Annotated in this window: 47 protein-coding genes and 4 tRNA genes (1 of these 51 running past the window's edge); 13 read left to right on the forward strand and 38 right to left on the reverse strand. The window is 65.9% G+C overall.

The genetic code is table 11. The features are described from left to right. Positions 1-147: 147 nt before the first annotated feature. Entirely contained in the window at positions 148-753 is a 606-nt protein-coding gene (locus tag SF06_RS16505) for a glutathione S-transferase family protein (RefSeq protein ID WP_027590114.1), read from the reverse strand. 21 nt (positions 754-774) lie between these two features. Continuing rightward, a complete protein-coding gene (locus tag SF06_RS16510; protein WP_039562721.1) occupies positions 775-1,938 on the reverse strand; it encodes an aminotransferase-like domain-containing protein in 1,164 nt (387 codons plus the stop codon). Between the two features lie 82 nt (positions 1,939-2,020). Here SF06_RS16510 and SF06_RS16515 point away from each other — a divergent pair, with 82 nt between their 5' ends. Both SF06_RS16515 and SF06_RS16520 read left to right on the forward strand, forming a co-directional pair. Then, a complete protein-coding gene (locus SF06_RS16515) occupies positions 2,021-2,461 on the forward strand; it encodes a MarR family winged helix-turn-helix transcriptional regulator (protein WP_027590116.1) in 441 nt (146 codons plus the stop codon). 24 nt (positions 2,462-2,485) lie between these two features. Further along, positions 2,486-3,679 carry a benzoate/H(+) symporter BenE family transporter gene (locus tag SF06_RS16520; protein ID WP_027590117.1) on the forward strand — a complete coding sequence of 398 codons (1,194 nt, stop codon included), beginning with the start codon at positions 2,486-2,488 and terminating at the stop codon, positions 3,677-3,679. Here SF06_RS16520 and SF06_RS16525 read toward each other — a convergent pair. Then, complete coding sequence (locus tag SF06_RS16525; RefSeq protein WP_027590118.1) at positions 3,657-4,238, reverse strand: GNAT family N-acetyltransferase; 582 nt, start codon at positions 4,236-4,238, stop codon at positions 3,657-3,659. The genes SF06_RS16520 and SF06_RS16525 overlap by 23 nt on opposite strands. A gap of 295 nt (positions 4,239-4,533) precedes the next feature. On the opposite strand from SF06_RS16525, the gene SF06_RS16530 reads away from it, so the two are divergent. The 3 genes from SF06_RS16530 (at position 4,534) to SF06_RS16540 (ending at position 10,651) form a co-directional block, all read left to right on the forward strand. Next, on the forward strand, positions 4,534-8,004 hold the full coding sequence (locus tag SF06_RS16530; RefSeq protein ID WP_039562722.1) for a hybrid sensor histidine kinase/response regulator: 3,471 nt from the start codon (positions 4,534-4,536) through the stop codon (positions 8,002-8,004). Between the two features lie 366 nt (positions 8,005-8,370). Beyond that, complete coding sequence (locus tag SF06_RS16535; protein ID WP_027590120.1) at positions 8,371-9,618, forward strand: MgtC/SapB family protein; 1,248 nt, start codon at positions 8,371-8,373, stop codon at positions 9,616-9,618. 97 nt (positions 9,619-9,715) lie between these two features. After that, entirely contained in the window at positions 9,716-10,651 is a 936-nt protein-coding gene (locus SF06_RS16540) for an alpha/beta fold hydrolase (protein WP_051587390.1), read from the forward strand. On the opposite strand, the gene SF06_RS16545 is transcribed toward SF06_RS16540, so the two are convergent. The 5 genes from SF06_RS16545 to earP all read right to left on the reverse strand — a co-directional run bounded on the left by SF06_RS16545 (position 10,639) and on the right by earP (position 15,157). Then, positions 10,639-12,093 carry a DNA recombination protein RmuC gene (locus tag SF06_RS16545; RefSeq protein WP_039562724.1) on the reverse strand — a complete coding sequence of 485 codons (1,455 nt, stop codon included), beginning with the start codon at positions 12,091-12,093 and terminating at the stop codon, positions 10,639-10,641. The genes SF06_RS16540 and SF06_RS16545 overlap by 13 nt on opposite strands. Before the next feature lie 63 nt (positions 12,094-12,156). Beyond that, positions 12,157-12,468 carry an SEL1-like repeat protein gene (locus SF06_RS16550; RefSeq protein WP_039605864.1) on the reverse strand — a complete coding sequence of 104 codons (312 nt, stop codon included), beginning with the start codon at positions 12,466-12,468 and terminating at the stop codon, positions 12,157-12,159. A gap of 417 nt (positions 12,469-12,885) precedes the next feature. Further along, entirely contained in the window at positions 12,886-13,128 is a 243-nt protein-coding gene (locus SF06_RS16555) for a hypothetical protein (protein ID WP_027590124.1), read from the reverse strand. 227 nt (positions 13,129-13,355) lie between these two features. Next, complete coding sequence (gene efp / locus SF06_RS16560; RefSeq protein ID WP_027590125.1) at positions 13,356-13,922, reverse strand: elongation factor P; 567 nt, start codon at positions 13,920-13,922, stop codon at positions 13,356-13,358. 101 nt (positions 13,923-14,023) lie between these two features. Next, entirely contained in the window at positions 14,024-15,157 is a 1,134-nt protein-coding gene (earP, locus tag SF06_RS16565) for an elongation factor P maturation arginine rhamnosyltransferase EarP (RefSeq protein ID WP_039562725.1), read from the reverse strand. Between the two features lie 178 nt (positions 15,158-15,335). On the opposite strand from earP, the gene SF06_RS16570 reads away from it, so the two are divergent. Together SF06_RS16570 and SF06_RS16575 are read left to right on the forward strand one after the other, a co-directional pair. Then, entirely contained in the window at positions 15,336-15,608 is a 273-nt protein-coding gene (locus SF06_RS16570; protein WP_027590127.1) for an HU family DNA-binding protein, read from the forward strand. A gap of 115 nt (positions 15,609-15,723) precedes the next feature. Beyond that, positions 15,724-17,274, forward strand: coding sequence for a GGDEF domain-containing protein (locus SF06_RS16575; protein WP_027590128.1), 1,551 nt, complete (start codon positions 15,724-15,726; stop codon positions 17,272-17,274). Here SF06_RS16575 and SF06_RS16580 read toward each other — a convergent pair. The 4 genes from SF06_RS16580 to SF06_RS16595 form a co-directional block, all read right to left on the reverse strand. After that, positions 17,271-17,501: a hypothetical protein gene (locus SF06_RS16580; RefSeq protein WP_027590129.1), complete on the reverse strand. Its 231-nt coding sequence runs from the start codon at positions 17,499-17,501 to the stop codon at positions 17,271-17,273. The genes SF06_RS16575 and SF06_RS16580 overlap by 4 nt on opposite strands. A gap of 252 nt (positions 17,502-17,753) precedes the next feature. After that, positions 17,754-19,427: a DEAD/DEAH box helicase gene (locus SF06_RS16585; RefSeq protein ID WP_027590130.1), complete on the reverse strand. Its 1,674-nt coding sequence runs from the start codon at positions 19,425-19,427 to the stop codon at positions 17,754-17,756. A 358-nt stretch (positions 19,428-19,785) separates the two neighbouring features. Next, positions 19,786-21,936 carry a methyl-accepting chemotaxis protein gene (locus SF06_RS16590; RefSeq protein WP_039562726.1) on the reverse strand — a complete coding sequence of 717 codons (2,151 nt, stop codon included), beginning with the start codon at positions 21,934-21,936 and terminating at the stop codon, positions 19,786-19,788. Positions 21,937-22,093: 157 nt separating this feature from the next. Further along, positions 22,094-22,879 (reverse strand): spermidine synthase, encoded by a 786-nt coding sequence (locus SF06_RS16595; protein ID WP_437123615.1) that lies wholly within the window; start codon positions 22,877-22,879, stop codon positions 22,094-22,096. A gap of 157 nt (positions 22,880-23,036) precedes the next feature. Here SF06_RS16595 and SF06_RS16600 point away from each other — a divergent pair, with 157 nt between their 5' ends. Both SF06_RS16600 and SF06_RS16605 read left to right on the forward strand, forming a co-directional pair. Then, positions 23,037-24,377 (forward strand): class II 3-deoxy-7-phosphoheptulonate synthase, encoded by a 1,341-nt coding sequence (locus SF06_RS16600; protein WP_039562727.1) that lies wholly within the window; start codon positions 23,037-23,039, stop codon positions 24,375-24,377. Between the two features lie 165 nt (positions 24,378-24,542). Then, entirely contained in the window at positions 24,543-25,712 is a 1,170-nt protein-coding gene (locus tag SF06_RS16605; protein ID WP_039562729.1) for an MFS transporter, read from the forward strand. A gap of 188 nt (positions 25,713-25,900) precedes the next feature. Here SF06_RS16605 and SF06_RS16610 read toward each other — a convergent pair whose 3' ends face one another. The 13 genes from SF06_RS16610 to leuC all read right to left on the reverse strand — a co-directional run bounded on the left by SF06_RS16610 (position 25,901) and on the right by leuC (position 41,430). Beyond that, positions 25,901-27,112, reverse strand: coding sequence for an O-succinylhomoserine sulfhydrylase (locus SF06_RS16610; protein ID WP_027590135.1), 1,212 nt, complete (start codon positions 27,110-27,112; stop codon positions 25,901-25,903). 66 nt (positions 27,113-27,178) lie between these two features. Beyond that, complete coding sequence (gene purF / locus SF06_RS16615; protein WP_039562730.1) at positions 27,179-28,684, reverse strand: amidophosphoribosyltransferase; 1,506 nt, start codon at positions 28,682-28,684, stop codon at positions 27,179-27,181. A 97-nt stretch (positions 28,685-28,781) separates the two neighbouring features. Beyond that, positions 28,782-29,315 (reverse strand): CvpA family protein, encoded by a 534-nt coding sequence (locus SF06_RS16620; protein ID WP_039562731.1) that lies wholly within the window; start codon positions 29,313-29,315, stop codon positions 28,782-28,784. A gap of 85 nt (positions 29,316-29,400) precedes the next feature. Beyond that, positions 29,401-30,006, reverse strand: a complete 606-nt coding sequence (locus SF06_RS16625; RefSeq protein WP_027590138.1) for an SPOR domain-containing protein — start codon at positions 30,004-30,006, stop codon at positions 29,401-29,403. A gap of 31 nt (positions 30,007-30,037) precedes the next feature. After that, the gene (gene folC / locus SF06_RS16630; protein WP_027590139.1) at positions 30,038-31,315 is read right to left on the reverse strand and encodes a bifunctional tetrahydrofolate synthase/dihydrofolate synthase; all 1,278 of its coding nucleotides are present in this window, start codon (positions 31,313-31,315) and stop codon (positions 30,038-30,040) included. Beyond that, positions 31,312-32,196, reverse strand: a complete 885-nt coding sequence (gene accD / locus SF06_RS16635) for an acetyl-CoA carboxylase, carboxyltransferase subunit beta (RefSeq protein WP_027590140.1) — start codon at positions 32,194-32,196, stop codon at positions 31,312-31,314. Before accD ends, folC begins: the two co-directional genes overlap by 4 nt. A 141-nt stretch (positions 32,197-32,337) precedes the next feature. Further along, entirely contained in the window at positions 32,338-32,970 is a 633-nt protein-coding gene (locus tag SF06_RS16640; protein ID WP_039562751.1) for a phosphoribosylanthranilate isomerase, read from the reverse strand. 58 nt (positions 32,971-33,028) lie between these two features. Continuing rightward, the gene (gene truA / locus SF06_RS16645; protein ID WP_027590142.1) at positions 33,029-33,883 is read right to left on the reverse strand and encodes a tRNA pseudouridine(38-40) synthase TruA; all 855 of its coding nucleotides are present in this window, start codon (positions 33,881-33,883) and stop codon (positions 33,029-33,031) included. A 3-nt stretch (positions 33,884-33,886) separates the two neighbouring features. Beyond that, positions 33,887-36,631: a motility hub landmark protein FimV gene (locus SF06_RS16650; protein WP_039562733.1), complete on the reverse strand. Its 2,745-nt coding sequence runs from the start codon at positions 36,629-36,631 to the stop codon at positions 33,887-33,889. Positions 36,632-36,978: 347 nt separating this feature from the next. Continuing rightward, positions 36,979-38,091, reverse strand: a complete 1,113-nt coding sequence (gene asd, locus SF06_RS16655; protein ID WP_027590144.1) for an aspartate-semialdehyde dehydrogenase — start codon at positions 38,089-38,091, stop codon at positions 36,979-36,981. A 64-nt stretch (positions 38,092-38,155) separates the two neighbouring features. Further along, complete coding sequence (leuB, locus tag SF06_RS16660; RefSeq protein ID WP_039562734.1) at positions 38,156-39,238, reverse strand: 3-isopropylmalate dehydrogenase; 1,083 nt, start codon at positions 39,236-39,238, stop codon at positions 38,156-38,158. 106 nt (positions 39,239-39,344) lie between these two features. Then, positions 39,345-39,992: a 3-isopropylmalate dehydratase small subunit gene (leuD, locus tag SF06_RS16665; RefSeq protein WP_039562735.1), complete on the reverse strand. Its 648-nt coding sequence runs from the start codon at positions 39,990-39,992 to the stop codon at positions 39,345-39,347. A 10-nt stretch (positions 39,993-40,002) separates the two neighbouring features. Then, complete coding sequence (gene leuC, locus SF06_RS16670) at positions 40,003-41,430, reverse strand: 3-isopropylmalate dehydratase large subunit (RefSeq protein WP_039562736.1); 1,428 nt, start codon at positions 41,428-41,430, stop codon at positions 40,003-40,005. Between the two features lie 157 nt (positions 41,431-41,587). On the opposite strand from leuC, the gene SF06_RS16675 reads away from it, so the two are divergent. The 3 genes from SF06_RS16675 (at position 41,588) to SF06_RS16685 (ending at position 46,470) form a co-directional block, all read left to right on the forward strand. After that, positions 41,588-42,514: a LysR family transcriptional regulator gene (locus SF06_RS16675; protein WP_027590148.1), complete on the forward strand. Its 927-nt coding sequence runs from the start codon at positions 41,588-41,590 to the stop codon at positions 42,512-42,514. Between the two features lie 105 nt (positions 42,515-42,619). Next, positions 42,620-45,859: an EAL domain-containing protein gene (locus SF06_RS16680; RefSeq protein WP_052199859.1), complete on the forward strand. Its 3,240-nt coding sequence runs from the start codon at positions 42,620-42,622 to the stop codon at positions 45,857-45,859. 281 nt (positions 45,860-46,140) lie between these two features. Further along, positions 46,141-46,470: an Arc family DNA-binding protein gene (locus SF06_RS16685; protein WP_027590149.1), complete on the forward strand. Its 330-nt coding sequence runs from the start codon at positions 46,141-46,143 to the stop codon at positions 46,468-46,470. Between the two features lie 61 nt (positions 46,471-46,531). On the opposite strand, the gene mgtE is transcribed toward SF06_RS16685, so the two are convergent. After that, entirely contained in the window at positions 46,532-47,974 is a 1,443-nt protein-coding gene (gene mgtE / locus SF06_RS16690; RefSeq protein ID WP_027590150.1) for a magnesium transporter, read from the reverse strand. Between the two features lie 325 nt (positions 47,975-48,299). Between mgtE and SF06_RS16695 the strand changes: the two genes are divergently transcribed. Beyond that, the gene (locus tag SF06_RS16695) at positions 48,300-48,752 is read left to right on the forward strand and encodes a DUF4124 domain-containing protein (RefSeq protein WP_027590151.1); all 453 of its coding nucleotides are present in this window, start codon (positions 48,300-48,302) and stop codon (positions 48,750-48,752) included. A 37-nt stretch (positions 48,753-48,789) separates the two neighbouring features. Here SF06_RS16695 and SF06_RS16700 read toward each other — a convergent pair. The 12 genes from SF06_RS16700 to SF06_RS16755 form a co-directional block, all read right to left on the reverse strand. Beyond that, positions 48,790-48,866: transfer RNA gene (locus SF06_RS16700), tRNA-Arg, on the reverse strand. 77 nt (positions 48,867-48,943) lie between these two features. Continuing rightward, positions 48,944-49,020, reverse strand: a tRNA-Arg gene (locus SF06_RS16705). A gap of 76 nt (positions 49,021-49,096) precedes the next feature. Continuing rightward, positions 49,097-49,173, reverse strand: a tRNA-Arg gene (locus tag SF06_RS16710). A gap of 32 nt (positions 49,174-49,205) precedes the next feature. Beyond that, positions 49,206-49,296, reverse strand: a tRNA-Ser gene (locus SF06_RS16715). Positions 49,297-49,367: 71 nt separating this feature from the next. Continuing rightward, a complete protein-coding gene (gene csrA / locus SF06_RS16720) occupies positions 49,368-49,553 on the reverse strand; it encodes a carbon storage regulator CsrA (protein ID WP_003283978.1) in 186 nt (61 codons plus the stop codon). Between the two features lie 164 nt (positions 49,554-49,717). Beyond that, complete coding sequence (locus SF06_RS16725; RefSeq protein ID WP_027591468.1) at positions 49,718-50,962, reverse strand: aspartate kinase; 1,245 nt, start codon at positions 50,960-50,962, stop codon at positions 49,718-49,720. A 99-nt stretch (positions 50,963-51,061) separates the two neighbouring features. Continuing rightward, positions 51,062-53,686, reverse strand: a complete 2,625-nt coding sequence (alaS, locus tag SF06_RS16730; protein WP_039562747.1) for an alanine--tRNA ligase — start codon at positions 53,684-53,686, stop codon at positions 51,062-51,064. A gap of 135 nt (positions 53,687-53,821) precedes the next feature. Beyond that, entirely contained in the window at positions 53,822-54,109 is a 288-nt protein-coding gene (locus SF06_RS16735) for a hypothetical protein (RefSeq protein WP_027591470.1), read from the reverse strand. Between the two features lie 76 nt (positions 54,110-54,185). Further along, positions 54,186-55,211 (reverse strand): arginine N-succinyltransferase, encoded by a 1,026-nt coding sequence (gene astA / locus SF06_RS16740; protein WP_027591471.1) that lies wholly within the window; start codon positions 55,209-55,211, stop codon positions 54,186-54,188. A gap of 37 nt (positions 55,212-55,248) precedes the next feature. Next, complete coding sequence (gene aruF / locus SF06_RS16745) at positions 55,249-56,271, reverse strand: arginine/ornithine succinyltransferase subunit alpha (protein WP_027591472.1); 1,023 nt, start codon at positions 56,269-56,271, stop codon at positions 55,249-55,251. A 22-nt stretch (positions 56,272-56,293) separates the two neighbouring features. Next, on the reverse strand, positions 56,294-57,517 hold the full coding sequence (locus SF06_RS16750) for an aspartate aminotransferase family protein (protein WP_039562748.1): 1,224 nt from the start codon (positions 57,515-57,517) through the stop codon (positions 56,294-56,296). A 119-nt stretch (positions 57,518-57,636) separates the two neighbouring features. Beyond that, positions 57,637-57,671 carry the end of a GlxA family transcriptional regulator gene (locus SF06_RS16755; protein WP_027591474.1) on the reverse strand. Its footprint extends 955 nt past the window's final position, so the window shows 35 of its 990 coding nt (coding positions 956-990); its start codon lies beyond the right edge, outside the window; it ends in the stop codon at positions 57,637-57,639.

The raw sequence follows: 57,671 nt of genomic DNA on the forward strand, positions 1-57,671 counted from the left end.
GTCGGTAACACCCCGGCGCGGGGTGTGCCTGGCCCGCAAGCTGGCCAGGATCGCCTTTGCCCTGATGAAGAAGCGGGAGGATTACATCCCTCGAACTGCCTAAAAGCGCTTGCAGGGCAACATAGAATCTCCCACGAAGGGCACGCCTTATTCCGCCGTGATGGGAATGTAGCCCGGCAGGGCTGCCACCCGCTGCAGCCAGGCCCGGATGGCCGGGTAGTTGCTCAGGTCGAAACCCGATTCCTCGGCCAGCGAGGTGAAGGGATACAACGCCACGTCGGCGATGGAGCAGGCGTCACCGACCAGGAACGGGGTGCGCTTGAGCTGCTGCTCCATCACGTCGAGGGCGTGGTAGCCGTCGTAGCACTTGGCCTCGTACTCCTCGCGACAAGCGTCGGGGTTGCCCTCGAACACCTTGATATAGCGGGCCCGCGACAGGTACGGCTCGTGGCTGTACTGCTCGAAGAACTGCCACTGCAGCACTTGGGTGCGCAGGCGCGGATCACTGGGCAGGAAGGTGCTGCCATCGGCCAGGTAGTTGAGGATGGCGTTGGATTCCCACAGGTTGGTGCCATCTTCCAGCTGCAGCACGGGAATCTTGCCGTTGGGGTTGATGGCCCGGAAGGCCTCGGAGCGGGTCTCGCCGCTGGTCAGATCGACCGGCACCCATTCGTAGGGCCGGTCAAGCAGGTGCAGCATCAGCTTGACCTTGTAGCAGTTGCCCGAGCGGTGATCCCCGTAAACCCTGAACATCTCGCAATACTCCTCACACGGCTATGCGTTGGCGGCCTGGGCTTCCCGAACCACGCCGGCCAGCCGGCGCAGGCCCTCACCCAGGCGCTCCGGCGCCACATGGCTGAAGTTCAGTCGCATGTAACCGGGATTGCTGTCCGGGTCGATGAAGAAGGCCTCGCCCGGCATGAAGGCCACATCCACGGCCAGCGCCTTGTGCATCAGCGCACGGGTGTCGATCGGGTTCTTCAGCTTCAGCCAGAAGAACAGACCGCCCTGCGGCATGTTCCAGTCGGCCAGTTCGCCGAAGTGCTCTTCCAGCGCCTTCTGCATGGCATCGCGGCGCACCCGGTAGAAGCTGCGCAGCTCGGCCAGATGGCGCTGGAATTTCTCGGTGCCCAGCCACTGCGCGGCCTGCCACTGGCCGATGCGGTTGGTGTGCAGGTCGGCAGCCTGCTTGAGACGCAGCAAGTGCGGGAACAGCTCCTTGCTGCAGATCAGATAGCCCACGCGCAGCCCCGGCAGCAGCGTCTTGGATACGGTTCCAGTGTAGATCCAGCCGGTTGTCTTCAGGCGGCTGGTGATCGGTGCAGCCTTGTAGTCATCGAACACCAGTTCGCGGTAGGGCTCGTCCTCCACCAGGGTGACGCCGAACTCGTCCAGCAGGGCCGCCACAGCGTCGCGCTTGGCTTCGCTGTAGCGTACCGCCGAGGGGTTCTGGAAGGTGGGGATCAGGTAGGCGAACGCCGGCTTGTGGTTTTCCAGGCGCTGGCGCAGGGCCGCGATGTTCGGGCCGTCGGCTTCCTGGGGCACTTCCAGGCACTGGGCGCCGAACAGCTGGAAGGACTGCAGCGCGGCCAGGTAGGTGGGCGATTCAACGAGGATCTCGGTGCCCGGGTCGACATACAGCTTGGTGACCAGGTCCAGCGCCTGCTGCGAGCCACAGGTGACCAGCACCTGCGACGCCTCGCAGTCCAGGCCCAGCGAGCGGGCCTCGGCGGCGATCAGCTCGCGCAGCTCCGGTTCGCCCTCGCTCATGCCGTACTGGGACACCGAGGCCGGCATGGCGCTCCAGTCCACAGTCGGCAGCATGGGCTCGGCCGGCAGGCCACCGGCGAAGGACATCACTTCCGGACGCTGTGCGGCGGCGAGGATTTCGCGGATGAGGGAGCTCTTGAGACGAGAAATGCGTTCGGAAAAAGCCATTGATGTCACCGGGGCGATAGGCAGAGAATTGGGTCAAACCTGTTGACCTGAAAATTACGCCTCGGCTCGCGAAAACGTCAATATGACTGACCTAAAAAAAAGCACCGGCCAGCGACAGATCATGGAAGCCTTCTTCGGCGCCTACCGGGCCTTCACCGCCAAGCCGGACGAAATGCTGGCGCGGCGGGGCCTGTCGCGGGTGCATCACCGCATCCTGTTCTTCATTTCCCACCAGCCGGGGTTGAGCGTCAGCGAGCTGCTGATCCGCCTGGGCGTGACCAAGCAGGCGCTGAACATCCCGCTGCGCCAGCTGGTCGAGATGCAGCTGGTGGAGAGCGCCCCGGCCGCCGACGACAAGCGCAAGCGCTTGCTGGCGCTGACCCCGGAAGGCGCCAAGCTGGAGCAGAAGCTGCGCCAGGAACAGATCCGCACCCTGCAGGCGGTCTTCGGCGAGGTCGGCGAAGAGGCGGTTGCCGGCTGGCTGCGCGTCAATCAGGCTCTGGCCGAGAAACTGCCGGGCTAATCCCTTTCCACGACGAGGTTCGCCATGGACGCGCCTTCCCTGCGCTCCGCGCACTTCCTGCGCGACAGCTCCCCTTCCGCCGTGGTGGCCGGCTTCATCGCCATGCTCACCGGCTACACCAGCTCGCTGGTATTGATGTTCCAGGCCGGACAGAACGCCGGGCTGAGCGCCGGGCAGATCTCCTCGTGGATCTGGGCGCTGTCGATCGGCATGGCGCTGTGCTGCATCGGCCTGTCACTGCGCTACCGGGCGCCGGTGATGATCGCCTGGTCGACGCCCGGGGCCGCGTTGCTGATCAGCAGCCTGCCGGGCGTGCCGTACGGCGAGGCGATTGGCGCCTACATCCTGGCGTCCGCGCTGATCGTGCTGATCGGCCTGACCGGCAGCTTCGACCGCCTGATGCGCCGTATCCCCGCCTCCCTCGCCGCCGCCCTGCTGGCCGGCGTGCTGTTCAGGATCGGACTGGAAATCTGCGTGGCGGCCGAGCAGCAGCCCGCGTTGGTGCTGGCCATGCTGCTGGCCTACCTGTTCGGCAAGCGCTGGCTGCCCCGCTACGCCGTCCTGGCGGCGCTGCTGGTGGGCAGCGGCCTGGCCGGCGCGCTGGGGTTGCTGGATTTTTCCGGTTTCGAGCTGCGCCTGGCGGTGCCGGAATGGACCCCGCCGCAGTTTTCCCTGGGCGCAGCCATCAGCATCGGCATTCCGCTGTTCATCGTCGCCATGGCCTCGCAGAACCTGCCGGGCATGGCGGTGCTGCGTGCCAACGGCTATGACGTGCCCGCCTCGCCGCTGCTGACGGTCAGCGGGCTGGCCTCGGTGCTGCTCGCCCCGTTCGGCTCCCACGGCATTCATCTGGCGGCCATCAGTGCGGCGATCTGCGCCGGGCCGGAAGCCCACGAGAACCCCGCCCGCCGCTACACCGCCGCCGTGTGGTGCGGGATCTTTTACGGCATCGCCGGGGTCTTCGGCGCCACGCTGGCGGCGCTATTCGCCGCGCTGCCGGCGGCGCTGATCCTGTCCATCGCCGCCCTGGCGCTGTTCGCCTCGATCATCGGCGGGCTGACCCAGGCAATGAGCGAGCCCAGCGAGCGCGAGGCGGCGCTGGTGACCTTCCTGGTCACCGCCTCGGGCATGACGCTGTTCTCCGTGGGTTCGGCATTCTGGGGCATCGTCGCCGGGCTGCTGACCCTGGCGATCCTCAAGGGCGGGCGGCGGCGCTGAGCTCCGTTTCCAGGGTGCGGCGAATCTCCGGCCAGTCGCGGTCGGTGATGCTGTAGAGGATGCTGTCGTCGAGCCGGCCATCCGCCAGCCGGCGATGGTTGCGCAGCTGGCCCTCGCGCCGGGCGCCGAGCTTCTCGATGGCGCGCTGGGCGCGCAGGTTGCTGGCGGCGGTCTTGAGCTGCACGCGGACCATTTCCCATTGCTCGAAGGCCTGGCGCAGCATCAGGAACTTGATGGCCGCGTTCAGGCCACTGCCGTGCCGGTCCTCGGCCAGCCAGGTGCCGCCGATTTCCACCGCCGGCAGTCCGGGCATGAAGTCGAAGAAACGGGTAGTGCCAACCAGGGCGTGATCCTGCCGCACGGCATAGATCACCGCCTGTCCTTCACGCTGCTCGGCCAGCCCCTGGCGATACCAGTCGGGGCGTAGCGGGCCGTTCATGTAGATCAGCGACTGCCGATTGGCTTCGGCCAGGCTCAGCAATTCCACAAGGTCCGCTTCAGCGAGGGGTTCCAGGCACAGGGCTCCGCGTCGCAGGGTGACCGGCTGGGGTTTGAACATCTGCACGACTCTCCGATGTGAGGCCTTGACGATAGCCAAGCGGTAAATCCGCCGTGCCCACCGAGGCGTACGACCACAAGAAACACAGCGATTATGCAAAGCCCGTCACATTTCCGCCGTGCCGTCCGTCCCCCTGCGACCTTGGTCGCAACGATCGGTGCCCTTCGCGGTCTTTCTGCGAGAATTCCCCTCCGTATCCTTTCTTCTTTCGGCGCAGGCAGGCTTGTAAGGTGTGGTCGCCTGGTGGGCGCCGCCGCCAGACGATCGAAGTCCCGCCTCGCTTTTCGGAGTCTGCATGTCGTTGTCCCCCGGGCTGATTGCCTTCATCGCCTTCGCGTACCTGGCCCTGCTGTTCGCCATCGCCTTCTACGGTGATCGCCGCAAGACGCCGCTGTCGCCGCGCATGCGCGGCTGGGTGTACAGCCTGTCGCTGGCCGTCTACTGCACCAGCTGGACGTTCTTCGGCGCGGTGGGCCAGTCCACCGAGCAGCTGTGGGCCTTCCTGCCCATCTACCTGGGGCCGATCCTGCTGCTGTTCGCGCCCTGGGTGGTGCAGAAGATGGTGATGATCTCCAAGCAGGAGAACATCACCTCCATCGCCGATTTCATCGCCGCCCGCTACGGCAAGTCGCAGACCCTGGCCATCGCCATCGCGCTGATCTGCCTGGTCGGTGTGCTGCCCTATCTGGCCCTGCAGCTGAAGGCCATCGTGCTGGGCTTCGACCTGCTGATCGGCGCCGACCCGGCCGAATACGACCTGCGCACCCAGGACACCGCACTGCTCGTCTCGCTGGTGCTGGCGCTGTTCGCCATCCTGTTCGGCACCCGCAGCCTGGACGTCACCGAGCACCACCGGGGCATGATGCTGGCCATCGCCTTCGAATCGCTGGTCAAGCTGCTGGCCTTCCTGGCGGTGGGGGTGTTCGTCACCTTCGGCCTGTTCGACGGTTTCACCGACCTGTTCGAGCAGGCCAAGGCGTCGCCGGAGCTCGAAGCGTTCTGGCAGGAAGAAGTGAATTGGCCGGCGATGCTGGTGCAGACCTACCTGGCGATGGTGGCGGTGGTCTGCCTGCCCCGCCAGTTCCACGTCACGGTGGTGGAGAACAACGCGCCCCAGGACCTGACCCTGGCCCGCCGGGTGTTCCCGCTGTACCTGATTCTCGCCGCCCTGTTCGTGCTGCCCATCGGCCTGGCCGGGCAACTGCTGTTGCCGTCCGACATGCAGCCGGACTCCTTCGTGATCAGCCTGCCGCTGGCGCAGAACAACCCGACCCTGGCCGTACTGGCGTTCATCGGTGGTGCCTCGGCCGCCACCGGCATGGTGATCGTCGCCAGCGTGGCGCTGTCCACCATGATCTCCAACGACATGCTGTTGCCCTGGCTGCTGCGCCGCAAGGAAGAGGAGCGTCCGTTCGAGGCCTTCCGCAGCTGGATGCTCACCGCCCGCCGGGTGAGCATCGTGGTCATCCTGCTGCTGGCCTATGTCAGCTATCGCCTGCTGGGCGCCAATACCAGCCTGGCCACCATCGGCATGGTGTCCTTCGCCGCCATCGGGCAACTGGCCCCCGCCATGCTCGGCGCCCTGCTGTGGAAGCAGGCGAACCGCCGCGGCGTGTTCGCCGGGCTGATTGCCGGCTCGATCATCTGGTTCTACACCCTGGTGCTGCCGCTGGTGGCCGGCGGCCTCGGCTGGTCGCTGGAGCTGTTCCCCGGCCTGGAGACACTGCTGCACTTCCCGCTGTGGATCGACGTGGACCCACTGACCCGTGGCCTGGTGCTCTCGCTGATCGGCAACTTCCTGCTGTTCGCCCTGGTGTCGCTGTTCTCCCGCACCCGGGTGCTGGAGTACTGGCAGGCCAGCCGATTCATCGGCCAGGAACTGCACCGGCCGAGCAGCCGCGCGCTGCTGGCGGTGCAGGTCAGCGACCTGCTGGCCCTGGCCGCCCGCTTCGTCGGTGTGGAGCGCGCCGAGCAGAGCTTCATGCGCTTCGCCATGCGCCAGGGCAAGGCGTTCAATCCGTCCGATGCCGCCGACGAGGCCTGGACGGCGCACACCGAGCGCCTGCTGGCCGGCGTGCTGGGCGCCTCCTCCACCCGCGCGGTGGTCAAGGCGGCCATCGAGGGCCGCGACATGCAGGTCGAGGATGTGGTGCGCATCGTCGACGAAGCCTCGGAGGTGCTGCAGTTCAACCGCGCGCTGCTGCAGGGCGCCATCGAGAACATCACCCAGGGCATCAGTGTGGTCGATCAGTCGCTGCGCCTGGTGGCCTGGAACCGCCGTTACATCGAGCTGTTCGGTTATCCCGAGCACCTGATCCATGTCGGCCGGCCGATCGCCGATGTGATCCGCTACAACGCCGAGCGTGGCCTGTGCGGCCTGGGCGACCCGGAAACCCACGTGATCAAGCGCCTCTACTGGATGCGCCAGGGCACGCCGCACACCTCCGAGCGGCTGTTCCCCAACGGCCGGGTGATCGAGCTGATCGGCAACCCGATGCCCGGCGGTGGCTTCGTCATGAGCTTCACCGACATCACCGAATTCCGTAAGGCCGAGGCGGCGCTCAAGGAAGCCAACGAGGGCCTGGAACAGCGCGTGGCCGAGCGCACCCGCGAGCTGTCCGAGCTGAATGAGGCGCTGATTGCCGCCAAGCGCAACGCGGAGACCGCCAACCAGTCCAAGTCGCGCTTCCTGGCCGCGGTCAGCCATGACCTGATGCAGCCGCTCAACGCCGCGCGACTGTTCTCCGCGTCGCTGGCCCACTCCGGACAGAGCCTGCCGGCCGAAGCCCGCGAACTGGTGCAGCACCTGGACAGCTCGCTGCGCTCGGTGGAGGACCTGATCAGCGACCTGCTGGACATTTCGCGCCTTGAAAGCGGGCGCATCACCCCGGATCGCCAGACCTTTCCGATCAGCAGCCTGTTCGACACCCTGGGCGTGGAGTTCCGCGCGCTGGCCCAGGAACAGGGCGTGGACCTGCGCATGCGCAGCAGCCGCCTGCGCATCGACAGCGATCCCAAGCTGCTGCGCCGCGTGCTGCAGAACTTCCTCACCAACGCCTTTCGCTACGCCAAGGGCGAGGTGCTGCTCGGCGTGCGTCGCCAGGGCGATCAGGTGCGCCTGGAGGTGTGGGACCGCGGCCCGGGCATCCCCGAGGACAAGCGCCAGGAGATCTTCGAGGAGTTCAAGCGCCTGGACAGCCACCAGACCCGCGCCGAGAAGGGTCTGGGCCTTGGCCTGGCCATTGCCGACGGTCTGTGCAAGGTGCTCGATCACCGTATCGAGGTGCGCTCGTGGATCGGCCGCGGCAGCGTGTTCAGCGTCACCGTGCCGCTGGCGCGCAAGACCGAGCCCGCACCCCGCGTCGGCGCCTTCCAGCCGGACACCGGCAATCTGAGCGGTGCGCAGGTGCTGTGCGTGGACAACGAGGAAAGCATCCTGCTCGGCATGCGCAGCCTGTTGTCGCGCTGGGGCTGCCAGGTGTGGACGGCCCGCAACCGCCAGGAGTGCGAGCAGTTGCTCAAGGACGGCAGCAAGCCCCTGCTGGTGCTGGTCGACTACCACCTGGACGGCGGTGTCACCGGCATCCAGTTGATGAGCTGGCTGCGCAGCCGCCTCGGCGAGCCGATCCCCGGCGTGGTGATCAGCGCCGACAGTCGCCCGGAACTGGTGGCCCAGGTGCATGGTTCCGGCCTCGACTACCTGACCAAGCCGGTCAAGCCCGCCGCGCTGCGCGCGCTGATCAGCCGGCACCTGCGCCTGCGCTGACCACGCCGGCACGGCGAGTCTGCGGTGCTTTGGTGGATCGATGGAGCGCGATCCACCCTACGTCTGCGGCAGTTCCGTAGGATGGACAACGTTTTCCTTGCCCACCACCGCGCCGGCACGGCGCGTCTGCGGCGCGTTGGTGGATCGATGCAGCGCGATCCACCCTACGCCTGCGGCAGTTCCGTAGGGTGGACAACGTTTCCTTGCCCACCACCGCGCCGGCACGGCGCGCAGGGCGAGTCGATGAGCCGCGAGCGTATTCACCCAGCCGCTTGGCAGCCGGCACCACGCCGGTCAGAATGCCGCTAAACCCGCATTCCAGAGCGGCTGCCGACGCACCGCCGATCACCGGATACGCTTTCTGCCATGAACATGCCCCCGTTACTGCTGGATCTCGTCACCGCCCTGGCCATCGGCTTGCTGATCGGCATCGAGCGCGGCTGGCGCAGCCGCGGCGTGTCCGACGGCCAACTGGCGGCCGGCATCCGCACCTACGGGCTGGTCGGCCTGCTGGGCGGGCTCGCCGCGCTGCTCAGCCAGCCATTCGGCGTCGGCGCCTGGATCGCCGTGCTGGCGGTGTTCGGCGCCCTGGTGCTGGTCAGTTACTTCGGCGACCTGCGCCGGGGCGACCTGGGCATGACCAGTGAGATCGCCCTGCTGCTGACCTTCCTGCTCGGCAGCCTGGCGCTCAGCGACCAGCGGATGCTGGCGGCCGGCTGCGCGGTGATCGTGGCGTTGCTGCTGAGCCTCAAGGACCAGCTGCATGCCGCGTTGCAGAAGCTCTCCGCGCTGGAGCTGAGCGGCGCGCTGAAACTGCTGTTCATTTCCCTGGTGCTGCTGCCGACCCTGCCCAACCAGGGCTACGGTCCCTGGGAGGTGTTCAACCCCTACAGCATCTGGTGGATGGTGGTGCTGATCGCCGGCATCGGCTTCGCCGCCTATGTGGCGGTGCGGTTGGTCGGCACCCGCCACGGCCTGCTGATCACCGCGCTGCTCGGCAGTCTGGTGTCCTCCACGGCGATGACCATCAGCCTGTCGCGACTGCGTGACAAGACCAGCCTGCACAACCTGCTGGCCACCGGCCTGCTGGCAACCTCGGCGCTGATGTTCCCCCGCGTGCTGCTGGAGGTGGGGGTGATCAACCGCACCCTGCTGCCCAGCCTGATGGCCCCGCTGCTGGTCGCCTGTGCCTTCTATCTGCTAGGGGCGCTCTGGTGGTTCTTCCGTCCCCACGAGCCGGCCGCCGCGGAAAGCGAGGCGCCGTTGAGCAACCCCTTCGAGCTGGCCCCGGCGCTGCGTTTCGCCCTGCTGCTGGCGCTGATTCTGTTCCTGGTGGAGGCCGGACGACGCCTGATGGGCGACGTGGGCGTCTACCTGGTGGCCCTGGTGTCAGGCCTGGCCGATGTGGACGCCATTACCCTGTCGCTGGCCCGCAACGCCCAGGGCGAACTGGGCAATCAGATCGCCGTTCAGGGCATTTTCCTCGCCGCGCTGAGCAACAGCCTGGTGAAGGCCGGGCTGATCGTCGCCATTGGCGGCCGCGCCTTGGCCGTGCGCACCCTGCCCTTCATCTTCGCCGGCCTGCTGGCCGGTGCGGTGGTGCTGCTGGTATAGGGCGCCCCTGGCCGGAACTGCCTGCTTCCCACCCTCCGATCGGTGGGCACCTGGCGGCCGGACGTCGAGACTGTGCGGAAACCGGCAGGAGATCCGCATGTCAGACGGCAACATTCCGTGTGCACCCACACTACGCCAGCCAATCCGCCACCGGGTGGTGACGGGTGATGGCGTGCATCTGGCGACCTACCGCTGGGGGCGTGCCGACGGCCCTGTCCTGCTGCTGGTGCACGGTTATCCGGACAACCACGCCATCTGGCTGCCGCTGGTCGATGCACTGGCCGACGACTTCCAGATCATTGCCTACGACGTGCGGGGCTTCGGCGCTTCGCAGAAGCCGAGGCGCTTGCGGGCGTACCGCCTGGAGCGGCTGGCCAAGGATCTGGAGGCGGTGATTCGCGCCACCAGTCCGGAGCGCCCGGTGCACCTGGTGGGTCACGACTGGGGCTCGATCCAGTGCTGGGAAGCGGTCACCGAACCGCGTCTCCAACCCCTGCTGGCGTCCTATACGAGCGTGTCCGGCCCATGCCTCGACCACGTCGGCCACTGGATGCGCGAACGCCTGGCCGAGAAGCGCGCCGGTGCCTGGCGGCAGGTGGGCGGACAATGGCTCAGCTCCTGGTACATCGGCTTCTTCCATCTGCCGCTGCTGCCAGAGCTGTGCTGGCGGCTGGGCCTGGATCGGGCCTGGCCCTGGCTGCTGCAGCGTCTGGAAGGGCTGCGCGACGTGCCGCCCAATCCCAGCCAGCGTGCCGATGGCCTGCACGGGGTGGCGTTGTACCGGGCCAACTTCATGCCACGCCTGTGCAGGCCCCGTGCACGCCACACCCCAGTGGCCGTGCAACTGATCGTGCCGTTGCGCGATCGCTTCGTCCGCCCGCAGCTGTTCGAAGGCCTGCAACGCTGGGTGCCCCGGCTGATGAGGCGCGACACTCCGGCAGGACACTGGCAGTTGCTGGCCCAGCCTGGGGAGCTGGCCGACCGCCTGCGCGACTTCGTTGCCGACGTGGAGAAGGCCGGTCAGTCGTCCTGATCTTCCAGCGCCGGCAGCCCGGCGGCGCGTTCCAGCAGTTCGTTGGGCAGGCTCTTGCTGGCCCGCGCACCGAGCAGCTTGAGGTTTTCCACCCGGCCGATCAGGTTGCCGCGCCCGTCCACCAGCTTGTTGCGTGCACTGGCGTAGGCCTTGTCGAGCTGCTGCAGGCGCGTGCCGATTTCATCCAGGTCCTGCACGAAGGCGACGAACTTGTCGTACAGCGCGCCGGCGCGCTCGGCGATCTCGCGGGCGTTCTGGCTCTGCCGCTCCTGGCGCCAGAGGCTGTCGATCACCCGCAGGGTGGCGAGCAGCGTGGTCGGGCTGACAATCACGATGTGCTGCTCGAAGGCCTCCTGGAACAGCCCCGGATCGGCCTGCAGCGCGGCGGCGAAGGCCGCCTCGATAGGCACGAACAGCAGCACGAAATCCAGGCTGTGCAGGCCCTCAAGCCGCTGGTAGTCCTTGAGCGCGAGACCCTTCAGATGCCCACGCAGCGATTGCACGTGGCGCTTGAGTGCCAGCTCGCGCACGTTGTCGTTCTCGGCGGCGAGCATGGCCTGGTAGGCCGTCAGGCTGACCTTGGCGTCGACCACTACCTGCTTGTCGCCCGGCAGCTGGATCAGCACGTCGGGCTGGAAGCGCTGGCCGTCCGGGCTCTGCAGGCTGACCTGGGTGTGGTACTCGCGGCCCTTGGCCAAGCCGGCGTGCTCGAGCACGCGTTCCAGCACCAGTTCGCCCCAGCTGCCCTGGTTCTTCTGGCCCTCGAGGGCGCGGGTCAGGTTGTTGGCCTCTTCGCCCAGGCGCTGGTTGAGCTGCTGCAGGCGCTGCAGTTCCTTGGCCAGCGAGAACCGTTCGCGGGCTTCCTGCTGGTAGCTGTCCTCGACCCGCTTCTCGAACGCCTGGATGCGCTCCTTGAGGGGCTCGAGCAGCTGGCCGAGGCGCTGCTGGCTGTTCTCCGCGAAGCGCTGCTCGCGCTCGGCGAAGATGCTGCCGGCCAGTTCGGCGAACTGCGCTTTCAGGGTGTCGCGGGCGGCCTGCAGGTCGAGGAGACGCTGCTGGTGGGCCTGCTGCTGCTCGCGCAGCTCGGCCTCGAGTCCCGCCCGTTCGCCCACCAGCTGGCGCAGCGTAACCTCCTGGCGCTCGCGCTCCGCTTTCCAGGCGTGCTGCTCCTGCACCAGCAGTTCCCGCTCGCGGCGCTGGGCGGCCAGTTCGGCCTGCTGCGCGGCATTGTGCTGCTGCAGTTCGCCAAGCTCGTCGCGGCATTCGCGCAGCTGGCCGTTGAGCAGGTCCTGGGCCAGCTGCGCGGTGGTGGCGCGCTCCTCCAGGAGCATCGCCTGGCTGCGCGCTTCACCGAGGCGACGCTGAAGGTGCCAGGCCAGGCCGAGCAGCGGCACACCGGCAAGCAGCAGGCCGACCAGCAGGGACAGAGGATGCAAGGGCATGGGAACTCCCGGGGTTGAGCAACGAGGCGGCCAGTATATCGGCCATCCGGGAGAGGGACGGAATCAGGACAGGAAGGAAGCCGCTTCGCCGGTCAGGGCCTGCTGGGCGCGTGGGTCGCCCGCTCGCGCGGCCTGGCGGAGGAACTCCTGGCCGATGCGCCGGTCCCGATGGCTGCCGCAATGCTGACACAGCAGCAGGCCCAGACGGCTCTGGGCTTCCACCACGCCCCGGCGCGCCGGCTGCTTGAGCAACTGGCCAGCCAGTCGTTGCGCCATCGCGGCCCGTCGCAGGCGCGGATTATCCAACAGCCAGCCAGCCACTCGCAGGGACAGGAGTGCGCGCGGTGCGGATGTAGAAACGGACAGGAACTTCATTGCGTGATCGGGGGGGTACCTTGAACGAGGCGCGCACTCTACTCCTTTTTCCCGGTGGGTAAAGACTTGTAAAAATGCGTTGGGCTTGTTCCAGACAGCCGCAGACAAGCCATCCACAGTTTCTGTGGATAACATTGTGGGGAAGTTTGCGAACAACGCGCGCAAACGGCCGTGGATAAAGGCCCGAAGAAGGATTGGCTATTTTTTAGCCAAAAATAAAATCCTTATTTTTCAATAAGTTACGCTTCAATGGCTGATAAACCTGGCGATTACCTGGGTGTGACCGGGTTCCGCAGCTGTTTCGACGGAAGCCCGGGCGCAATGTGAACAAGTTCTCGCAGAAGAGGCAGGAGCCGGGCCAGCTGAAGCGCATTTCGTCGGCATGACCGCCGGTTATCCGCGCTGCCCTGGCCTGCACTAGACCACTCTCAGACGTGGCGGGCAGCGCCGCACCGGCATGCCCAGGCCGAGCCCCATGGCCTCCACATGTTCGCGTGGCAGACGCCGGGCACCGGACAGAACGATCCGTACCGCCGCCTCATCCAGCACAGCCTCCGCCAGCGCCAGGTCCATGCCGCCGGCGACTCGCCGCCTGGCCTTCAGCCAATCGAGCAGGGCATTGATGGCCTGCCGCTCGGCTTCTTCGGGTAAGCACCGCATACCTCCCTCCTTGATTGCTCCGTGTGACGTGCCAGAAGCGTAGACAGCCCCTGCGACGGCGCGTCGCGTGCATGTGCGGGAACAGAGAGTGGCATCACAAAAGCACCCTGTCGGTTGACGTCCACCCGACGGAAGGCAGGATGGCGCATGGCCAGAAAGTGATCCGGCGCAAATGAAAAGCCCCCGTCACCGGCCGGTGACGGGGGCTTTCTGCCACACCAGGGGAATCAGGCCTTGACGCGCGACTTGTATTCGCCGGTACGGGTATCGATTTCGATGGAGTCGCCGATTTCGCAGAAGGCGGAAACCTGCAGCTCGGCACCGTTGTTCAGGCGAGCGGTCTTCATCACCTTGCCGGAGGTGTCACCGCGCACGGCCGGCTCGGTGTAGGCGATCTGGCGGACGATGGTGGTCGGCAGTTCGACGGAGATGACCTTCTCACCGTAGAACACGGCTTCGCAGACGTCGGTCATGCCGTCTTCGATGAAGGCCATGACGCCTTCCAGGTCGTCCTTCTCGATCTCGTACTGGTTGAAGTCGCTGTCCATGAACACGTACAGCGGATCGGCGAAGTAGGAGTAGGTCACTTCCTTGCGCTCAAGGATGATCGGCTCCAGCTTGTCATCGGCCTTGAACACGGTTTCGGTGCCAGCGCCGGTGAGCAGGTTCTTCAGCTTCATCTTGACGACCGCAGAGTTACGGCCGGACTTGTTGAACTCGGCCTTCTGGATGACCCAGGGCTGGCCGTTGATGTTGGCTACCTGACCGGCGCGGAATTCTTGTGCGGTTTTCATACGGATATCCGTTGGGATGAGTGACAAAAAAGAGGCCGCGTATGATAGCCAATTTCCCGCCCGCGAGTAACCTGCCGCCGCTCGCTTTGCGCAACCGTTCCTCAGCCCTGCCTCGCGGCGAAGGCCACCAGCTGACTGGCGAGATCGTCCTGCTCGGCCAGGGCCCCGCACCAGCGTTCGGCGTGCGCCCGTAGCGCGGGCAACTGCGCCAGCAGGGCGGACCAGGCCGGGCCGGGGGCCTCGGCACGGTTCCAGGCCCGCCAGACGCCCCGAAGGTCATCGGCCAGTCCTGGCTCCAGGCCGACGCAAAAGCGGTCCAGGAAGGCTTCCAACTTGTGCATATGCGCCTCATCGTCCTGTGGGTAGATGTGCCAGATCAGCGGCTGACCGGCCCACTGCGCACGGACAAAGGAGTCCTCGCCGCGCACCCCGTTGAGGTCGCAGCACCAGAGCAGTGTGTCGTAGGCCGCCTGGGAGACGAATGGCAGGACCTGCACGGTCAAGCGGCCCCGGGTGACGCAGTCGCCCGCACGCAGCGCGTCGACCCCCAGCCAGGCCTTGAGGTCGGGCAGCACCCTGCCCTCCGGTACCAGCAGACGCGTGGGCGGCTGCTGGTCGACCAACGGCTGCAACCAGTCGCCCAGCGCCGGTTGCTCGTAGCTGAACAGCGAGACCAGCCGCTGGTTCGCCGCGACGTCGATGCCCAGGCCCTGCAGGAAGGCGCGCCGCGCCAACGGGTCGGCCTGGAAGGCGCGCCGCCGCACCAGCAGCTCGCGTTCGCGCAATAGCCCGCCGGTGTCGGCATCGAAGCCCGGAAAGAAGAAGTACTTGGACAGGCCGTTGGGTTGCAGCGATGGCAGCCGGTGACAACCCGCCACCCAGCCTTCGGCACTCAGGTATTCCAGATTCAGCCACAGCGGCGGCACCGCGCGACGCGCCATGGCCACCTCGAAATCCGCCGGCAGCCGGCAGGCAAAGGCCTCGACCACCACATCGGCGGGCTCGACCGATTCCCACTGCGCCTCCCAGTGGCGGATCTCCACCCCGGCCTGGGTCTGCCGCGAGGCCCGTACATCGGCTTGCGGACAAAGGCGCGCGAAGGCATCCAGGTCATCGACCCACAGGCGTACCTGCTGGTGGTGCTCGGCCACCAGCTGGCGCGCCAGGCGCCAGGTCACCCCGATATCGCCGAAGTTGTCGACTACCGCACAAAAAACGTCCCAGCTGCGCGCCATATGTCTCCCGCCCGTGCCACGCCGACCCCGGCCGGCATTACCATCAGGCGCGCAGGATACCGCAGCGAGGCCGCCTTCCGCCCGCCAGAACAAAGCGAACCGGTCCGAGTCGAACAGGTCGCATCCTTGTCGATCCGAGCTTGCGTATACTGGCCACCCTTCTCACTGGAGTCCCCTCATGAACAAAGCCGAACTGATCGAGGCCATCGCGGCCTCCGCCGATCTGCCGAAATCCACCGCCGCCCGTGCTCTGGATGCCCTGACCGAAACCATCACCAGCGCCCTGCGCGACGGTGACAGCGTTTCGCTGGTCGGCTTCGGCACCTTCGCCGTGAAGGAGCGCGCGGCCCGCGAAGGTCGCAATCCGCAGACCGGCGCCACCCTGCAGATCGCCGCCGCGCGCCTGCCGGGCTTCAAGCCGGGCAAGGGCCTGCGCGACGCCGTGAACTGATCTTCCGCCGCCCCGAGTCCACCCGGGGCGGCACCCGCTTCTCCTGCCCGTGCGCCGGGCCCGACAAGGCGCGGCGTGCCAGACTGCCGGAAGACCCTGGCCCTTGAACGCCGCCATGCCAACGCTCGATCTGCGCCGTCTGATTCTCCTGCTGAGCATCTGCGCCACGCTTCTGGTGCAAGGCTTCCTGCTGTATTCCGGTTATCAGCTGCAACGCCGCCTGCTGATCGAGCAAACCCTGGAAACCAATCGCATCTACGCCGTGAAACTGGCGGAGCTGGCCGAAGACTTCCTCTACTCCTCGCAGCAACGCCTGACCTACAGCGCCAACCTGCTGCGCTCCCGACTGGACGACCCGGCGTTCATCGACGCTGAGCTGGAACGCCTGCGCGTGCAGCTCGATACCTTCAACTCGGTCTACCTGGTGAATGCCGACGGGCGCCTGCGGGCCTTCTCCCCTCATGACCCACAGCGCATCGCGGATCGCATCAGCGCCGGCTCGGAAGAAATCCTGTTGCGTCGTGAGCCGCTGGTCTCGCGACCGTTCATTACCGCCCGGGGACGCCTGGTGGTGGCGCTTGCCCAGCCGCTGTTCGACGACCAGGGGACCTTCCTCGGCTACCTGGGCGGCTCCATCTACCTGCGCGAACCCAGCGTGCTCAACAAGCTGCTGGGCGAGCATTACCATCGCGACGGCTCCTACCTTTACGCGTTCTCCCCGGACCGGCATGTCCTCTACCACGACGACCCGCATTGGATCGGCCAGCAGCTGGACGAAAGCGAAATCACCCAGGCGGTGCGAGAAGGTCGCAGCGGCAGCCTGCGACTGCTCAGCGAGAAGGGCGAGGAGGTCCTGGCCGGCTACGCCACCGTGCAGGGGGCGGGCTGGGGCGTGGTGACCCAGCGCCCCTTGCAGGTCACCCTGGCAGAACTGAAAAGCCTGGCCTGGGAAGTGGCGGGCTTCGTCACGCCGGTGCTGCTGGTCACCATGCTGGTGATCTGGTGGCTGTCCTGGATCATTTCCCGCCCCCTGCGCCAGCTGGCCAGGAGCGTGCAACAGCCGGACGGGCTGCTGGCGGCCCAGGAAGTTCGCAAGGTGAGGTCGTGGTACTACGAGGCGGCGCAACTCAAGCGTTCGATCCTTGCCGGCCTGGAGCTGCTCAACCGCAAGATCGGCAAGCTGAACCTGGATTCGATCACCGACCCGCTGACCGGGCTGGTCAACCGGCGCGGCGCCCAACTGTCCCTCGAGGAATGGGAGAACGATGCCCGCCCCTTCGCCGTGGTACTGATGGACATCGACCACTTCAAGCAGGTCAACGACCAGTTCGGCCACGACGCGGGCGACCGCACGCTGCAGTTCCTGGCCAGCCAGATGCGCAAGGTGGCGCGGGCCAGCGACGTGCTGTGCCGCAGCGGTGGCGAGGAATTCATGATGCTGCTGCCGGACACTGAGCTGGAGGATGCCGCCCGGGTCGCCGAGCGGCTGCGCCGCCTGATGGAGGAAAGCGTCACGACCGCCGGACGCCCGGTGACGCTCTCCTTCGGGGTGGCGCACTACCCGCAGACCAACAGCTTCCCCGAGAAGGTGCTCAAGGCTGCGGACGAGGCGCTGTACCGCGCCAAGGAGCAGGGACGCAACCGCGTGGAGCTGGCGCCCGGTTAGCGGCGCAGCAGGCCGTCCGCCAGGGCGATCACTTCGCGGATCTGTTCTTCGGTGCGCGCGTGCATGACGGCGCGAATGTGCTCGTCGAGCAGACCTTCCAGGATATGGCTGTTGTAGACCCGCAGCGCGAACAGCGCGCTGGCGCGCAGGGTGGGCTCGGCCTTGTGGGATCGGGACGGGCGCTTCTGCGCCGGGGTGTCGTGCGACTGCCTTTCTGCACTGCTCATTTATCAACCGCTCTTGGTGCTGCCACGGCCATCAGGCCATGGCACTCGAAATAGACGTGCCTGGAACAAGCCCCGTCCAGGCGGCGTGTGCGGGCACTCATCCGTCTGTCGAAAAAACTCGTGAACAGGATCACAGGCCGCGAGTCTACCGTCCGTCCAGAACAGTCACAATAAATTCATGGTCTTTAGTCATTTCCTCCGCCCCAAAAAGAAACCCCGCCTAGGCGGGGTTTCGGGTGAAGCGACGGAGGATCAATCCTCGCGGTAGCGGCGCAGCTTGAGGGCCTTGCCGGCGACGCGGGTGTCCTTGAGCTTGCCGAGCAGACGGTCGAGGCCCTCTTCCGGCAGCTCGATCAGGCTGAAGGTTTCGCGGATCTGGATGCGGCCGATGGCTTCGCGGGCCAGGCCGCCTTCGTTGAGGATCGCGCCCAGCAGGTTCTTCGCGGCGATACCGTCGCGGGTACCCAGGGCGGCGCGGCAACGGGCACGGCCTTCGGCGATCGGCGCCGGAGCGCGACGCTCGCCACGCTCGCGGTATTCGCTGCGGGCGCTGCTATCACGCTCGCGACGCTCGCGGGTCGGGCCCGGCACCAGCGGCTGCTCGCGCTCCAGATCGGCCAGGCTCAGCGACTGGCCGTTGGTGGCCTTGCGCAGCAGGGCGGCGGCCAGGGCATGCGGGGTGCAGTCCAGATCGGTCAGCAGGCGATCAAACAGTGCGCCATGGGTGCCTTCGGCCTCGGCCAGCAGCGGACGCAGGGTCTCAGTGAGCTTGCGAATGCGCGCATCCAGCACCTGTTGCGGGCCCGGCAGGTGCGCCTCGGCAACCTTCTGGCCGGTGACGCGCTCGATGACCTGCAGCATGCGGCGCTCGCGCGGGGTAACCAGCAGCAGCGCGCGACCCTCGCGACCGGCGCGGCCGGTACGGCCGATGCGGTGCACGTAGGATTCCGGATCGTAGGGCATGTCCACGTTGAGCACGTGGGTGATGCGCGGCACGTCGATACCGCGGGCAGCCACGTCGGTGGCGATCACGATGTCCAGGGTGCCGTTCTTCAGCGACTCGATGACCTTTTCGCGCTGTGCCTGGGCGATGTCGCCGTTCAGCGCAGCGGCCTTGTAACCCTTTGCTTCCAGCGCGGCGGCCAGGTCCAGGGTGGCCTGCTTGGTGCGCACGAAGCCGATCAGCGCATCGAAGTCTTCCACTTCCAGCAGACGGCACACCGCGGCGACCTTCTGGTCAGCGTGCACCATCACGTGGGCCTGCTCGATGCGGGCCACAGTCTGGGTCTTGGCGGCGATCTTGATGTGCTGCGGCTCGCGCAGGTGCTTCTCGGCGATGGCGCGGATCGAATGCGGCAGGGTCGCGGAGAACAGCACGCTCTGGCGGCTGGCCGGCATGGCCTGGAAGATCACTTCCAGGTCGTCCATGAAGCCGAGCTTGAGCATCTCGTCGGCCTCGTCCAGCACCAGGAAGCCGATGGTCGACAGCAGCTGGTCGTTGCGGCTCAGGTGATCGACGAGACGACCGGGCGTGGCGACGATGATCTGTGCACCCTGGCGCAGCGCCTTGAGCTGCGGACCCATGGGCGCGCCACCGTAGACGGCGACCACGCCGACACCCGGCATCTGCTTGGAGTAGGTTTCGCAGGCGGTAGCCACCTGCAGGGCCAGTTCGCGGGTCGGCGCCAGGATCAGCGCCTGGGGCTCGCGGCGGGCCGGGTCAATCCTGGACAGCATCGGCAGGCAGAAGGCAGCGGTCTTGCCGGTACCGGTCTGCGCCTGGCCGATCATGTCGTGGCCTTCCAGGATGACCGGGATGGCCTGGGCCTGAATGGGGGACGGTTCTTCGTAGCCGGCCGCGACGATGGCGGAGAGAACGGCGGGATGAATACCGAGCGCGGCGAAGCCGCCGGTTTCCTGAGTCATGGGGTTGCCTCTTTGCATTCGCAAACACCCATGAGCAAGACTGCGCATGCCGTGATCGACCTTGTGGGTCACCCTGGCAGCCTGGCGGCGAGGAGTTGCGATGTGAATGAATGAAACGACGAAGGTAGGCCGCGTAGCGGACCTGCAGCGAAGCGATGCTTCGTGGAACCTGATCGGAGCCGCAATTGCGACCGGCGCGCACTATACCGGAAACCTGGCGCCTCTGCGCGTTTTTTTTGACGGACGTGACGCCCTTTGACGGGCGCCACCCGGGACGCAACCTGGTACGGCCGGCGATCCCCCGCCCCGCAGTGCCGGGTGCGAGCAGTCCAACCCCACAGGGGGCCGGTACCGCTGCCTAGGCGCCCCGTTTACTGACCCGGAACTGGCCGACCAGTCGCTGCAGGCGATTGGCGGTATGCCGCACCCGCTCCGCGCTGCCGGCCAGCCCGTCCAGGGTCTGCCCCATGTCGCCGGCGGCCTGTTCCACGCCGCGGATGGTCTGCCCGTAGTGCAGGCTGCGCTGGTTCAACTGCTGGATGATTTCGAACATGCGCTGCACCCGCGCGTGCAGCTCGCTATTCTCGGCGCCCTCTGTCTCGCTGTGCTGCAGGCGCGCATCGACGTCCTTGACCCCGGCTTCCATGCTCTGCACTTCGCGCCGTGTTTCAGCCTGCAGGCTTTCGACCAGGGTACCGATGTTCTCGGCGGCCTGGGCGGTGCGCTGCGCCAGGGTGCGTACCTCACCGGCCACCACGGCGAAGCCGCGCCCGTGCTCGCCGGCGCGCGCCGCCTCGATGGCCGCGTTGAGGGCCAGCAGGTTGGTCTGCGCGGTGATGTCGGCGATCAGCCCGACGATGCCGTCGATCTCCGCCATGCGGCTGTCCAGGCGCTGCACGCCGAGGGCGGAACGCTCCATCACGTCGCGGATCGAGCGGGTGCCGCTGCGCACCTGCTCGAAGCGCTCGCGGGCGCTGGCCACCACCTGGTCCATGGCGCTCTTCATCTCGCCGGCCGTGCTGGCCGCCTGCTGGATCTCGCCCAGCTGCTCCTCGACCAGCAGCAACAGCCGGTGGATTTCCTCGTTGACCTCGCGACTGGTGCCAGCCGCCTCACCGCTGCGCTCCAGCATGCGCGCGTTGGTGTCGCGCACCTGGGCGGAAACCTCGATGACCTGCCCCACCAGGTTGTCCAGGCTGTCGATCAGGCTGTTGATCCAGCGGCCCATCTCGCCGCTTTCGTCGCTGCCCAGCTGGGCCCGGTCCAGACGCTGGCTGAGGTTGCCGCCGCCCTCGGCGATGGTGCGCACCACACCAGTCATGCGCCGCAGGCGCGCGGCCAGGCGGTTCGGTCCGAACGCCGCGAAGGCGCAGGCGCCCAGCACCAGCAGGCCGAAATCCACGGCATCCAGCGCCCAGCCGGAGAGCCCGCCGAGGTGCTGCAGGCCGACGCGCAGGCCGAACAGCGTCAGCACGGTGGCCAGGTAGGTCTTCATCAGCCCGTAGGCCAGCGAGCGACGCCGGTAGACTTCCTCCAAGTCGGCCTCGCACATCATGCCCCAGCGGTCCGGCGAACCGGGTAGCTGGAAGGTGACGCCCTTGCCGATCACCGGGATGTGCCGGTAGTCCGAGTAGCCCGGATAGCTGACGAACAGGTTCTGTCCACGGGCGATGGTTTCGCGCACACCGGGATGCAGCTCGCCGCTGGCCGGATCGGTGAAGCGCAGCTCCAGCTCGGTGTGGCGCTGCACGCGCACCGTGCCCCAGGCGGTGTGCACGCCACCCTTGAGGTTCTCGCCGAGGCTGAAGGTGTCATCCTCGAACCGCGAGCGCGACAGCGCGGTGCCGGCGGTGATCGCCGGATCGAACCGCGACTCCACCATGAACAGGTAGTTGTCGCCGGAGTCCGGGTAGACATGCCCGGCTTCGCGCTGAATCAGATCGCCCAGCACATCGTTGGGCACCCGCGCGCACAGGCAGCCGAGACCCTGGCCCTCGACCTGGACCGGCTGGAAGAACATCAGCGTAACGGCGTCGTGGAACCGGGAGCTGCTGGCGCCCAGGCGCTCGGTCCAGGGATCGCGGTACGGGCCGAGCAGGAACGGCTTCTTCAGGCCTTCGGCGAGGGCGCGCGGGGAGATGTCCGTCTGGCCCTGGCGCGCCTCGCTGCTGGAAGCCAGCACCCGGCCGGCGGCGTCCACCACGAACAGCTCCGAGCAGTCCGGCAACTGCCGCAGCTCCTCCCGCAGGCGCTGCGCGTCGGGCGTTGGCCAGTCCACCCCCACGCCCTGCGCCAGTTCGCCGAGACGCGTCCAGTGCGCTTCCGTCCACTGCTGGAGCTTCTTCATGCGCGTCTGGGCGATGCCCTCGAACGTCTGCTCCAGTTCCGCCGCCAGTCCGCGATTCAGCCAGCAGGCCCAGCCCATGGCCAGGCGGCCGGTCTTGCCGAACCAGGGCAACCAGCCGCGCTCGGCGGCCGACAGATTCATGTGTGCACTCGAATGGGACATCGGGGAATTCCTTGCGACCGACAGCGGTAACCTTCGGTGCAGAGCAATTCCCGGACCAGCTGCAAAGCCCCAAAATCGCCCGTTTACGGCAAATTCCGCACCGTTTCAGGGCGCAGAGAGCGAGAGACCCAATATCAATGCGCCATTACCGTGCACATCAACTGGCGGGGCGGATCGCCTCGATCAACGATTCCAGGCTGTAACCCAGGCGCGGCTGCAGGGCCTGGGTGCGCTCACGCAACGCGTCAAGATCCAGCGTCTGCTCCAGATCGGAGGGCACCAGCAGGGCGACATTGCCCTCCTTCACCGGACATTCCCAGTAATGGTGATGGAACAGCCCGCGCAGCAGCGCAGCGCCCAGCGGCTTGCCATCGTCGGTGGCCCACTGGTTGATGATCAGCCAGCCACCCGGATTGAGCTTGGCCTGGCAGGCTTCGAGGAATTTCCAGGCCAGATGGCCCGGACCGGGTCCCAGGTCGGTATAGAGGTCGACGAACAGCAGGTCCGGCCGTTCGGCGCTGTCGAGCAGCTCCAGTGCATCGCCGACGCGGATGGTCAGGCGCGGATCATCGTCCAGGCCGAGGAACTCCATGGCCAGACGCGGCACATCCGGGCGCAGCTCAATGACTTCGACATCGTCCAGCGACAGGAACTTCAGGCAGGCCTGGGTCAGCGTGCCTGCCCCGAGGCCGAGAAACAGCGCGGATTCCGGCGCCGAGTGGGCCAGGGCGCCGAGCAGCATGGCGCGGGTGTAGTCGTATTCCAGCCAGGCCGGATCGGCGGTGAACACGCAGCTCTGCTCCACCTGATCGCCGAACTCCAGGAAGCGGTAGTCGCCCATTTCCACCACGCGGATCACGCCATAGGCGTCGCGCACCTCGGCCAGCAGCCGTTCTTCCTGCACATCCGGCACACCCGACAGCGGCGTCTGTTCACTACTCATCGCGTCATACAACCTGCTTGCAACCGGCCAGGGCGGCCGAAGGGGCGCCTATGCTTGCCAAAGCGCGCGGGAAACACAATCACAAGCCTTCATCGGAGCGCCATCGGCATTGGAGTAGCATAGGCGGCGTCCTTTTCAATCCGCCAAGAGAGCATCGATGTCGCAACCCTGGTCCCCCGAGAGCTGGAGGAGCAAGCCCATCCAGCAGCAACCCATCTACCCCGACGCCGCCCATCTGGCCCGTGTGGAAAACACCCTGGCCGGCTATCCGCCGCTGGTGTTCGCCGGCGAGGCACGCGAGCTGCGCCGCCAGTTCGCCGAGGTCACCCAGGGCCGCGCCTTCCTGTTGCAGGGCGGTGACTGCGCCGAAAGCTTCGCGGAATTCTCCGCCGCGAAGATCCGCGACACCTTCAAGGTGCTGCTGCAGATGGCCATCGTCATGACCTTCGCCGCCGGCTGCCCGGTGGTGAAAGTCGGCCGCATGGCCGGCCAGTTCGCCAAGCCGCGTTCCTCGGGGGAGGAAACCCAGGGCGGGGTCACCCTGCCCGCCTACCGCGGAGACATCGTCAACGGCATCGAATTCGACAGCCGTAGCCGCGTGCCCGACCCGGAGCGGCTGGTCCAGGCCTACAACCAGTCCACCGCCACCCTCAACCTACTGCGCGCCTTCGCCCAGGGTGGATTCGCCGACGTCCATCAGGTGCACCAGTGGAACCTGGACTTCATCGCCAACTCGGCACTGGCCGAGAAGTACCAGCAGTTGGCAGGTCGCCTCGATGAAGCGCTGGCGTTCATGCGCGCCTGCGGTCTGGATGGTGTGCCACAGCTGCGCGAGGCCAGCTTCTTCACCGCCCACGAGGCGCTGCTGCTCAATTACGAGCAGGCCTTCGTGCGCCGCGACAGCCTGACCGGCGACTGGTACGACTGCTCGGCGCACATGCTGTGGATCGGCGACCGCACCCGCCAGCCGGACGGCGCGCATGTGGAATTCCTGCGCGGGGTCGGCAACCCGATCGGCGTGAAGATTGGCCCGAGCACCCAGCCCGACGAGCTGCTGCGGCTGATCGACATCCTCAACCCGGAGAACGATCCGGGTCGCCTCAACCTGATCGTGCGCATGGGCGCCGGCAAGGTCGAGCAGCACCTGCCTCGCCTGATCCGCGCCATCACCGAAGAGGGGCGCCTGGTGCTGTGGAGTTCCGATCCGATGCACGGCAATACCATCAAGGCCGGCGCCTACAAGACGCGGGACTTCGCCAGCGTGTTGCAGGAAGTGCGCGAATTCTTCGCCGTGCACCGCGCCGAAGGCAGCTACCCGGGCGGCATCCATATCGAGATGACCGGCCAGAACGTCACCGAGTGCATCGGCGGCTGCCGACCGGTCACCGCGGACAGCCTGTCGGATCGCTACCACACCCACTGCGACCCGCGCCTGAACGCCGACCAGTCGCTGGAGCTGGCGTTCATGATCGCCGAGAGCCTGAAGGGGCTGGGGTAATAGGGGAGTCTCCGGCCGCCAACGGTGGCCAACGCGTTGCGTTGACCACTCTACGGTCGGTGTCGCGATCAACCGATCACCGAGAATTTCATTAGGCTGCTTCCTTTCTCGGCGCCACCTGCCGCATCATGCGGCAGTTCGTCCCAGCCACAGCGTGCAGCCCCCATGAGCGCAGTCCGATTGCGCGATCCCGCGCAAGTTCTCGCCCTGATCGTCTTCACGGCCCTGATCTATTTCTGCACCGGCCTGCCGCTGGCGGTGCTGCCCGGCTATGTACACGACAGCCTCGGCTACAGCTCGGCTGTGGCCGGCCTGGTGATCAGCGCCCAGTACCTCACCACCCTGCTCGCCCGGCCGCTGACCAGCAGCCTGTGTGACCGGCTGGGCTCGCGCCGCGCGGTGACCTACGGCCTGCTGGCCTGCGCGCTGAGCGGTCTGCTGACGCGGCTGGCGATCAGCCTGGACAACCTGCCCATCGTGACGCTGGGCGCCCTGTTGCTGGGGCGGGTTTTGCTGGGCGCCGCCCAGGGACTGATGGGTACCGGCGCGCTGAGCTGGGCCATCGCCCGCGCCGGGGTGGAGCACACCGCCCGGGTGATTTCCTGGAACGGCGTCGCCGTCTACGGCGCCATCGCCATCGGCGCCCCACTGGGCATGGCCTTGGCCGAACGCTTCGGCGTCGGGAGCCTCGGCGCGGTGACCCTGGCACTGGCGCTCGGCGGCCTGCTGCTGATCCGCCGACAGGCGACCCTGCCGGTCAGCAGCGAAGCCCGCCTGCCCTTTCGTCGCGTGTTCGGCCGGGTGCTGCCCGGCGGCCTGACCCTGGCGCTCGGCACGCTTGGCTACGGCACCCTGTCGACCTTCGTGGCGCTGTACTTCACCAGCCGCGGCTGGGACGGCGCCGGCTATGCGCTGAGCGCCTTCGGAGCCGCCTTCATTGGCGCGCGCCTGGTGTTCTCAGGCAGCATCGGCCGCTGGGGTGGTTACCGGGTGGCGCTGGCCTGTCTGGGCGTGGAGCTGCTCGGACTGCTGCTGATCTGGCTGGCGCCGGGCCCGGTACTGGTCTTTGCCGGCGCGGCCCTGACCGGCCTGGGCCTGTCGCTTCTGTATCCAGCGCTGGCAGTGGAAGTCATCCAACAGGTGCCAGCCTCCAGCCGCAGCTCGGCGCTGGGCGCCTTTGCGCTGTTCTTCGATCTGGCCCTGGGACTGGCCGGCCCGCTGATGGGGCTGCTGGTGCCGTTGAGCGGCCTGGCAGGCCTGTTCGGCGTATCCGCGCTGTTTGCAGTGATCGGTCTGGGGATGGGGGTTCGGCTGCTGCAGGGCGCCCGAGGCTGAGTCCTGCGCCTACGCGCTTCGCGGCTGCAGCCCCCGGGAGCAGGTTTCATTGATCCGCCGACGCGGTGCGAGGCCGCGAGACGTGCCGTGCCGGCGCGGTGGTGGACAAGGAAAACGTTGTCCACCCTACCGGAGCGGCACGCCCTCAGCCGCAGTCGGCCGGCGTCAAGCCGGCCTCGTGCACCACCTCAGATCAACGCCAGACCGCGAGCCAGGTCGTTGCGGATGTCGTCCACGTCCTCCAGGCCAACCGCGACACGGATCAGGCTGTCGCTGATTCCGGCGGCGGCGCGCGCTTCGGGGCTGAGGCGGCCGTGGGACGTGCTGGCCGGGTGGGCAATGGTGGTCTTGGTGTCGCCCAGGTTGGTGGTGATGGAGATCATGCGGGTGGCATCGATCACCTTCCAGGCATTCGCCTTGCCGCCCTTCACCTCGAAGCTCACCACCGCGCCGAAGCCGCTTTGCTGTCGCTTGGCCAGCTCATGCTGCGGGTGGCTGGGCAGGCCAGCGTAGTAGACGCGTTCAACCTGGGGCTGCTGCTCCAGCCATTCGGCGATGGCCTGCGCGCTTGCGCAGTGGGCCTGCATACGCACCTTGAGGGTTTCCAGGCCCTTGATGAACAACCAGGCGTTGAACGGACTTAGCGTCGGGCCGGCGGTACGCAGGAAGCCGACCACCTCCTGCATCAGCTTGGCCGGACCGGCCACCACGCCGCCCAGGCAACGGCCCTGGCCGTCGATGTACTTGGTGGCCGAATGGATGACGATATCGGCACCCAGCGCCAGCGGCTTCTGCAGCACCGGCGTGCAGAAGCAGTTGTCCACCGCCAGCAGCGCGCCGTGGGCGTGGGCCACCTGGGCCAGCGCGGCGATATCCACTAGCTCGGCCAGCGGGTTGGACGGCGATTCGACGATGAACAGCTTGGTGTTGGGCTTGCAGGCCGCCGCCCAGGCGTCCAGGTCGGCCAGCGGCGGGTAGTCCACCTCCACACCGAAGCGCTTGAAGTACTTGTCGAACAGGCTGATGGTCGAACCGAACACGCTGCGCGACACCAGCACATGGTCGCCGGCGCTGCACAGGCTCATCACCATGGCGAGGATGGCGGCCATACCGGAAGCGGTGGCGACCGCCTGCTCGGCCCCTTCCATTGCGGCAATGCGCTCCTCGAAAGTGCGCACCGTGGGGTTGGTATAGCGGGAGTAGACGTTGCCGGGCTGCTCGCCGGCGAAGCGCGCAGCGGCATCGGCCGCACTGCGGAACACATAGCTGGAGGACAGGAACAGCGCTTCGCTGTGCTCCGCCTCGGGGCTGCGGTACTGGCCGGCGCGCACGGCCAGTGTATCCGCCCCGGCCTCGCTCAGATCACTGTCCAGCCGGCCGGCATCCCATTCATTCAACATTGCTTTACACCTTGGGGTTGCGGCGCATTCGGCACGGCGACTGCGCCGCCGCCCGGGTGCGTCAGATCAGTTGTTGTACAGGTCGATGATCGCGTTGACAGCGCTCTGCTTGCTCTTGCTCAGGTCGTTGCGCGCCTGATCAATCCGCTGCAGGTAGGCCTCGTCCACGTCGCCTGTGACGTACTTGCCATCGAACACTGCGCAGTCGAACTCGTCGATCTTCACCTTGCCGCCGCCGACGGCGTCCTTGAGGTCTGCCAGATCCTGGTAGACCAGCCAGTCGGCGCCGATCAGCTCGGCCACCTGTTCGGCAGTGCGATTGTGGGCAATCAGCTCGTGGGCGCTGGGCATGTCGATGCCGTAGACATTCGGGTAGCGCACTTCCGGCGCCGCCGAGCAGAAGTAGACCTTCTTGGCACCGGCGTCGCGGGCCATCTGAATGATCTGCTTGCAGGTGGTGCCGCGCACGATGGAGTCATCCACCAGCATCACGTTCTTGCCGCGGAATTCCAGGTCGATGGCGTTGAGCTTCTGGCGCACCGACTTCTTGCGCGCCGCCTGGCCGGGCATGATGAAGGTCCGGCCGATATAGCGGTTCTTCACGAACCCTTCGCGGAACTTCACTCCCAGGTGGTTGGCCAGCTCCAGCGCGGAGGTACGGCTGGTATCGGGAATCGGGATGATCACGTCGATGTCGTGGTCCGGGCGCTCGCGGCGGATCTTATCGGCCAGTTTCTCACCCATGCGCAGGCGGGCCTTGTACACCGACACGCCGTCCATGATGGAGTCGGAACGCGCCAGGTAGACGTATTCGAAGATGCACGGGGTAAGGCGCGGATTCTGCGCGCACTGGCGGGTGAACAGCTTGCCGTCTTCGGTGATGAACACCGCTTCGCCTGGCGCCAGGTCGCGGATCAGCGAGAAGCCGAGCACATCCAGGGCAACGCTTTCCGAGGCGATCATGTACTCGACGCCTTCGTCGGTGTGACGCTGGCCAAAAACGATCGGGCGAATGCCATTCGGGTCGCGGAAGCCCACCAGGCCGTAGCCGGTGACCATGGCCACCACGGCATAACCACCCCGGCAGCGCTCATGCACCTTGGCGACGGCGGCGAAGATGTCCTCTTCGCTGGGGCGCAGCTTGCCGCGACGGGCCAGCTCGTGGGCGAACACGTTGAGCAGCACTTCGGAGTCGGAGTTGGTGTTCACGTGGCGCAGGTCAGCGGCGTAGATTTCTTCGGCCAACTGTTCCACGTTGGTGAGGTTGCCGTTGTGCGCCAGGGTGATGCCATACGGCGAGTTCACATAGAACGGCTGCGCCTCGGCGGAGCTGGAGCTGCCGGCGGTCGGGTAGCGGACATGACCGATGCCGATGTCGCCCACCAGCTCCTGCATGTGGCGCTGACGGAACACGTCGCGCACCAGGCCGTTTTCCTTGCGCATGTGCAGGTGACCGTTCTCGCAGGTCACGATGCCGGCGGCATCCTGACCGCGGTGCTGGAGCACGGTAAGCGCGTCATACAGCGCCTGATTGACGTTCGACTTGCCGACGATACCGACGATGCCACACATGTGACGCAACCTCACTCATGAATCATGGAGGGAGCCGGAGCTCCCGTTCTGGGGTCCATTCCCGCCTCGCCGCAGTCGCGCGAAACGGAAGAGGGCCCTATCGACCAGCCGCGCCGAACTGCTGCGCGGCGGCTGAACCTTCGATCATCCACTGACCGACATTGTTGAGGATCAGGTTCTTGGACCAGTCCGCCACCATCAGGAAATGCGGCACCAGGGACGACTCCCGCCACCAACTGTCCTGCTGCACCGGCGCCAGGCTCAACAGGCCGACCAGAACCACCACCAGCAGGGCGCCGCGGGCCACACCGAAAACCATGCCCAGCAGGCGATCGGTCCCCGTCAGGCCCGTGGCGCGCACCAGCTCGCCGAGCAGGAAACTGATCAGCGCACCGACCAACAGCGTGGCCACGAACAGGATGCCGCAGGCAGCGATGATGCGCGCCGACGGCGTTTCGATGAAACCGCCAAGGTGCTCGGCCAACGCGCCGCCGAACAGCCAGGCAACGGCACCGGCGACAATCCAGATGACCAGGGACAGAGCTTCTCTGACGAAGCCGCGCTTGAGACTGATCAGTCCGGAGACAAGGATGATGGCGATGATTGCCCAATCGACCCAGGAGAACGACACGGTGATACAGGCCAGCGAGGAAAAGGGGCGCGCATTTTAACAGAGCTGTTGGCCAGCGGTAAGCCGCGCCCTTGGGCAATGAACTTCAGCCACGCTCGGGCTGGAAGCGCACCACGATGCCATCCAGCTTGTGCTGGCGGCGCAACTGATCGCGCAACCGGGTAGCCTCGGCGCGCTCGATGACTGGGCCGACAAACACCCGGTTCTTGCCCTCGAAGGTGCGCACATAGGCGTTGTAGCCCTGTTCACGCAGGGTTTTCTGCAGGGCCAGGGCATTGGCGCGGTTGCTCAGGCTGGCCAACTGCACACTCCAGGTCACCGGCAGGTTGTTAGCATCCAGACGCGCTTCGGGCGCCTTGCGTGCGGCTGGCGCCGGATCGGCGGAGGGCGTCACCGGCTTTGGGACAGCCTGCCGCTGGTCGGAGGCAGCCGGCTCAGGCAGCGGCAGAGAACCGATGGGAGCGGAAGGCGCCGCCGGTACCGGCTCGTCCGGCAGCGGGTCGGGAACGGCGACCGGCGCAGTGCGGATGTCAGGCAGCGCGGGCATCGACGGCATGGGCGGGGCCTCGACGCGCACATGCCGCAGCTCGTCCTCGCGGGTCAGCAACATGGGCAGGAAGATCACCGCCAGCGCCACCAGCACCAGCGCACCCACGATTCGTTGCTTGAGTCCCCGGTCCAGCAAAGCCATCTCACACTCCTCGGTTCAGCGCGAAGCGCGATCAGGCATCTTCGCGTCGAGCCTGGCCAAGCCATTCCAGGGCTTCGGCCACGCAGTAGAACGATCCGAACACCAGCACCTCGTCGTCCTCACCCGCCTGGCCGCACTGGGCATCCAGCGCCGCGGCGATCGAAGGGTAACTGGCGGCCTGCGCACCACGGGCCTGCAGCGCAGCCGCCAGCGCAGCGCCGCTGCGGGTACGCACCGTGGGCAGATCGGCCACGGCCCAGTGGTCGACCTTGGCGAGCAGCGGGTCCAGCACACCCTCCAGGTCCTTGTCGGCCAGCAAGCCGAACACGGCCAGGCGGCGACCGTTGCAACGCTCCAGCCGCTCGGCCAGATAGGCGGCGGCGTGGGGATTATGGCCGACATCCAGCAGCAGCGACACGCTTCGCCCCTGATAGCGAAGCGCACGGCGATCCATGCGACCAGTGACACGCGCTTCGCGCAGCGCCTGCTTCAGGCGCTCCGGCTGCCACGGCTGATCGAGCAATGCGTAGGCCTGCAGCGCCAGCGCGGCGTTCTGCATCGGCAGGCTCAACAGGGGAATCTCCTGCAGTGTCAGGGCTGCACCCCGTGCGTCCCTGCCCCGCCACTCCCAGTCGCTGGCTCGAATGCTCAGGTCGAAATCGCGGCCGCGCAGCCAGAAAGGTGCACCCAGGGCGTGCGCACGCTGCTCAAGCACGGCCGGAGGCTGGGGGTCCCCGCACAGGGCAGGTTTGCCGGCGCGAAAGATGCCCGCCTTCTCGACGGCCACCGATTCGCGGGTGTTACCCAGCCATTCGCTGTGATCAACGGCGATGCTGGTCACCAGCGCCAGGTCGGCATCCACCAGGTTGACGGCATCCAGGCGGCCGCCCAAGCCCACCTCGAGCACGGCGAAGTCCAGCGCCGCACGCTCGAACAGCCAGAAGGCGGCCAGCGTGCCCATCTCGAAGTAGGTCAGGGAAATCTCGCCACGTGCCTGCTCCACTGCCTCGAAGGCGGCGCAGAGGTCGGCATCGCCGGCGTCCTGACCATTGATGCGCACCCGCTCGTTGTAACGCAGCAGGTGCGGCGAACTGTACACACCTACGCGGTGCCCCTGCGCGTGCAGCAGCGAAGCCAGCAACGCACAGGTGGAGCCCTTGCCGTTGGTGCCGGTGACCGTGATCACCGTCGAGGCGGGGCGTCCCAGACCCAGACGCCGAGCTACCTCGCCGGCACGCTCCAGCCCCATGTCGATGGCACTGGGGTGCAGCTGTTCGAGGTAGCTCAGCCAGTCGGCAAGCGTCTTCATGCGTAGCGAGGCACTTCCACCGGGGTCGGCTGGTGAGTGAACTGGGCGAGCAGGCGCGCCAGGCGCGCGCGCAGTTCATGGCGCGGGATGATCAGGTCGATGGCACCGTGGGCCAGCAGGAACTCGCCGCGCTGGAAGCCTTCCGGCAGCTTCTCGCGCACGGTCTGTTCGATCACGCGCGGGCCGGCGAAGCCGATCAGGGCGCGCGGCTCGCTGACGATGACGTCGCCGAGCATGGCCAGGCTGGCGGACACGCCGCCGTAGACCGGATCGGTAAGCACCGAGATGAACGGAATGCCTTCCTCGCGCAGGCGCGCCAGCGCCGCCGAAGTCTTGGCCATCTGCATCAGGGAAATCAGGGCCTCCTGCATGCGCGCGCCGCCGGAGGCGGAGAAGCAGACGAAGGGAATGCGCTGCTCCAGGGCCACGTTGGCGGCACGCACGAAGCGCTCACCAACGATCGAGCCCATGGAGCCACCCATGAAGGAGAACTCGAACGCCGCCGCCACGATCGGCATGCCTTGCAGCTGGCCACGCATCGCCACCAGGGCGTCCTTCTCGCCGGTGTCGCGCTGGGCGGCGGTCAGGCGGTCCTTGTACTTCTTGCTGTCGCGGAACTTCAGACGGTCCACCGGCTCCAGGTCGACGCCCAGCTCCTCGCGGCCTTCCGGATCCAGGAACATGTCCAGGCGGGTGCGCGCATTGATGCGCATGTGGTGGTCGCACTTGGGGCAGACGTCCAGGTTCTTTTCCAGCTCGGGCTTGTACAGCACCGCATCGCAGGAGGGGCACTTGTGCCACAGACCTTCCGGAACCGAGCTCTTCGTAACCTCGGAACGCATGATCGAAGGGATCAGCTTGTCTACCAGCCAGTTGCTCATCGTTGTTCTCCGCAGCTTCGATACCCGAGGCGCCGGGCGCCTGGGGCGAATTCTCAGTATTTGCCGGCGCCAGCCCAGGTCCACCCCGGGCCTCGGCACTGCCGACGACTGGAGCTAATGACGGCGGCGCCATCACGCTCGTCACATGCGGTCGCCAACCCCGCGCACGCGCCGGATGAACGCCGCCACTTTCGCAGCGTCCTTGATTCCCTTGGCCGCCTCCACACCGCCACTGACATCCACCCCATACGGACGCACCGAAGCGATGGCTTCAGTCACATTGTCGGGCGTCAGCCCACCGGCCAGGATCAGCGGCATGGGCAGGTCGGCGGGGATAAGGCTCCAGTCGAAGCGCTCGCCGGTGCCTCCCGGCACACCGGGCACATAGGCATCCAGCAGGATCGCCCGGGCGCCAGCAAAGCGTCTTGCTTCCGCGCGCAGGTCGTCACCCGGGCGCACGCGCAGCGCCTTGAACCAGGGGCGACCATGCCCTTCGCATTGTTCCGGCGTTTCATCACCATGGAACTGCAGGACATCCAGCGGCACGGCATCCAGCACTTCGCCAATGAAACAGCGGCTGGCGTTGACGAACAGGCCGACGCTGGTCACGAACGGCGGCAGGGCGGCGAGGATGGCGCGCGCCTGGCGCACATCGACGGCGCGCGGACTCTTGTCGTAGAACACCAGCCCGATGGCGTCGGCGCCCGCCTCGGCGGCGACCAGGGCGTCTTCGATACGGGTAATCCCGCAGATCTTGCTGCGAACGACCACGATTGGCTCCTCTGAACAGGGGCTGGATGTTAGCAGAGTGGCCCTGCGGCAGCGACCGGTGTCACTCGGGCAGCGCAGAGAGGAAATGCGGGCCCAGATAACGCTGCGGCAACTCGAATTCCTCCGGGTACTCGACCCGCACCAGATACAACCCGTAGGGATGCGCCGTAACGCCCCCGGCACGCCGGTCCCGGGCGGCCAGGATCTCGCTGACCCACTCCACCGGGCGCTCGCCGGCGCCGATAGTCATGAGCACACCGGCGAAATTGCGCACCATGTGGTGCAGGAAGGCATTGGCGCGTACATCCAGCACGATGAAGCGGCCGTGCTCGATGACGTTCAGGTGATGAACTGTCTTGATCGGCGACTTGGCCTGGCACTGCACGGCACGAAACGAAGTGAAGTCATGGGTGCCGACCAGCAGCGCGGCCGCTTCGCGCATGCGCTGCACGTCCAGGGGCCGGTGGTTCCAGGTGACCTCCTCGGCCATATGGGCGGGACGCACCGGGTCGTTGTAGATCACGTAGCGGTAACGGCGCGCACACGCCTTGAAGCGCGCGTGAAAGTCGGCCGGCATGACCTTGGCCCAGCAGACACTGATATCCCCCGGCAGGTTGGCGTTGGCCCCCATCACCCAGGCCTGCAACGGTCGCTCGACCGCCGTATCGAAATGCACCACCTGGCCGCTGGCATGCACAGACGCATCCGTGCGGCCGGCACACTGCAGGCTGACCGACTCGGCGGCCACCCTGCCCAGGGCGCGCTCCAGCGCTTCCTGGACGGAAGGCACACCGGCACCCTGCCGCTGCCAGCCGCGATAACGCGACCCCTTGTACTCCACACCAAGGGCAATCCTGTAAACGCCAGCGGCAGCCGTTTCGGCTGCCGCTGGCGGTACTGCTACTGCTTGTTTCATCGATCAGCTCAGGCGGGCCATCAGCTCCCGCGCTTCGTTCTTCTGACTGTCGTCACCCTCACCCAGCACCTCATCAAGGATGTCGCGAGCGCCCTCGCTGTCACCCATGTCGATGTAGGCTCGCGCCAGGTCGAGCTTGGTGGCGGTTTCATTGGTACCGGAGAGGAAATCGAAGTCCTCGTCATCTTCCAGCGGCCCCAGGTCCGTGATGTCGAAAGGCGGCGGCTCGACGGCAGGCATCTCCAGCTCATCGGTAAGCGTATCGAGCTGAGCATTCACACGCTCCAGCTCGGCTTCGAAATCATCCACCGCGGACGGCTCCGGCTCGTCACCGGACAGCAGCTGCTCGGCCTCCGCCAGGGACAGGTCGAAGTCCTCCGGCAGGGTCGACAGTTCGTTATCGCGCGCCGGCGGCTCAATGGCATCCAGGGTCGGCAGCTCGAACTCGGGAAGATCATCTTCATTCTCGACTTCGTCTTCGCCGACCAGCGACTCGAACGGATCGTCCAGGGTGAACTCCAGATCGGCCAGCGTTTCCTCAGCGGCCGGCTCGGCGATCGGCGCCACAGCTGTCGGAACAACCGGTTCGGTCACGTTCAGGGCGGGCTCGCTATCCAGCTGAAGGTCGAAGTCGAGGTCGTCATAGGCCGGCAACGGCTTGTCGAGGTCTTCCGCGACATTCGGAGTAGCCAGCGCCGGGGAAACCTGCAGCTCATCGTCGAAGCTCAACTCGTCGAGGCTGGGGATCGCCTCTTCCGCATCCTGCCAGCCCGCCAGGGTCGTCGCTCCGGCAGTGGCGGCAACGGCCATCGCACCCGCTGTCGCCGGAGACACCGGCGCCTGGGCGATATCCGGGTAACGGCTCTTCAACTTGCGGATCTCGCTTTCGGCACCGCCGACTTCGCGCAACTCGGCTTCCTGGCGCTGGAAGCCGGCTCGATCACCCTGTTCGGCGAATACTTCCATCAGCTTGAGGCGCAGGTCGCGACGCTCCGGCTCCTCGTCCAGCGCATTGAGCAACAGCTCGGCAGCCTGGTTGAAGCGGCCATAGGCAATGTAGATGTTGGCCTCCCCCAGCACATCGGTTGCATCGCCTGCCTTGCTGGACTGACCGTTACGGGAAACGCCACCGAGATCATCGAAGCTGCTGCTGGGCAGCGCCAGTTCCTCGCTGAACGCCTGATCGTCGTCGCTCAGGCCCAGGCCTTCCTGCAGTTCGGCTTCCTTCATGGCGTTGCGACGCGACAGGGCCATCAGGGCCAGCAGCAGCGCCAGCAGGCTGCCGCCACCAATGGCGCCCAACAACAGCGGATCGCCAAGCAGGCGATCGACATAGCCTTGCAGGCCGGCGTCGCTTGCCGTGGACGGCTCTGCACTAGCGGCCGGCACGACGCTCTGAAGCACTTCAGCCGGCGCAGGGGCCGGCTGTTCATTGGCACTTTGCAGCGGCGCCTCGAAGGCGCCTGGAGCAGCATCAGTGGTCTGCGCCCCGTCCGATGGCTGCGGGGACGACTGCTGCGGCGCCGAATTCTGCTGCTGCAGCTCGGGCGACTGCTCGGCCGCAGGAGTCGCAGTCACCTCGGGCGCCTGCTGAGCGGCCTGCTCCTCTTCCGCCAGACGAGCCTGGAGACGCGCCAGCTGGCTGTCCTTCAGTTCGATCAGGCGCTGCAGCTTGTCCAGCTGGCTCTGCAGATCCCCCATGCGTCCTTCAAGCTCCGCGCTGGCGCGCCGGGAGGTATCCAGATTTTCCTGAGCCACTGCGAGTTTGTCGGCCAGAGCGCTGCCGGCATCCTGACCTTCGGCAGATTTACCCTCGGTACCGGCGACCAGTCGCAGGCTGTCCCCGAGCTCCACGCGCTCCGGTGCAGGGCCCGCAACGGTGCGACGGGTGGCATCCAGCTGACGCGCGCCGCCAGCCAGGCTGCGCGCCTGCCGCCAGGCCTGCCAGGCTGCATTCTGCTCGGCCACCAGGGCAATTGCTTCGCGGCGGGTACGAGCCGCTATCTGCTGCTCGTCGGGCAGGCGCAACACCTGGCCGGTCTTGAGCAGGTTGATGTTGTCATTGATGAAGGCGCCCGGGTTCAGATCCTGAATGGCCAGCATGGTCTGCTGCACGGTGGCGCTGCCACGCTGGTGGCGACTGGCAATTTCCCAGAGCGTATCCTGGGCGACCGTGCGGTATTCGCTCTGCGGCTCAGCCTGGGCGACCACCGGCCGCACAGTGGACGGGGCGGTACGGGCAGGCTGAACCCTGGGCGCCGGTTGGCTCTGGCTCTGGCTCTGCGACTGGGGAGCCGGTGCGGCAAGCGCCAGCTGCGGCGCGACATCCGCCGTGTTCTGCGGGTTGTAGAGCGGCGGATCCAGCAGAACGGTGTACTCGCGAAGCGCGCGACCGCTCGGCCAGTTCACCTCGACGAGGAAGTTCAGGTAAGGCTCGCGCACCGGCTTGCTGGAACTGATGCGAATGATGCTCTTGCCCTGGGCATTGATGACCGGGGAAAACTGCAGATCGTTCAGGAAGAACGGGCGATCGACCCCTGCCCTGTGGAACTCATCCGCCGAGGCCAACGCCGGCATCACTTCCGCCGGGGACAGACCACGAACATCCAGCAGTTCGATTTCCGCAACCAAAGGCTGATTCAGGGCCGATTGCAGAGAGATTTCCCCCAACCCCAGCGCATTCGCGACTCCGGAAGAAAAGGCCGAAGCAGCTGCAATTGCCAGCACCAGTTTGCGAATCCGAGCCATATTGGTTTCCTTGTACTTTCCCTCTGGCGGCAAGGAGGCGCATACGCCTCTATCACCCGAGCGAGGCCGGCTTCCTGTCTCGACCTAGCGTCAAGTGGGTTAAGCCCTTGAAAATTTCGGTAAGTATCTTTGACGGGTATCGTTTTATCAACAACCCAGCCTAGGACACCTCGTTCATTGCGGAACCTTTCCGGACGTTATCGGACGCAATCCACAAATCGACGCGCGCGGCCTCACCAGCCATTCCTACCGCAGTCGAACTCCGCCCGTATGACCCGAATAAACACACAGGTTTAAAGCAGAACGCCACGGGCAAGCCGTGGCGTTCTGCAAACATGGTTGGCGAATCAGCGCTCCAGCAGGATACGCAGCATGCGACGCAGCGGTTCGGCCGCGCCCCACAGCAGCTGGTCGCCCACCGTGAAGGCGCCCAGGTATTGGGAGCCCATGTTCAGCTTGCGCAGACGACCCACCGGAACGTTCAGCGTGCCGGTGACCGCGGTCGGGCTCAGCTCGCGCATGGACTGCTCGCGGTGGTTGGGTACCAGCCGCACCCACGGATTGTGCTGGCTGATCAGCCCTTCGATGTCCGACAGCGGCACATCCTTGTTGAGCTTGATGGTCAGCGCCTGACTGTGGCAGCGCATGGCACCGATGCGCACGCACAGGCCATCCACCGGGATCGGGTTCTTGTTGCGACCGAGGATCTTGTTGGTCTCGGCCTGGCCCTTCCACTCTTCGCGGCTCTGGCCATTGGGCAGCTCCTTGTCGATCCAGGGGATCAGGCTACCGGCCAGCGGCACGCCGAAGTTGTCCACCGGGAAGGCTTCGCCGCGCATGGCCTCGGCCACCTTGCGGTCGATATCGAGGATGGCGCTGGCCGGATTGGCCAGCTCCTCGGCGACTGCGCCGTGGATGGTGCCCATCTGCTTGATCAGCTCGCGCATGTTCTGCGCGCCGGCGCCGCTCGCGGCCTGGTAGGTCATGGCGCTCATCCATTCCACCAGCCCGGCCTCGTACAGGCCGCCGAGGGCCATCAGCATCAGACTGACGGTGCAGTTGCCGCCGATGTAGTTCTTGACGCCCGCATCCAGCTGCTGGTCGATGACCCGGCGGTTGACCGGATCCAGGACGATGACCGCGTCATCGGCCATGCGCAACGTCGAGGCGGCGTCGATCCAGTAGCCCTGCCAGCCGGCTTCGCGCAGCTTGGGATACACCTCGCTGGTGTAGTCGCCACCCTGGCAGGTGAGGATCACATCGAGGGTCTTGAGTTCATCGAGGCTGTAGGCGTCCTTCAGCGGCGCGATGTCCTTGCCGATCTCGGGGCCCTGGCCGCCGACATTGGAGGTAGTGAAGAACACCGGCTCGATCAGGTCGAAGTCCCGCTCTTCACGCATGCGCTGCATGAGCACGGAACCCACCATGCCACGCCAGCCGATCAGACCTACACGTTTCATCTTTGTAACTACACCCTCGAAATAGGAAAGTGGGCCGCCGCCCGCAGGCGGCAGGCCGGTGAGATTACAGGTTCCGCAGCGCCGCGACTACTGCGTCACCCATTTCGCGGGTACCGACCTTGGTGCAGCCTTCCGACCAGATGTCACCCGTGCGCAGCCCCTGGTCCAGCACCAGGCTGACCGCTTGCTCGATGGCATCGGCGGCAGCCGTTTCGGCGAAGCTGTAGCGCAGCATCATGGACACCGAGAGGATGGTGGCCAGCGGGTTGGCAATGCCCTTGCCGGCGATATCCGGCGCGGAGCCGTGGCAGGGCTCGTACATGCCCTTGTTGTTGGCGTCCAGCGACGCCGACGGCAGCATGCCGATGGAACCGGTAAGCATGGAAGCCTCGTCCGACAGGATGTCGCCGAACATGTTGTCGGTGACGATCACGTCGAACTGCTTGGGGGCGCGCACCAGTTGCATGGCGGCATTGTCGACGTACATGTGCGACAGCTCGACCTGCGGGTAATCCTTGGCCACTTCCTCGACCACTGCGCGCCACAGCTGGCTGGAAGCCAGGACGTTGGCCTTGTCCACCGAGCAGAGCTTCTTGTTGCGCACCATGGCCATGTCGAAGCCGACCTTGGCGATGCGACGGATCTCGCTTTCGCTGTACGGCAGGGTGTCGTAGGCCTTGCGCTCGCCGTTGGCCAGGGTCTCGGTGCCGCGCGGGGCGCCAAAGTAGATACCGCCGGTCAGCTCGCGAACGATGAGGATGTCCAGGCCTGCGACCACTTCGGGCTTCAGGGTCGAGGCGGCGGCCAGTTGCGGATAGAGCAGCGCCGGGCGCAGGTTGCCGAACAGGCCCAGCTGCGAACGGATCTTCAGCAGGCCACGCTCGGGACGGATGGCCGGATCGATGGTGTCCCACTTCGGACCGCCCACGGCGCCGAGCAGGATGGCGTCGGCCTGGCGGGCGCGCTCCAGGGTCTCGTCGGCCAGCGGCACGCCGTACTTGTCGATGGCCGCACCGCCCAGCTCGTCATAGCTCAGCTCGAACGCCAGGTTGTACTTCTCGTTGGCCAGCTGCAGGACCTTGACGGCCTCGGCCATGATTTCCGGGCCGATGCCGTCGCCCGGGAGAACCAGAATCTGCTTGCTCATTGCATTCCTCTATTTTGCGTAGGGTGGATAACGGCCATCGGCCTTATCCACCGGAATCCTCTGGTGGAAAACGCTGCGCGATTTTCCACCCTACCTGCACGCTCGCTTACTTGATCGCGCCGAACAGCCAGGGCTGGGCCTGCTGGTGCTTGCTCTCGAACGCCTTGATCGCCTCGGCGTCCTGCAGGGTCAGGCCGATGTCGTCCAGCCCGTTGAGCAGGCAGTGCTTGCGGAAGGCGTCGATCTCGAAGCGGTACTGCACGCCATCCGGACGGGTCACGGTCTGTGCCTGCAGGTCGACGGTGAGCTGGTAGCCCTCGGTGGCTTCGGCCTGCTGGAACAGCGCATCGACCTCTTCTTCCTTCAGCACGATCGGCAGCAGGCCGTTCTTGAAGCTGTTGTTGAAGAAGATGTCGGCGAAGCTCGGCGCGATGATGGTGCGGAAGCCATACTCGTCCAGCGCCCAGGGCGCGTGCTCGCGGGACGAGCCGCAGCCGAAGTTCTCGCGGGCCAGCAGCACGCTGGCACCCTGGTAGCGCGGGAAGTTGAGCACGAAGTCCGGGTTGACCGGACGCTTCGAGCAATCCTGGTTCGGCTGACCGACGTCCAGGTAGCGCCACTCGTCGAACAGGTTGGGGCCGAAGCCGGTACGCTTGATCGACTTGAGGAATTGCTTGGGAATGATCTGGTCGGTGTCGACGTTGGCGCGATCCAGCGGGCAGACCAGGCCGGTATGTTGGGTAAAGGCTTTCATGTCTATGTCCTCAGGCCTGGAGCAGTTCGCGAACGTCGATGAAGTGGCCGGTCACCGCGGCGGCGGCGGCCATCGCCGGGCTCACCAGGTGGGTACGGCCGCCGGCGCCCTGGCGCCCTTCGAAGTTGCGGTTGGAGGTGGAGGCGCAATGCTCGCCGCTGCCCAGCTTGTCCGGGTTCATGGCCAGGCACATGGAGCAGCCCGGCTCGCGCCACTCGAAGCCGGCTTCGATGAAGATCTTGTCCAGCCCTTCTTTCTCGGCCTGCTGCTTGACCAGGCCGGAACCCGGCACCACCAGCGCCTGCTTGACGTTGGCGGCAACCTTGCGACCCTTGGCCACTTCGGCGGCGGCACGCAGGTCCTCGATGCGCGAGTTGGTGCAGGAGCCGATGAACACGCGGTCCAGCTTGATCTCGGTGATCGGCTGGTTGGCGGCCAGGCCCATGTACTTGAGGGCGCGCACGATGGAGTCGCGCTTGACCGGATCGGCCTCGGCCGCCGGGTCCGGCACGCGCTGATCGACCGCCAGGACCATTTCCGGCGAGGTGCCCCAGCTGACCTGCGGCTTGATGTCTTCGGCCTGCAGCTCGACCACGGTGTCGAACTGCGCATCGGCGTCGGACACCAGGCCCTTCCACAGCGCCACGGCAGCCTCCCAGTCGGCGCCCTTCGGCGCGTAGGGGCGGCCTTCGACATAGGCGATCGTCTTCTCGTCCACCGCCACCATGCCGACCCGGGCACCGGCCTCGATGGCCATGTTGCACAGGGTCATGCGGCCTTCCATGGACAGGTCGCGGATGGCGCTGCCGGCGAACTCCAGGGCGTGGCCATTGCCACCGGCGGTGCCGATCTTGCCGATGATGGCCAGCACGACGTCCTTGGCGGTGACGCCGAACGGCAGCTTGCCTTCGACGCGCACTTGCATGTTCTTCATCTTCTTGGCGACCAGGCACTGGGTGGCCAGCACATGCTCGACCTCCGAGGTGCCTATGCCGTGGGCCAGCGCGCCGAAGGCGCCGTGGGTGGAAGTGTGCGAGTCGCCGCAGACCACGGTCATGCCCGGCAGGGTGGCGCCCTGCTCCGGGCCGATTACGTGGACGATGCCCTGGCGGACATCATTCATCTTGAATTCGAGGATGCCGAAATCGTCGCAGTTCTCGTCGAGGGTCTGCACCTGGATGCGCGACACCTCGTCGGCGATGGCTTCCAGTCCGCCCTGGCGCTCGGCTCGGGTGGTCGGCACGTTGTGGTCCGGGGTGGCGATGTTGGCGTCGATGCGCCACGGCTTGCGACCGGCCAGGCGCAGGCCTTCGAAGGCCTGGGGCGAGGTCACTTCGTGGAGGATATGACGGTCGATGTAGATCAGCGACGAACCATCGTCGCGGCGCTTGACCTCATGCATCTCCCAGAGCTTGTCATAAAGGGTTTTGCCAGCCATCGGACTCTTCCTCATCGGTTGCTCATGCGGGGTGCTATGCCCCTTGCACGTATGGGGGCGATGCTAGGGGCTTGTCATGAATTACTCAAATTCATATTTTTCATCCACTGAATTCCCCAACGGAATACCATCCCCCTTTTCCTACCGGATACCCACGATGGACCTCGCCACCCTCAACGCCTTCATCGCCGTCGCGGAGAGCGGCAGCTTCTCCCTCGCCGGCGAGCGCCTGCATCTGACGCAGCCCGCGGTCAGCAAGCGCATCTTTGCCCTGGAGCAGCAACTGGAGGTGCGCCTGTTCGACCGTCTCGGACGAGAGGTCGGGCTCACCGAAGCCGGGCGCGCGCTGCTGCCGCGCGCCTACCGCATCCTGGGCGAACTGGACGACACCCGCCGCGCCCTGGCCAACCTCAATGGCGAGGTGAGCGGGCGCCTGACCCTGGCCACCAGCCACCACATCGGCCTGCATCGCCTGCCCCCGGTGCTGCGCGAATTCACCCGCCGCTATCCGGCGGTCAGCCTGGACATCCGCTTTCTGGATTCCGAAGTGGCCTACGAGGACGTCTTGCAGGGCCGCGCCGAGCTGGCGGTGATTACCCTGGCGCCTGAAGCCCGCACGCCGGCAGCCCGGACGCCGGATACCCGCGCCCCGCTGCGCGCCGTTCCCATCTGGGAAGACCCGCTGGACTTCGTCGCCGCCCCGGACCACCCGCTGGCGCGCAACGGCGCCCTGACATTGGCGGACGTGGCCGCCCATCCGGCGGTTTTTCCCGGGGCGCACACCTTCACCCACCGAATCGTGCATAGACTGTTCGAGGTAGCCGGCCTGACACCTCAGGTCGCCATGAGCACCAACTACCTGGAAACCATCAAGATGATGGTATCCATCGGCCTGGCCTGGAGCCTGCTGCCACGCACCATGCTGGACGATCAGGTCGTGCGGCTGACGCTGCCCGGGCCGCAACTGAGTCGACGACTGGGTTATGTGCTGCACACGGAGCGCACCCTGTCGAATGCCGCCCGCGCCTTCATGGCGCTGCTGGATGCCCAGCACGGACAAGGGAACGAACCGCAGTCCGTCTGAACGGATCTACCCGGGGCAAAAAATGCACAGCCGTTCCGGGCAGGGAGGTCAGGAAACGGAGAATATGGGTGGGCGTTTATGTGGTTGACGATAAGTGAGCGCACCATGCTGACCCAGAATGCCGGAGCGGACGCACCACCCCACGACAACGGGGTGCTGGAAGCGGCACTGGACTGCGCGCGACTTGGGATCTGGCTGTGGGATCCGACCTCCGGCCAGGTCAGCTGGGCCCACGGCACCCACCACCCTTTTGGCCTGCGCCAGGCACCGCCCTCCTCCGCGCGCCAGTACCTGCGCCTGATTCCTTCCCGCGAACGGATCCGCGCCTTGCGCTATTTCCGCCGCATCCTACGCGGCGAGATCCTGCCGCCGATGACCCAGCACATACACTGGCCCGGTGGCGGCCATCACTGGCTGGAAATCGGCGCACGGATCCATGCCTTGCCCGACGGCCGCCTGCAGCTCACAGGGGTGGCCCGCGACATCACGCTGCACGCGGAACGCACCCCGCACGACGACATTTTCACCAAGGCGTTTCGCCAATCGCCGGACCCCATCGCCATCAGCGAACTGCGTTCGGGACGACTCATCGAGATCAACAAGGGGTTCATCAGCACCTTCGGTTGGAGCCGGGAGCAGGCGATCGGCCGTACCTCGGAGGAGCTGAACCTGTGGGTCGATGCCCGGGAACGCGAGCGGATGGTCGAGCAGCTGGCCCGACATGGCAGCCTGCATGACTTCGAGGCGCGCCTGCGCCGGCGCGACGGCAGCATCGGCAACTTCTGCTTCTATGGCGCTCCGATCGAATTGCACGGGGCGCCCTGCCTGGTCACCACGGTGCGCGACGTTTCGCAACTGCGCGCTCAGGAGCTGGCCCTACGCGACAGCCGCGAGCGCCTGGCCCTGGCGCTGGAGTCGGCCAACCTGGGCACCTGGGAGTGGCATATACCCACCGACAACCTGCAGGGAACGCCTCGCGCCTTTGCCATGCACGGCCTCGTAGTCCCCGAGGCGGGCTGTGACTTCCGCACCTTTTTCCGAACCGTGCACGAGGACGACCGGGAGAACCTGCGCCGCGCCTACCGCGGGCTGCTGACGGGCAGCGAAAGCGAATGTCGGCTGAGCTACCGCGCGCGCACGCCCAGCGGCGAGATACGCCACCTGGAAAGCACCGCGCGGCTGTACCGCGATGCCCAGGGTACGCCCTTGCGCATGACCGGCATCCTCAACGACATGACCAGCAGGGTGCTGTACGAACAGCGGCTGCGCGCCTCGGAAGAGAAATTCTCGACCCTGTTCCAGAGCAGCCCGGTGCCTATCTCGGTGTCCGAGCTGGAAAGCGGTCGGTTCGTGGACATCAACCCCAGCTTCAGCGAGGTCTTCGGCTGGCAGCCGGCCGAGATCATCGGCCAGTCCTCCCGCACGATAGGCTTCTGGGAGGACTCACAACGACGCAGCGAAGTGATCGGCGAACTGAACAGGAAGCGCGTCCTGGACGGCGCCCTGGCCCGCTTCCGCAGCAAGGACGGTCGCAGCATCACCTGTCTGATCTCCTGCCGCTACCTGGAGATGCACGGCGACTGCTACGTCGCCATCTCGTTCCACGACATCACCCGTCTGCAGCAGGCTACTCGCGCCCTGCAGGCCAGCGAGGAGAAGTTCGCCAAGGCGTTCCACTCCAGCCCCGACGCCATTTGCCTGCTGGAGCGGGACGGGCAGCGTTTCCTTGAGGTGAACGAAGGCTTTCGCCGACTGACCGGCTACACCCCGGAAGAAGTCACCGGTCGCAGCGTGGCTGATCTGCGGCTGCGGATCGATCCGCAGCAACGTCAGGAAATCCTCGACAGCATTGCCAGTACCGGCCGCCTGCCCCGCACCGAGGTTCATCTGCTGGATCGCGACGGCCGCGAGAAGTTCGCCGAGGTCTCGGTCGAGACCCTGCGCCTGGATGGTGGCGAATGCCTGTTGGTCACCGCCCGCGACATCAGCCAGCTCAAGGCCGCCCAGGCGCAAATCCAGCACCTGGCCTACCACGATCCACTGACCAACCTGCCCAACCGCGCCCTGCTGCTGGATCGCCTGACCCAGCAGATCGCCCTGCTCAACCGCCACAACCTGCGCGGCGCGGTGCTGTTCATCGACCTCGATCATTTCAAGCACATCAACGACTCGCTGGGCCACCCGGTCGGCGACGCGGTGCTCAAGATGCTGACCGCACGACTGGAAGCCAACGTCCGCCTGGAAGACACGGTGGCACGTCTGGGCGGCGACGAGTTCGTGGTGCTGCTGTCCGGCCTGGAGGGCAAGCGTGCCCAGGTGATCCGCCAGGTGCGCCAGGTGGCCGAGCAACTGCGCGCACACCTCGCCGAACCCATGGACGTCGAAGGCCATCCCCTGCAGGTCACCAGCAGCATCGGCGTGGCGCTGATCCCCGATCACGGCACCAGTCCCGACGACCTGCTCAAGCGCGCCGACATCGCCCTGTACCGCGCCAAGGACTCGGGACGCAACCGCCTGCACCTATTCCGCAGCCGCATGCAGGAGCAGGTGAGCGAACGACTGCGCATCGAGAACGACCTGCGCCAGGCCCTGCAGCGCCAGCAGTTCGAGGTACGCTTCCAGCCGCAGGTGGATACCCGCAGCGGATGCATCGTCGGCGCCGAAGCCCTGCTGCGCTGGAACCACCCCGTTTACGGCATGCAATCCCCGGAATCCTTCATCCAGGTGCTCGAGGAAAGCGGCCTGATCCACGACGTCGGCCTATGGGTGCTCAACGAGGCCTGCCAGACCTGCGCCCGCTTGCTGGACGAGACGCTTATCCAGCGCGGCCGGTTCAGCCTGTGCGTCAACATCAGCCCCCGCCAGTTCCGCCACCCCGAGTTCTACGAGGGCATCGAGCGCTGCCTGAGCCGAAGCCGCCTGCCTGCTCATATGCTCAAGCTGGAGATCACCGAGAACGTGGCGATTCGCAACGTCGAAGACACAGTGAACAAGATGCAGCGCCTCAAGCGCCTGGGCATCGGCTTCGCCATGGACGACTTCGGGACCGGCTACTCGTCGCTCACCCAGCTCAAGCGTCTGCCGGTGGACGTGCTGAAGATCGATCAGTCCTTCGTGCGCGACGTGCCCCTCAACGGCAACGACAGCGAGATCATTCGCGCCATCATCGCCATGGCCAACAGCCTGGGCCTGCAGACCATCGCCGAGGGCGTGGAGCGCAGCGAGCAGTTGGACTTCCTGCGCGGCGAGAACTGTCAGTTGTACCAGGGTTACCTCTTCAGCCAGCCCCTGCCGCTGGCCGAGTTCCGCGAGGTACTGGCCCGCCCACCGCGCACGGGACAATAGGCCTGGGTTCGCCAGCTGCGTGCTGGCTCACAAAAACACCCACGTCCTGCACGGAAAAGAATCCGGTTTGCGGCTGCACTCGCAAGAATGGACCACTGGTGCTGGCAAAAAGCCTTTAGCTGTACCAGAATATTTATGCCTTGATGTGAGCGTGTCAGAAGTCACAACTTCTGCACGGATATAAACGAAGTTTGTTGATGAACTTAAAAACGCTGCCATTGTCAAACCTTGCGGTTTTGAGCCTTCAACATTCATTCCTAGAACTAGATCGGTGATCAGAAATGCGACCCATGAAACAGGCTATCTACTCCAGCCGTACCGCTGACAAGTTCGTTGTCCGTTTGCCCGACGGCATGCGCGATCGCATCGCCGAAGTGGCCCGTCTTCATCACCGCAGCATGAACTCCGAGATCATTGCCCGGCTTGAGCAGAGCATGCAGCAGGAGGCCTCGCTGAGCGACGATCTGGCACTGCGCCTGGACAGCCCAGAGCTGACCCTGAGCGAACGCGAGCTGCTGCAATGCTTCCGTCAACTGACCCGCCGCCAACAGAACGCCCTGGTTGCGCTGATTGCCAATGACATGGAAATGGCCGGCGGACAAACGCACTAAGCGCTGCAACTTTCAGGCAATAAAAAACCGGCCTTATGGCCGGTTTTTTATTGCCGTGCTTTTACATGAGGAACAGCGTTGCCAGTCCGAGGAAGATGAAGAAGCCCCCACTGTCGGTCACGGCAGTAATCATCACACTGGCCCCCATCGCGGGATCACGCCCCATGCGCGCCAGGGTGATCGGAATCAGCACGCCCATCAGCGCGGCCAGCAGCAGGTTGAGGGTCATGGCCGCCGTCATCACCAGGCCCAGCGACCAGCTGTCGTACAGCCACCAGGCCACCGCGCCGATCACCCCACCCCACAACAAGCCATTGGCCAAGCCGACGCCCAGCTCCTTGCGCAGCAACCAGGCGGCGTTGCCGGAGCCGAGTTGGTCCAGCGCCATGGCACGCACGATCATGGTGATGGTCTGGTTGCCGGAATTCCCACCGATGCCAGCCACGATGGGCATCAACGCGGCCAAAGCCACCAGCTTCTCGATGGCACCGTCGAACAGGCCGATGACTCGCGAGGCAACGAAGGCCGTGACCAGGTTCACCGCCAGCCAGGCCCAGCGGTTGCGCACCGACTTCCAGACCGAGGCGAAGATGTCTTCTTCTTCGCGCAGACCGGCCATGTTGAGGACTTCACTCTCGCTCTCCTCACGGATCAGGTCGACCATCTCGTCGATGGTCAGACGGCCGATCAGCCTGCCCCCCTTGTCGACGACCGGGGCGGAGACAAGGTCGTAGCGTTCGAAGGCCTGGGCGGCGTCGTAAGCGTCCTCGTCGGGGCTGAAGGTCACCGGATCATCGGCCATCACCTCGCCTACCTGGCGCTCCGGGTCATTGACCAGCAGACGCTTGAGCGGCAACACGCCCGTCAGGCGACCGTCGTAGTCGACCACGAACAGCTTGTCGGTATGCCCGGGCAGCTCCTTGAGACGGCGCAGGTAGCGCAGCACCACCTCCAGGCTGACGTCTTCACGAATGGTGACCATCTCGAAGTCCATCAGCGCGCCGACCTGGTCCTCCTCGTAGGACAGCACCGAGCGCATGCGCTCGCGCTGCTGCGCATCGAGGCTTTCCATCAGCTCGAGGACGACATCGCGCGGCAGTTCCGGCGCCAGGTCGGCCAGCTCGTCGACGTCCATTTCCCTGGCGGCGGCAAGCAGCTCGTGGTCTTCCATGTCAGCGATCAGGGTTTCCCGGACCGCATCGGATACTTCGAGGAGAATGTCGCCGTCACGCTCGGCCTTGACCAGCTGCCAGACGGTCAGGCGCTCATCGAGCGGGAGGGCTTCGAGGATGTAGGCGATATCCGCCGGGTGCAGCTCATCCAGCTTGCGCTGCAACTCCGTCAGGTTCTGACGGCGCACCAGGTCATCGATGACCTCCTGGTTGCTGGCGTCCTGGCGATGGGCCAGGTTCTCGACCAGGCGATGCCGGTGCAGGAGATCGACTACCTGCGCGAGGCGGTCTTGCAGGCTGTCCTGGGTTTTCTTGACTTCTACTTCGGTCATTGACGCACTCCACCCCCACTGGCAGAGCGCGCCGAAGGGGGCCTTAGTCCATACGCGACAGGGCGAACGAGATTACGGATAAGTAACTACTGGGTAAGTCCATGGTGGGCGGATTTCCAAAACCCCTTCGGGGCGGAGCCGGGGATAATAGCACTGCCTGAGGCCGCTGCGCTCCACGGAAGTTCGATGGAGCCAGCAAAAAGTCAGGTCATTCACCGGATGCGTTTTGCGACGCGCCCACTTTGCAACAGGACACATGCCACGGGAGCAGGATTCCGCGTACCGACTACACTCGCCCCGCAAAAAAACGAAGGAGTAAAAAGCCATGCAGGGATTGCATGCATTGATCTGGGGAGTGCTGCTGGTTGGCGTGCCGCTGACCAGCCAGGGCGCGAACTACTACCGCTGCGTAGATGCTCAGGGTCGCGTGAGCTTCTCGGACCACGGCTGCCCGAACGGTGAAGCACTGCGCCTGCAGCCGGCGAACAGCCTGCCAGCCCCCTCTCCCCAGCCGCACCATCCGAACCGGGGCAAGGTCAGCGGCCAGGAGCAGGCGCTGCCCTGTGGCGGCCTGCTGAATGCCCAGGAACGACGCACCGCCATGGTCCGCCAGGAGATCCGCGCCGGCCTGAGCCGCGCCGACATCGAGAGCGCACTGGGAAAACCTGACAGGATCACCCGGAACCACGGCCTGACCCGCTATCAGTACACGGACAGGAAGGGCGGCACGCGCACCGTTCGGTTCGACGAGCACGGTTGCGTGATGGCAGGAGGCTGAAAAGCAAAAAGCCCGCATTGCTGCGGGCTTCTCAATGTGGCGGACTCAGGAGGATTCGAACCTCCGACCGCTCGGTTCGTAGCCGAGTACTCTATCCAGCTGAGCTATGAGTCCGTCGTTGGCGCTTGATAAACCAGATCACCGCTGGCTTGACGCTTACCTGATCGCTACAGGAGCCATCCGGTAAAAGATGGCGGACTCAGGAGGATTCGAACCTCCGACCGCTCGGTTCGTAGCCGAGTACTCTATCCAGCTGAGCTATGAGTCCGTCTTGGTGCTTGGTAAACCAGATCACCGCTGGCTTGACGCGTACCTGATCGCTGCAGGAGCCATCTGGTAGAAGATGGCGGACTCAGGAGGATTCGAACCTCCGACCGCTCGGTTCGTAGCCGAGTACTCTATCCAGCTGAGCTATGAGTCCGCAAAACGCTGCTTGCCCAGGCAAGCAAATAATGGCGGAGAGGGGGGGATTCGAACCCCCGACACCCTTTTGAGGTGTACTCCCTTAGCAGGGGAGCGCCTTCGGCCACTCGGCCACCTCTCCGCAACACGGGGCGCATGATATACAGCTTTACCCCGCTTGCAAAGCCCTAAGTTTGAAAAAACTTAGAAAAATTAGTGGCTTGGTTCCTGGTCCTTCTCTTTCTGGATGCGCTGGTAGATTTCTTCGCGGTGAACGGCCACCTCTTTCGGTGCGTTGACGCCAATGCGCACCTGGTTGCCCTTGACGCCCAGAACGGTGACGGTGACATCGTCACCCACCATAAGGGTTTCCCCTACCCGACGGGTCAGAATCAGCATTCCTTTTCTCCTTACACGGATGTTTCGATTCAATCTGCAAAAAACAAAAGGGGCCTCATCCACGCAGCGCGTGCAATCGCCCAAATATTGACCAGCCCCCCGAAGACAGTTCCGGCAGGCCGGCCAAAAAAGACGGAAGGCGCGATTCGCGCCTTCCGGGAACCTCAGTTCTTTTCCTGGCTGACCGGTGCATCCAGCTCGAAGGCGGTATGCAGGGCACGCACTGCCAGCTCCAGATACTTCTCCTCGATCACCACGGACACCTTGATTTCCGAGGTGGAGATCATCTGGATGTTGATCCCTTCCTTGGCCAGGGCTTCGAACATGCGGCTGGCCACACCGGCGTGGGAGCGCATGCCGACACCCACGATGGAGACCTTGGCAATGCTCGGGTCGCCATGCACGACGCGCGCGCCGATCTCCGACGCGGTCTTTTCCAGGATGCGCAGCGCGTTGTCGTAGTCGACCTGGTTGACGGTGAAGGTGAAGTCGGTGGTGTTATCGTGCGCGACGTTCTGCACGATCATGTCCACCTCGATGTTGGCCGCGCTGATCGGGCCGAGGATCTTGAAGGCCACGCCGGGGGTGTCCGGCACGCCGCGGATGGTCAGCTTGGATTCGTCGCGGTTGAAGGCGATGCCGGAAATGATCGGCTGTTCCATGGATTCCTCTTCATCATCGATGGTAATGAGGGTGCCCGGACCCTCCTTGAAGCTGTGCAGGACGCGCAGCGGGACGTTGTACTTGCCGGCGAACTCGACCGAACGGATCTGCAGCACCTTGGAACCGAGGCTGGCCATTTCCAGCATCTCCTCGAAGGTGATCTTCTCCAGCCGGCGCGCGCGGGACACCACGCGCGGATCGGTGGTGTAGACGCCGTCCACGTCGGTGTAGATCTGGCACTCATCCGCCTTCAGGGCGGCGGCCAGCGCCACCGCCGTGGTGTCCGAGCCACCGCGACCCAGGGTGGTGATGTTGCCCTGCTCGTCCACGCCCTGGAAGCCGGCCACCACCACCACGCGCCCGGCCTTGAGGTCGGCGCGCAGGCGCTGGTCGTCGATCTGCAGGATGCGCGCCTTGGTGTGCGAGCTGTCGGTGAGGATGCGCACCTGGCTGCCGGTGTAGGAAATCGCCGGGACGTCGCGCTTGATCAGCGCCATGGCCAGCAGGGCGATGGTCACCTGCTCGCCGGTGGACACCATCACGTCCAGTTCGCGCGGGACCGGCCGGCCATCGGTAATCTGCTTGGCCAGATCGATCAGGCGGTTGGTTTCGCCGCTCATGGCGGACACCACCACGACGATATCGTCGCCCCGCTCGCGGAATTTCTTGATCTTGTCAGCCACCTGCTGGATTCGCTCGACGCTGCCGACAGAGGTGCCGCCAAACTTTTGTACGATCAAAGCCATGTCATCAAACCATCTGAGTCCCTGGGGGCGCCCATCTGACCCCGGAGGGGTCTTGAGAACGGGACAGGCCGGACGCGCTGCCTGCCCCGCTGGCTGTCGTTACAGCCCCTGTTCAGCGAAACCGCGTACCAGCGCCAGCGCGGCATCCAGCTGCGCGGCATCGGTGCCGCCGCCTTGCGCCATGTCCGGGCGACCACCGCCCTTGCCGCCGACGGCCGCGGCCGCCTGTTTCATCAAGTCGCCGGCCTTGAGCTTGCCGGTCAGGTCCTGGGTGACACCGGCCACCAGCACCACCTTGTCATCCTGTACGCCACCGAGCAGCACCACGGCGCTGCCCAGCTTGTTCTTCAACTGGTCGACCAGCGCCAGCAGCGCCTTGCCGTCCAGGCCGTCGAGCCGCGCGGAGAGCACCTTGGCGCCCTTGATCTCCACGGCCGATCCGGCTAGGTCGTCGCCGGCGGCGCTGGCTGCCTTGGCCTTGAGCTGCTCCACCTCCTTCTCCAGCTGGCGGTTGCGCTCCAGCAGGGCGGACAGCTTGTCCAGCACGTTCTCGCGGCTGCCCTTGACCAGATTGGCGGCTTCCTTGAGCTGCTCTTCGGCGCCGTTCAGGTAGGCCAGCGCCAGCTCGCCGGTGACTGCCTCGATACGCCGCACGCCGGCAGCCACGCCGCCTTCGCTGACGATCTTGAACAGACCGATGTCGCCGGTGCGCGACACGTGGGTGCCACCACACAGCTCGACGGAGAAGCCGCCGCCCATGGTCAGCACGCGCACCTGGTCGCCGTACTTCTCGCCGAACAGCGCCATGGCGCCCTTGGCCTTGGCGGTCTCGATGTCGGTTTCCTCGACGTCTACCGCGCTGTTCTTGCGGATCTCGGCGTTGACCAGGGCTTCGAGGGCACGGATTTCCTCCGGCTTGATGGCCTCGAAGTGGCTGAAGTCGAAGCGCAGGCGCTGGCTGTCCACCAGCGAGCCCTTCTGACTCACGTGCTCGCCGAGGATCTGGCGCAGCGCGGCGTGCAGCAGGTGGGTGGCGGAGTGGTTCAGCGCGGTGGCTTGGCGCACCGAGGCGTCGACCACGGCCTGTACCGAATCACCGACCTTCAGGCTGCCGGCATCCAGGATGCCGTGGTGCAGGAAGGCGCCGCCGGCCTTGCGGGTGTCGCGCACGTCGAAACGCACACCGTCCAGGCTCAGGTAACCGCAGTCACCGGCCTGGCCGCCGGATTCGGCATAGAACGGCGTCTGGTCGAGCACCACCACGCCCTCCTCGCCCGCGCTCAAGCTGTCGACCTTCATGCCTTCCTTGAACAGCGCCAGCACGGTGCCGGTGCCGGAAGTGCCCTGGTAGCCGGTGAAGCGGGTTTCGCCCTCCACCTTGACCAGGCTGTTGTAATCCAGATCGAAGGCGCTGGCCGAGCGGGCGCGCTCGCGCTGGGCCTGCATCTCGCGCTCGAAGCCTGCCTCATCGACGCTCAGCTCGCGCTCGCGGGCGATGTCGGCGGTCAGGTCGACCGGGAAACCGTAGGTGTCGTACAGCTTGAACACCACTTCGCCCGGAATCACGCTGCCGGACAGCTCGGCCAGGTCCTGCTCGAGGATCTTCAGGCCCTGCTCCAGGGTCTTGGCGAACTGCTCCTCTTCGTTCTTCAGCACGCGCTCGATATGCGCCTGCTGCTGCTTGAGCTCCGGATAGGCTTCGCCCATCTCGGCGGCCAGGGCGGCGACGATCTTGTGGAAGAAGGTGCCCTTGGCGCCCAGCTTGTTGCCGTGGCGGCAGGCGCGGCGAATGATACGGCGCAGCACGTAGCCGCGGCCTTCGTTGGACGGCGTCACGCCGTCGGCGATCAGGAAGCCGCAGGAACGGATGTGGTCGGCCACCACCTTCAGCGAGGCCTGGCCTTCGTTGGCGCAACCGATCGCCTGGGCGGCGGCGTCGAGCAGGCGCTGGAACAGGTCGATCTCGTAGTTCGAGTTCACGTGTTGCAGCACGGCGCTGATGCGCTCCAGGCCCATGCCGGTGTCCACGCTCGGCGCCGGCAGCGGGTGCAGGACGCCGTCCGCGGTGCGGTTGAACTGCATGAACACGTTGTTCCAGATCTCGATGTAGCGGTCACCGTCCTCTTCCGGAGAGCCGGGCGGGCCGCCCCAGATGTGTTCGCCGTGGTCGAAGAAGATCTCGGTGCACGGGCCGCAGGGGCCGGTGTCACCCATCGCCCAGAAATTGTCCGAGGCGTAGGGGGCACCCTTGTTGTCGCCGATGCGCACCATGCGCTCGGCCGGTACGCCGACTTCCTGGGTCCAGATGTCGTAGGCCTCGTCATCGGTGGCGTACACCGTCACCCAGAGCTTTTCCTTGGGCAGGTTCAGCCACTTCTCGGAGGTCAGGAACTCCCAGGCGTAATGGATGGCATCGCGCTTGAAATAGTCGCCGAAGCTGAAGTTGCCCAGCATTTCGAAGAAGGTGTGGTGGCGTGCGGTGTAGCCGACGTTTTCCAGGTCGTTGTGCTTGCCACCGGCACGCACGCACTTCTGGCTGGTGGTGGCACGGGTATAGGCGCGCTTCTCCAGGCCGAGGAAGCAGTCCTTGAACTGGTTCATGCCGGCGTTGGTGAACAGCAGCGTCGGGTCGTTCGCCGGAATCAGCGAACTGGAGGCCACACGGGTGTGCCCCTTCTCTTCGAAGAAGCTCAGGAAGGCTTCACGGATTTCTGCGCTTTTCATAGATTCATCCGAGGGAAAAACGGCGAACGGCCAGCCACCACGGGACTGACGGCAAAGGGCGGCATTATATAGGCCCGGACCGCGAACTGCAGGGGTTTATGCAATTGGCAAGGGCTATCGCAGCCGCTGCGCTCATCAATGATCGTGGCCGCAATCGGGGCCATGCACATGGCCCTCGTCCTCATCACCCATCGGCTCCATTTCCAGCTGGATACCCACCAGATTGCTGGCCAGCGGGCGCAGCACCAGGTTGGCGTACTCGCTGTCGCCTTCCTCGGTGTCCACACCGATCAGCAGCTGGCCGCTGCCATCCTGCTGGATCCACACCTCGCGGCCCTGCCAGAGCACCGCAAAGCGCTCGCAGCTGGCCGGCTGCTGCTGGCCATCGGCGTCTTCAAGGATCAGTTGCAGGGATTGGCTCATGACAAAACTCCTCAGGAAAAAGAAAAGCCCGAAGGCGGCTCGGCACGCTTCGGGCATCTGAACAAAGGGGTGAAACTCAGACGGGCAAGGCGATCGGCCGCAACGGCACGGCACGCACCTGGGCACCTGGCTGCAACTGCAGGCGTGCGGCGGTCTGCGGATCGACCACCAGCGAACCGGCGGCCATGCGGGCCGGGCCGACCGTCACACGACAATCTTCGCGCTTGCGGTTGTGAATCAGGTAATCGATGGCGTCGTCACCGGGCGTACCCACCGCCAGCACCGCCAGGCGACTGTCGCGGATCGCACGGATGCGGTCGGTCTCGCACTCCAGCGCCGGACCACCGTCGAAGATGTCCACGTAGCCCTGATGGCGGAACCCTTCGCTCTTGAGCATGGTCAGCGCCGGCTCGCTCTCGGCGTGCACATGGCCGAGGACCGCCCGCGCTTCCTCGGTGAGGAAGCAGGTGTAGAGCGGGAACTTGGGCATCAACTGGGCGATGAAGGCCTTGTCGCCGACCCCGGTCAGGTAGTCGGCGCGGTTGAAATCCATCTTGAAGAAGTGCCGGCCGAGACTGTCCCAGAACGGCGAACGCCCCTGTTCGTCGGAGATGCCGCGCATCTCGGCGATCACCCGGTCGGCGAACAGCGCGCGGAACTCAGCCAGGAACAGCAGACGCGCCCGCGACAGCAGGCGGCCGTGCTGGCCACGGCGGAAATCGGCGTGCAGGAACAGCGAGCACATCTCGGTGCTGCCGGTCAGGTCGTTGGCCAGGAACAGGGTGGGGATCTCTCGATGGATGCGCGGTTCAAGCGACGCGCAGACCATCAGGCCCAGCCGGTAGTTGTACCAGGGCTGGCGCAGGCCGACCGCACCGGTCATGGCGGAGATGCCCACCACCTCGCCGTCATCGCTCTCCAGCACGAACAGGTAGTCGGCGTCGGCCCGCTCGGCCTCGCCGCGAAAGCTCAACTCGGCCCAGCGTACCCGCTGCGCCATGCGTTCCTCGCTGGCGGGCAGGGAGGTCAGGCCGGCGCCGGCACTGCGTGCCAGCTCGATCAGGGCCGAGAGGTCCGTGTTGCGCACGGGACGAACGATCATGCTTCCTCCGCCGGCCCGACGAATTTATGGGCCTGGTTCATAACGCCACCAAGCGCACACTGGCGCCTTCGCCGACGCCCAGCGCCTCGGCGGTGGTGCGGTCGAGGTACAGCGGCATGCCCGGCTCCCAGTCCAGCTCGACCAGCAGCGCGCGGAAATCCTGCAGCAGCCCGTTGGCGACCAGCCAGGTACGACCGCCCTGCGCCAGCGGCGCATCGCTCAACTGCACCTCCAGTTGCTGGCTGTGCACGATGGACCGAATCGCCGAGGTACGCGCGTGCAGGGTCGGGCCGCCGTCGAAGATATCGATGTAATGCTCGGTCTCGAAGCCTTCGCGGGTGAGGATGTCGAAGGACGCCTGGGCATCGGGATTGACCTCGCCCATGGCCTCCTGGGCCTCATCGGACAGCAATGGCACGTAGATCGGGTAGTGGGGCATGAGCTCGGCCAGGAAGCTGCGGCTCTTCACACCGGACAGGTGCTCGGCCTCGGCGTAGCTCATGCCGAAGAAGTGGCGGCCCACGCCATCCCAGAACGGCGAATCGCCCTGGGCGTCGCTGATGCCGAGGATGTCGACCGCAACCGAGTCGGCGAAGCGCTCCGGATGATCGGCGACGAACAGCAGGCGGCCCCGGGAAATCAGTTCGTCCGCCGGCGGCGGCGCCTTGTCGGCCTCGACAAAGAAGCTGTCGAGCAGGCTGTTGCCGGTCAGGTCATGGCACAGCGACAGGGCGTGGGTCTTGTTGTGGATGTTCAGCTCGCGTGACACGTGCACGAACGTCTCGTTGCGAAAGCTGTAGAAGGGCTCCGTGTAGCCAGCCGAGGCCACCAGCCCTGAGCAGCCGACCAGCCCGCCGCGCGCGGTGTCCTCCAGCACGAAGAAATAGGTTTCCTCGCCGTTGAACGCCACCTCGGCGGCGAACGACGCCTCCGAGGCAAGGATCTTTTCGCGCAGCCGGTCGGCGGAATCCGGCAGCGAGGTGACACCCACCGGGCTGATCGCCGCCAGGCGCTGCACTTCGGCCAGGTCGGAAAGTTGCGCGGGGCGCATCACCAGCATGCTCAGAGTCCTCCGCCCGCACTCAGCCCTGGGTGGTCAGCCGGGCCACCGCGCGCTCGAAGCGCTGCAGGCCCTCGTCGATGTCCGCCTCGTCGATCACCAGGCTGGGCGCGAAGCGCACCACGTCCGGACCGGCCTGCAGCACCATCAGCGCTTCCTTCTCGGCGGCCGCCAGCACCTGCCCGGCCTTGCCCAGCCACGGCTCGCTCAGCTGCGCGCCGATCAGCAGGCCACGACCGCGGATCTCGGAAAAGAGGCCGTACTGTTCGCCCATACGCTGCAGGCGCGCCCGGAAAATCTCGTGGCGCGCCTTCACGCCGTTCAGTACCTCGGGGGTGTTGACGATTTCGATCAGGGCGTCGGCCACCGCGCAACCCAGCGGGTTGCCGCCATAGGTGGTGCCGTGCACGCCCACCGAGAAATGCGCCGCCAGCGCGCTGGTGGTCAGCATCGCGGCAATCGGGAAGCCGCCGCCGATGCCCTTGGCGCTGGTCAGGATGTCCGGCACCACACCGTGGTGCATGTAGGCATACAGGTCGCCGGTGCGGCCGACACCGGTCTGCACCTCGTCGAAGATCAGCAACGCGTTGTGCTTGTCGCACAGCCGGCGCACGCCTTCCAGGTAGGCCTGGTCGGCCGGGCGAATGCCGCTCTCGCCCTGGATCGGCTCAAGCACCACCGCGCAGGTGCGGTCGGACATGACGGCTTCCAGCCCGGCCAGGTCGTTGTAGGTCACATGGGTAATGCCCTGCGGCTTGGGCCCGAAGCCGTCGGAATACTTGGTCTGCCCGGCCACGCTCACGGTGAAGAAGGTGCGACCATGGAAGCTGTTGTAGGCCGAGATGATCTCGTGCTTGTCCTCGCCGAAACGGTCGTGGGCCACGCGACGGGCCAGCTTGAAGGCCGCCTCGTTGGCCTCGGCGCCGGAGTTGCAGAAGAACACGCGCTCGGCAAAGGTCGCGTCCACCAGGCGCTTGGCCAGACGCAGGGTCGGCTCGTTGGTGAACACGTTGGAGATGTGCCAGAGCTTGCCGGCCTGCTCGGTCAGCGCCTCGACCAGCCGCGGGTGGCAATGGCCCAGGGCGTTGACGGCGATGCCGCCGGCGAAGTCCACCAGTTCTCGACCGCTCTGATCCCAGACTCGCGAGCCCAGACCGCGCACCGGAATGAAGGGCGCGGGGGCGTAGTTGGGCACCATGAACTGATCGAAATCGGCGCGCTGAATCGGCGCGGGCTTAGCGGACATCGGGAGCGTCTCCTGCCATGTCTGGCCATCTGAAAGGGAGTGGAAGCATGTGCTCGGCGGGCCGAACGGCCCGGGAAGCGCAGTTTATACACTGTGGCAGCGGGCGAAAGCCTGCCAGGCTAATTTTCAGTGTGCTTGCCAATCGCGTTGGCCT

Source organism: Pseudomonas flexibilis, assembly GCF_000802425.1.
Lineage (GTDB): Bacteria > Pseudomonadota > Gammaproteobacteria > Pseudomonadales > Pseudomonadaceae > Serpens > Serpens flexibilis.

Coding starts and splice junctions, on each gene's coding strand:
- SF06_RS16505 (WP_027590114.1), bottom strand. CDS start 753: ATGTTCAGGGTTTACGGGGATCACCGCTCGGGCAACTGCTACAAGGTC.
- SF06_RS16510 (WP_039562721.1), bottom strand. CDS start 1,938: ATGGCTTTTTCCGAACGCATTTCTCGTCTCAAGAGCTCCCTCATCCGC.
- SF06_RS16515 (WP_027590116.1), top strand. CDS start 2,021: ATGACTGACCTAAAAAAAAGCACCGGCCAGCGACAGATCATGGAAGCC.
- SF06_RS16520 (WP_027590117.1), top strand. CDS start 2,486: ATGGACGCGCCTTCCCTGCGCTCCGCGCACTTCCTGCGCGACAGCTCC.
- SF06_RS16525 (WP_027590118.1), bottom strand. CDS start 4,238: ATGTTCAAACCCCAGCCGGTCACCCTGCGACGCGGAGCCCTGTGCCTG.
- SF06_RS16530 (WP_039562722.1), top strand. CDS start 4,534: ATGTCGTTGTCCCCCGGGCTGATTGCCTTCATCGCCTTCGCGTACCTG.
- SF06_RS16535 (WP_027590120.1), top strand. CDS start 8,371: ATGAACATGCCCCCGTTACTGCTGGATCTCGTCACCGCCCTGGCCATC.
- SF06_RS16540 (WP_051587390.1), top strand. CDS start 9,716: ATGTCAGACGGCAACATTCCGTGTGCACCCACACTACGCCAGCCAATC.
- SF06_RS16545 (WP_039562724.1), bottom strand. CDS start 12,093: ATGCCCTTGCATCCTCTGTCCCTGCTGGTCGGCCTGCTGCTTGCCGGT.
- SF06_RS16550 (WP_039605864.1), bottom strand. CDS start 12,468: ATGAAGTTCCTGTCCGTTTCTACATCCGCACCGCGCGCACTCCTGTCC.
- SF06_RS16555 (WP_027590124.1), bottom strand. CDS start 13,128: ATGCGGTGCTTACCCGAAGAAGCCGAGCGGCAGGCCATCAATGCCCTG.
- efp (WP_027590125.1), bottom strand. CDS start 13,922: ATGAAAACCGCACAAGAATTCCGCGCCGGTCAGGTAGCCAACATCAAC.
- earP (WP_039562725.1), bottom strand. CDS start 15,157: ATGGCGCGCAGCTGGGACGTTTTTTGTGCGGTAGTCGACAACTTCGGC.
- SF06_RS16570 (WP_027590127.1), top strand. CDS start 15,336: ATGAACAAAGCCGAACTGATCGAGGCCATCGCGGCCTCCGCCGATCTG.
- SF06_RS16575 (WP_027590128.1), top strand. CDS start 15,724: ATGCCAACGCTCGATCTGCGCCGTCTGATTCTCCTGCTGAGCATCTGC.
- SF06_RS16580 (WP_027590129.1), bottom strand. CDS start 17,501: ATGAGCAGTGCAGAAAGGCAGTCGCACGACACCCCGGCGCAGAAGCGC.
- SF06_RS16585 (WP_027590130.1), bottom strand. CDS start 19,427: ATGACTCAGGAAACCGGCGGCTTCGCCGCGCTCGGTATTCATCCCGCC.
- SF06_RS16590 (WP_039562726.1), bottom strand. CDS start 21,936: ATGTCCCATTCGAGTGCACACATGAATCTGTCGGCCGCCGAGCGCGGC.
- SF06_RS16595 (WP_437123615.1), bottom strand. CDS start 22,879: ATGAGTAGTGAACAGACGCCGCTGTCGGGTGTGCCGGATGTGCAGGAA.
- SF06_RS16600 (WP_039562727.1), top strand. CDS start 23,037: ATGTCGCAACCCTGGTCCCCCGAGAGCTGGAGGAGCAAGCCCATCCAG.
- SF06_RS16605 (WP_039562729.1), top strand. CDS start 24,543: ATGAGCGCAGTCCGATTGCGCGATCCCGCGCAAGTTCTCGCCCTGATC.
- SF06_RS16610 (WP_027590135.1), bottom strand. CDS start 27,112: ATGTTGAATGAATGGGATGCCGGCCGGCTGGACAGTGATCTGAGCGAG.
- purF (WP_039562730.1), bottom strand. CDS start 28,684: ATGTGTGGCATCGTCGGTATCGTCGGCAAGTCGAACGTCAATCAGGCG.
- SF06_RS16625 (WP_027590138.1), bottom strand. CDS start 30,006: ATGGCTTTGCTGGACCGGGGACTCAAGCAACGAATCGTGGGTGCGCTG.
- folC (WP_027590139.1), bottom strand. CDS start 31,315: ATGAAGACGCTTGCCGACTGGCTGAGCTACCTCGAACAGCTGCACCCC.
- accD (WP_027590140.1), bottom strand. CDS start 32,196: ATGAGCAACTGGCTGGTAGACAAGCTGATCCCTTCGATCATGCGTTCC.
- truA (WP_027590142.1), bottom strand. CDS start 33,883: ATGAAACAAGCAGTAGCAGTACCGCCAGCGGCAGCCGAAACGGCTGCC.
- SF06_RS16650 (WP_039562733.1), bottom strand. CDS start 36,631: ATGGCTCGGATTCGCAAACTGGTGCTGGCAATTGCAGCTGCTTCGGCC.
- asd (WP_027590144.1), bottom strand. CDS start 38,091: ATGAAACGTGTAGGTCTGATCGGCTGGCGTGGCATGGTGGGTTCCGTG.
- leuB (WP_039562734.1), bottom strand. CDS start 39,238: ATGAGCAAGCAGATTCTGGTTCTCCCGGGCGACGGCATCGGCCCGGAA.
- leuD (WP_039562735.1), bottom strand. CDS start 39,992: ATGAAAGCCTTTACCCAACATACCGGCCTGGTCTGCCCGCTGGATCGC.
- leuC (WP_039562736.1), bottom strand. CDS start 41,430: ATGGCTGGCAAAACCCTTTATGACAAGCTCTGGGAGATGCATGAGGTC.
- SF06_RS16675 (WP_027590148.1), top strand. CDS start 41,588: ATGGACCTCGCCACCCTCAACGCCTTCATCGCCGTCGCGGAGAGCGGC.
- SF06_RS16680 (WP_052199859.1), top strand. CDS start 42,620: ATGCTGACCCAGAATGCCGGAGCGGACGCACCACCCCACGACAACGGG.
- SF06_RS16685 (WP_027590149.1), top strand. CDS start 46,141: ATGCGACCCATGAAACAGGCTATCTACTCCAGCCGTACCGCTGACAAG.
- mgtE (WP_027590150.1), bottom strand. CDS start 47,974: ATGACCGAAGTAGAAGTCAAGAAAACCCAGGACAGCCTGCAAGACCGC.
- SF06_RS16695 (WP_027590151.1), top strand. CDS start 48,300: ATGCAGGGATTGCATGCATTGATCTGGGGAGTGCTGCTGGTTGGCGTG.
- csrA (WP_003283978.1), bottom strand. CDS start 49,553: ATGCTGATTCTGACCCGTCGGGTAGGGGAAACCCTTATGGTGGGTGAC.
- SF06_RS16725 (WP_027591468.1), bottom strand. CDS start 50,962: ATGGCTTTGATCGTACAAAAGTTTGGCGGCACCTCTGTCGGCAGCGTC.
- alaS (WP_039562747.1), bottom strand. CDS start 53,686: ATGAAAAGCGCAGAAATCCGTGAAGCCTTCCTGAGCTTCTTCGAAGAG.
- SF06_RS16735 (WP_027591470.1), bottom strand. CDS start 54,109: ATGAGCCAATCCCTGCAACTGATCCTTGAAGACGCCGATGGCCAGCAG.
- astA (WP_027591471.1), bottom strand. CDS start 55,211: ATGATCGTTCGTCCCGTGCGCAACACGGACCTCTCGGCCCTGATCGAG.
- aruF (WP_027591472.1), bottom strand. CDS start 56,271: ATGCTGGTGATGCGCCCCGCGCAACTTTCCGACCTGGCCGAAGTGCAG.
- SF06_RS16750 (WP_039562748.1), bottom strand. CDS start 57,517: ATGTCCGCTAAGCCCGCGCCGATTCAGCGCGCCGATTTCGATCAGTTC.